Origin of the sequence: Devosia lucknowensis (assembly GCF_900177655.1) — a bacterium.
GTDB classification, from domain to species: domain Bacteria; phylum Pseudomonadota; class Alphaproteobacteria; order Rhizobiales; family Devosiaceae; genus Devosia; species Devosia lucknowensis.
Genome location: NZ_FXWK01000001.1, coordinates 395,149 through 452,819, shown reverse-complemented (window position 1 = coordinate 452,819; position 57,671 = coordinate 395,149). Strand labels below are relative to the sequence as shown.

The 57,671-nt window shown below is 62.7% G+C and carries 52 protein-coding genes (1 of these 52 running past the window's edge); 31 read left to right on the top strand and 21 right to left on the bottom strand.

Going from position 1 to position 57,671, the window contains the following annotated elements; all coding sequences use genetic code 11:
* The first annotated feature begins 56 nt into the window (after positions 1–56).
* From CCK88_RS02115 to cysG, 9 genes are all read left to right on the top strand, one after another.
* The gene (locus CCK88_RS02115; protein ID WP_086468890.1) at positions 57–647 is read left to right on the top strand and encodes an ANTAR domain-containing response regulator; all 591 of its coding nucleotides are present in this window, start codon (positions 57–59) and stop codon (positions 645–647) included.
* A 10-nt stretch (positions 648–657) separates the two neighbouring features.
* Entirely contained in the window at positions 658–1,863 is a 1,206-nt protein-coding gene (locus tag CCK88_RS02110) for a CmpA/NrtA family ABC transporter substrate-binding protein (protein ID WP_086468889.1), read from the top strand.
* A 354-nt stretch (positions 1,864–2,217) separates the two neighbouring features.
* On the top strand, positions 2,218–3,531 hold the full coding sequence (locus CCK88_RS02105; protein ID WP_086468888.1) for a CmpA/NrtA family ABC transporter substrate-binding protein: 1,314 nt from the start codon (positions 2,218–2,220) through the stop codon (positions 3,529–3,531).
* A gap of 57 nt (positions 3,532–3,588) precedes the next feature.
* On the top strand, positions 3,589–4,482 hold the full coding sequence (gene ntrB, locus CCK88_RS02100) for a nitrate ABC transporter permease (RefSeq protein WP_086468887.1): 894 nt from the start codon (positions 3,589–3,591) through the stop codon (positions 4,480–4,482).
* Positions 4,483–4,490: 8 nt separating this feature from the next.
* Positions 4,491–5,282, top strand: a complete 792-nt coding sequence (locus tag CCK88_RS02095; protein ID WP_086468886.1) for an ABC transporter ATP-binding protein — start codon at positions 4,491–4,493, stop codon at positions 5,280–5,282.
* Positions 5,283–5,291: 9 nt separating this feature from the next.
* A complete protein-coding gene (nirB, locus tag CCK88_RS02090; RefSeq protein ID WP_086468885.1) occupies positions 5,292–7,778 on the top strand; it encodes a nitrite reductase large subunit NirB in 2,487 nt (828 codons plus the stop codon).
* A gap of 5 nt (positions 7,779–7,783) precedes the next feature.
* Positions 7,784–8,119 (top strand): nitrite reductase small subunit NirD, encoded by a 336-nt coding sequence (nirD, locus tag CCK88_RS02085; RefSeq protein ID WP_086470768.1) that lies wholly within the window; start codon positions 7,784–7,786, stop codon positions 8,117–8,119.
* Between the two features lie 166 nt (positions 8,120–8,285).
* Complete coding sequence (locus CCK88_RS02080) at positions 8,286–10,901, top strand: nitrate reductase (RefSeq protein ID WP_086468884.1); 2,616 nt, start codon at positions 8,286–8,288, stop codon at positions 10,899–10,901.
* Positions 10,873–12,420, top strand: coding sequence for a siroheme synthase CysG (gene cysG / locus CCK88_RS02075; RefSeq protein ID WP_086468883.1), 1,548 nt, complete (start codon positions 10,873–10,875; stop codon positions 12,418–12,420). Before CCK88_RS02080 ends, cysG begins: the two co-directional genes overlap by 29 nt.
* Before the next feature lie 62 nt (positions 12,421–12,482).
* Here cysG and rhaM read toward each other — a convergent pair whose 3' ends face one another.
* From rhaM to CCK88_RS02045, 6 genes are all read right to left on the bottom strand, one after another.
* The gene (gene rhaM, locus CCK88_RS02070) at positions 12,483–12,815 is read right to left on the bottom strand and encodes an L-rhamnose mutarotase (protein ID WP_086468882.1); all 333 of its coding nucleotides are present in this window, start codon (positions 12,813–12,815) and stop codon (positions 12,483–12,485) included.
* A complete protein-coding gene (locus tag CCK88_RS02065; RefSeq protein ID WP_086468881.1) occupies positions 12,812–13,816 on the bottom strand; it encodes an ABC transporter permease in 1,005 nt (334 codons plus the stop codon). Before CCK88_RS02065 ends, rhaM begins: the two co-directional genes overlap by 4 nt.
* The gene (locus CCK88_RS02060; protein WP_086468880.1) at positions 13,813–14,793 is read right to left on the bottom strand and encodes an ABC transporter permease; all 981 of its coding nucleotides are present in this window, start codon (positions 14,791–14,793) and stop codon (positions 13,813–13,815) included. The genes CCK88_RS02065 and CCK88_RS02060 overlap by 4 nt, the downstream gene beginning before the upstream one ends.
* Positions 14,790–16,295 carry a sugar ABC transporter ATP-binding protein gene (locus tag CCK88_RS02055; RefSeq protein ID WP_086468879.1) on the bottom strand — a complete coding sequence of 502 codons (1,506 nt, stop codon included), beginning with the start codon at positions 16,293–16,295 and terminating at the stop codon, positions 14,790–14,792. Before CCK88_RS02055 ends, CCK88_RS02060 begins: the two co-directional genes overlap by 4 nt.
* 178 nt (positions 16,296–16,473) lie before the next feature.
* A complete protein-coding gene (gene rhaS, locus CCK88_RS02050) occupies positions 16,474–17,460 on the bottom strand; it encodes a rhamnose ABC transporter substrate-binding protein (RefSeq protein WP_086468878.1) in 987 nt (328 codons plus the stop codon).
* A gap of 40 nt (positions 17,461–17,500) precedes the next feature.
* Positions 17,501–18,301, bottom strand: coding sequence for a DeoR/GlpR family DNA-binding transcription regulator (locus tag CCK88_RS02045; protein WP_086468877.1), 801 nt, complete (start codon positions 18,299–18,301; stop codon positions 17,501–17,503).
* Positions 18,302–18,481: 180 nt separating this feature from the next.
* Here CCK88_RS02045 and CCK88_RS02040 point away from each other — a divergent pair, with 180 nt between their 5' ends.
* The 4 genes from CCK88_RS02040 (at position 18,482) to CCK88_RS02025 (ending at position 23,155) form a co-directional block, all read left to right on the top strand.
* Complete coding sequence (locus CCK88_RS02040; protein ID WP_086468876.1) at positions 18,482–20,578, top strand: bifunctional rhamnulose-1-phosphate aldolase/short-chain dehydrogenase; 2,097 nt, start codon at positions 18,482–18,484, stop codon at positions 20,576–20,578.
* Positions 20,579–20,744: 166 nt separating this feature from the next.
* Positions 20,745–22,034 carry an L-rhamnose catabolism isomerase gene (gene rhaI, locus CCK88_RS02035; protein WP_086468875.1) on the top strand — a complete coding sequence of 430 codons (1,290 nt, stop codon included), beginning with the start codon at positions 20,745–20,747 and terminating at the stop codon, positions 22,032–22,034.
* A gap of 161 nt (positions 22,035–22,195) precedes the next feature.
* Positions 22,196–22,669 carry a Cys-tRNA(Pro) deacylase gene (gene ybaK / locus CCK88_RS02030; RefSeq protein ID WP_086468874.1) on the top strand — a complete coding sequence of 158 codons (474 nt, stop codon included), beginning with the start codon at positions 22,196–22,198 and terminating at the stop codon, positions 22,667–22,669.
* A 135-nt stretch (positions 22,670–22,804) separates the two neighbouring features.
* Positions 22,805–23,155 carry a hypothetical protein gene (locus CCK88_RS02025; protein WP_086468873.1) on the top strand — a complete coding sequence of 117 codons (351 nt, stop codon included), beginning with the start codon at positions 22,805–22,807 and terminating at the stop codon, positions 23,153–23,155.
* Positions 23,156–23,262: 107 nt separating this feature from the next.
* Here the strand turns inward: CCK88_RS02025 and CCK88_RS02020 are convergent, their stop codons facing one another.
* Positions 23,263–23,409: a DUF1127 domain-containing protein gene (locus CCK88_RS02020; protein ID WP_086468872.1), complete on the bottom strand. Its 147-nt coding sequence runs from the start codon at positions 23,407–23,409 to the stop codon at positions 23,263–23,265.
* 369 nt (positions 23,410–23,778) lie between these two features.
* Here CCK88_RS02020 and CCK88_RS02015 point away from each other — a divergent pair, with 369 nt between their 5' ends.
* Genes CCK88_RS02015 through CCK88_RS02005 form a run of 3 tightly spaced genes read left to right on the top strand, consistent with a single transcriptional unit; the run spans position 23,779 to position 26,643 of the window.
* Entirely contained in the window at positions 23,779–26,040 is a 2,262-nt protein-coding gene (locus CCK88_RS02015; protein WP_086470767.1) for a heavy metal translocating P-type ATPase, read from the top strand.
* Positions 26,037–26,444, top strand: a complete 408-nt coding sequence (gene cueR, locus CCK88_RS02010) for a Cu(I)-responsive transcriptional regulator (protein ID WP_086468871.1) — start codon at positions 26,037–26,039, stop codon at positions 26,442–26,444. The genes CCK88_RS02015 and cueR overlap by 4 nt, the downstream gene beginning before the upstream one ends.
* Before the next feature lies 1 nt (position 26,445).
* On the top strand, positions 26,446–26,643 hold the full coding sequence (locus CCK88_RS02005) for a heavy-metal-associated domain-containing protein (protein WP_086468870.1): 198 nt from the start codon (positions 26,446–26,448) through the stop codon (positions 26,641–26,643).
* A 662-nt stretch (positions 26,644–27,305) separates the two neighbouring features.
* Here CCK88_RS02005 and CCK88_RS02000 read toward each other — a convergent pair.
* The 3 genes from CCK88_RS02000 to CCK88_RS01990 form a co-directional block, all read right to left on the bottom strand.
* Positions 27,306–28,259 carry a substrate-binding domain-containing protein gene (locus tag CCK88_RS02000; protein WP_086468869.1) on the bottom strand — a complete coding sequence of 318 codons (954 nt, stop codon included), beginning with the start codon at positions 28,257–28,259 and terminating at the stop codon, positions 27,306–27,308.
* A 64-nt stretch (positions 28,260–28,323) separates the two neighbouring features.
* Positions 28,324–29,328: an ABC transporter permease gene (locus CCK88_RS01995; RefSeq protein ID WP_086468868.1), complete on the bottom strand. Its 1,005-nt coding sequence runs from the start codon at positions 29,326–29,328 to the stop codon at positions 28,324–28,326.
* On the bottom strand, positions 29,309–30,850 hold the full coding sequence (locus CCK88_RS01990) for a sugar ABC transporter ATP-binding protein (protein WP_086468867.1): 1,542 nt from the start codon (positions 30,848–30,850) through the stop codon (positions 29,309–29,311). The genes CCK88_RS01995 and CCK88_RS01990 overlap by 20 nt, the downstream gene beginning before the upstream one ends.
* Before the next feature lie 207 nt (positions 30,851–31,057).
* Here CCK88_RS01990 and CCK88_RS01985 point away from each other — a divergent pair, with 207 nt between their 5' ends.
* Complete coding sequence (locus tag CCK88_RS01985; RefSeq protein WP_280173795.1) at positions 31,058–32,083, top strand: LacI family DNA-binding transcriptional regulator; 1,026 nt, start codon at positions 31,058–31,060, stop codon at positions 32,081–32,083.
* Between the two features lie 24 nt (positions 32,084–32,107).
* On the opposite strand, the gene copM is transcribed toward CCK88_RS01985, so the two are convergent.
* The 6 genes from copM to CCK88_RS01955 all read right to left on the bottom strand — a co-directional run bounded on the left by copM (position 32,108) and on the right by CCK88_RS01955 (position 36,855).
* The gene (copM, locus tag CCK88_RS01980) at positions 32,108–32,458 is read right to left on the bottom strand and encodes a CopM family metallochaperone (RefSeq protein ID WP_086468865.1); all 351 of its coding nucleotides are present in this window, start codon (positions 32,456–32,458) and stop codon (positions 32,108–32,110) included.
* Positions 32,459–32,508: 50 nt separating this feature from the next.
* The gene (locus CCK88_RS01975) at positions 32,509–33,012 is read right to left on the bottom strand and encodes an SRPBCC domain-containing protein (RefSeq protein WP_086468864.1); all 504 of its coding nucleotides are present in this window, start codon (positions 33,010–33,012) and stop codon (positions 32,509–32,511) included.
* An 11-nt stretch (positions 33,013–33,023) separates the two neighbouring features.
* A complete protein-coding gene (locus CCK88_RS01970) occupies positions 33,024–33,365 on the bottom strand; it encodes an ArsR/SmtB family transcription factor (protein ID WP_086468863.1) in 342 nt (113 codons plus the stop codon).
* 122 nt (positions 33,366–33,487) lie between these two features.
* A complete protein-coding gene (locus CCK88_RS01965; RefSeq protein ID WP_244557414.1) occupies positions 33,488–34,585 on the bottom strand; it encodes a M24 family metallopeptidase in 1,098 nt (365 codons plus the stop codon).
* 60 nt (positions 34,586–34,645) lie between these two features.
* Positions 34,646–36,232, bottom strand: coding sequence for an ABC transporter substrate-binding protein (locus CCK88_RS01960; protein ID WP_086468862.1), 1,587 nt, complete (start codon positions 36,230–36,232; stop codon positions 34,646–34,648).
* A complete protein-coding gene (locus CCK88_RS01955; RefSeq protein WP_244557413.1) occupies positions 36,229–36,855 on the bottom strand; it encodes a helix-turn-helix domain-containing protein in 627 nt (208 codons plus the stop codon). The genes CCK88_RS01960 and CCK88_RS01955 overlap by 4 nt, the downstream gene beginning before the upstream one ends.
* Positions 36,856–37,091: 236 nt before the next feature.
* Here CCK88_RS01955 and CCK88_RS01950 point away from each other — a divergent pair, with 236 nt between their 5' ends.
* The 5 genes from CCK88_RS01950 (at position 37,092) to CCK88_RS01930 (ending at position 41,231) form a co-directional block, all read left to right on the top strand.
* Entirely contained in the window at positions 37,092–38,105 is a 1,014-nt protein-coding gene (locus CCK88_RS01950; RefSeq protein WP_244557491.1) for an ABC transporter permease, read from the top strand.
* Complete coding sequence (locus CCK88_RS01945; RefSeq protein WP_170926319.1) at positions 38,105–39,007, top strand: ABC transporter permease; 903 nt, start codon at positions 38,105–38,107, stop codon at positions 39,005–39,007. Before CCK88_RS01950 ends, CCK88_RS01945 begins: the two co-directional genes overlap by 1 nt.
* A 145-nt stretch (positions 39,008–39,152) precedes the next feature.
* Positions 39,153–39,989: an ABC transporter ATP-binding protein gene (locus CCK88_RS01940; RefSeq protein ID WP_086468859.1), complete on the top strand. Its 837-nt coding sequence runs from the start codon at positions 39,153–39,155 to the stop codon at positions 39,987–39,989.
* Entirely contained in the window at positions 39,986–40,720 is a 735-nt protein-coding gene (locus tag CCK88_RS01935) for an ABC transporter ATP-binding protein (RefSeq protein ID WP_086468858.1), read from the top strand. Before CCK88_RS01940 ends, CCK88_RS01935 begins: the two co-directional genes overlap by 4 nt.
* A 22-nt stretch (positions 40,721–40,742) precedes the next feature.
* Positions 40,743–41,231 carry a GAF domain-containing protein gene (locus CCK88_RS01930; RefSeq protein ID WP_086468857.1) on the top strand — a complete coding sequence of 163 codons (489 nt, stop codon included), beginning with the start codon at positions 40,743–40,745 and terminating at the stop codon, positions 41,229–41,231.
* A gap of 52 nt (positions 41,232–41,283) precedes the next feature.
* Here CCK88_RS01930 and putA read toward each other — a convergent pair whose 3' ends face one another.
* On the bottom strand, positions 41,284–44,655 hold the full coding sequence (gene putA / locus CCK88_RS01925; RefSeq protein WP_086468856.1) for a bifunctional proline dehydrogenase/L-glutamate gamma-semialdehyde dehydrogenase PutA: 3,372 nt from the start codon (positions 44,653–44,655) through the stop codon (positions 41,284–41,286).
* A gap of 116 nt (positions 44,656–44,771) precedes the next feature.
* Here putA and CCK88_RS01920 point away from each other — a divergent pair, with 116 nt between their 5' ends.
* From CCK88_RS01920 to CCK88_RS01880, 9 genes are all read left to right on the top strand, one after another.
* Positions 44,772–45,245 (top strand): Lrp/AsnC family transcriptional regulator, encoded by a 474-nt coding sequence (locus tag CCK88_RS01920; RefSeq protein ID WP_086468855.1) that lies wholly within the window; start codon positions 44,772–44,774, stop codon positions 45,243–45,245.
* A gap of 62 nt (positions 45,246–45,307) precedes the next feature.
* Positions 45,308–46,036 (top strand): precorrin-6A synthase (deacetylating), encoded by a 729-nt coding sequence (gene cobF / locus CCK88_RS01915; protein ID WP_086468854.1) that lies wholly within the window; start codon positions 45,308–45,310, stop codon positions 46,034–46,036.
* A complete protein-coding gene (cobG, locus tag CCK88_RS01910) occupies positions 45,945–47,276 on the top strand; it encodes a precorrin-3B synthase (RefSeq protein ID WP_086468853.1) in 1,332 nt (443 codons plus the stop codon). Before cobF ends, cobG begins: the two co-directional genes overlap by 92 nt.
* On the top strand, positions 47,273–47,905 hold the full coding sequence (locus CCK88_RS01905) for a precorrin-8X methylmutase (RefSeq protein WP_086468852.1): 633 nt from the start codon (positions 47,273–47,275) through the stop codon (positions 47,903–47,905). The genes cobG and CCK88_RS01905 overlap by 4 nt, the downstream gene beginning before the upstream one ends.
* Positions 47,902–48,627, top strand: a complete 726-nt coding sequence (locus tag CCK88_RS01900; protein ID WP_244557412.1) for a precorrin-2 C(20)-methyltransferase — start codon at positions 47,902–47,904, stop codon at positions 48,625–48,627. The genes CCK88_RS01905 and CCK88_RS01900 overlap by 4 nt, the downstream gene beginning before the upstream one ends.
* Positions 48,624–49,379: a precorrin-3B C(17)-methyltransferase gene (locus tag CCK88_RS01895; RefSeq protein ID WP_086468850.1), complete on the top strand. Its 756-nt coding sequence runs from the start codon at positions 48,624–48,626 to the stop codon at positions 49,377–49,379. Before CCK88_RS01900 ends, CCK88_RS01895 begins: the two co-directional genes overlap by 4 nt.
* Positions 49,376–50,587 carry a precorrin-6y C5,15-methyltransferase (decarboxylating) subunit CbiE gene (gene cbiE / locus CCK88_RS01890; protein ID WP_086468849.1) on the top strand — a complete coding sequence of 404 codons (1,212 nt, stop codon included), beginning with the start codon at positions 49,376–49,378 and terminating at the stop codon, positions 50,585–50,587. The genes CCK88_RS01895 and cbiE overlap by 4 nt, the downstream gene beginning before the upstream one ends.
* The gene (gene cobM, locus CCK88_RS01885) at positions 50,584–51,345 is read left to right on the top strand and encodes a precorrin-4 C(11)-methyltransferase (RefSeq protein ID WP_086470764.1); all 762 of its coding nucleotides are present in this window, start codon (positions 50,584–50,586) and stop codon (positions 51,343–51,345) included. The genes cbiE and cobM overlap by 4 nt, the downstream gene beginning before the upstream one ends.
* 74 nt (positions 51,346–51,419) lie before the next feature.
* Positions 51,420–52,745 carry a UDP-glucose dehydrogenase family protein gene (locus CCK88_RS01880; RefSeq protein ID WP_086468848.1) on the top strand — a complete coding sequence of 442 codons (1,326 nt, stop codon included), beginning with the start codon at positions 51,420–51,422 and terminating at the stop codon, positions 52,743–52,745.
* Here CCK88_RS01880 and CCK88_RS01875 read toward each other — a convergent pair.
* From CCK88_RS01875 to CCK88_RS01860, 4 genes are all read right to left on the bottom strand, one after another.
* Positions 52,742–53,770 carry an NAD-dependent epimerase gene (locus tag CCK88_RS01875; RefSeq protein WP_086468847.1) on the bottom strand — a complete coding sequence of 343 codons (1,029 nt, stop codon included), beginning with the start codon at positions 53,768–53,770 and terminating at the stop codon, positions 52,742–52,744. The two genes, CCK88_RS01880 and CCK88_RS01875, sit on opposite strands and share 4 nt — an antisense overlap.
* A 31-nt stretch (positions 53,771–53,801) precedes the next feature.
* The gene (locus tag CCK88_RS01870; protein WP_086468846.1) at positions 53,802–55,016 is read right to left on the bottom strand and encodes an O-antigen ligase family protein; all 1,215 of its coding nucleotides are present in this window, start codon (positions 55,014–55,016) and stop codon (positions 53,802–53,804) included.
* Between the two features lie 63 nt (positions 55,017–55,079).
* The gene (locus tag CCK88_RS01865; RefSeq protein ID WP_140048854.1) at positions 55,080–55,592 is read right to left on the bottom strand and encodes a hypothetical protein; all 513 of its coding nucleotides are present in this window, start codon (positions 55,590–55,592) and stop codon (positions 55,080–55,082) included.
* A 12-nt stretch (positions 55,593–55,604) separates the two neighbouring features.
* Positions 55,605–57,671 carry the 3' portion of an LPS-assembly protein LptD gene (locus CCK88_RS01860; protein ID WP_086468844.1) on the bottom strand. Its footprint extends 234 nt past the window's final position, so only the last 2,067 of its 2,301 coding nucleotides appear in the window; its start codon lies beyond the right edge, outside the window — the gene reads right to left on this strand; its stop codon occupies positions 55,605–55,607.

Genomic DNA, 57,671 nt, shown 5'->3' with positions numbered 1-57,671 from the left:
TTAGTGTGCACCTTCGGCACTTGTGCTTTTTGTAAGCACAGGCTTATCTGCCGACGATGCCCAGCCCCGACCTGTCCATTCTGATCATCGATGAGAACCGCATCCGCGCCTCGATCATCGAGGAAGGCCTGCGCGAGGCGGGCTATGTGCGGGTGTCCGTCATCCATGACGTGCAAGAGGTTGGCCGCACCATTCAGCAGTCCGAACCCGATGTCGTTTTCGTCGATCTGGAAAATCCCAAGCGCGACACGCTGGAGCACTTCTTCTCCTTGAGCCGCGCCATTCAACGACCGATCGCCATGTTCGTGGATCAATCGGATACGAGCACAACGGAAAAGGCCATCGAGGCCGGCGTCTCGGCCTATGTCGTCGACGGACTCAAGAAGGAGCGCATCAAACCCATCCTCGATATGGCGATTTCGCGCTTCAATGCCTTCTCGCGTCTCACGCGCGAACTGGAGGAGGCACGCAGTGCGCTTGAGGAGCGCAAGATCATCGACCAGGCCAAGGGCATCGTGATGAAGACGAAGAGCCTTTCCGAGCCCGAAGCGTATGCGCTGCTGCGCAAGACGGCGATGAACCAAAATCGCCGACTGGTGGACATCGCGCAGAGCCTCGTCACCGCCGCCAATCTGCTCGGCCCCTAGGGATAAAGCCATGACCCTTCCCCATGTCACCGCCGGCTTCCTGCCCCTGCTGGACAGTGCCCTGCTCGTGCTTGCACACGAAATGGGTTTCGCCGAGGAAGAAGGATTTACGCTCGGCCTAACCCGGGAGACGTCGTGGGCCAACATCCGTGACCGTACCGCGCTCGGCCACTTCGATATCTCGCTGGTCCTCGCGCCGATGCCGATCGCCGCCAGCCTGGGACTCACCCCCATTTCGACGCCCATGATCGTTCCGATCATGACGGGACTGGGCAACAACGCCATCACAGTCAGCGCCGCACTGTGGAAATCCATGGCCGACGCCGGCGCGCCTGGTGATCTTCAGGCCGGACCGGCAGGGCAGGCATTGGCCAAGGTCGTCAAGTCGAACGCCCGTAAACTCCGCTTCGGCGTCGTGCACCAGACATCCTCGCACAATTATGAGCTGCGATACTGGCTGGCCGCCAGCGGCATCAGACCCGACGTCGACATCGAAATCGTCGTGTTGCCACCTCCCCTTCTGCCCGAAGCCCTCGGTGCCGGCAGTCTCGACGGATATTGCGTGGGAGAACCGTGGAACAGCGTCGGCGTATCGCGGCATGGCGCCCGTATTGCGACCACCAAGGCGTCGATCTGGCAATGGAGTCCAGACAAGGCCATCGGCATGCGCTCGGATTGGGCCGAACGAAACCCCGATCTCGTGGAGCGCATCGTCCGCGCAGTCTACAAAGCCGGCCAATGGTGCCAAGTCGGGGAAAACCGCTTGCACGCCGCGAGCATCATGGCCGCCCCCGCCTATCTCGACCTGCCCATCGATATCGTCGAGCGCGCATTGACCGGCCGGATCGACACCGGAACGCGCGTCATCGACGTCACCGACTATTTCATTCCGCACGACGGCGTGGCCACTTTCCCATGGAAAAGTCATGCGCTCTGGTATTACAGCCAGATGGTACGCTGGAACGAAGCCACCACCAGCGACGTCAATGCCAAGCTTGCCGCCGGTACATTCCGACCGGATCTTTACAGAGCGGCACTGGCACCGCTTGGCGTGCCGACCCCCTCGGATGATTATCGACGCGACGGCGACCAGCCCGCACCGCACCTCATCGCAGCGACCAACGGCGAGCTGACCGCAGGACCGAACCGCTTTTTCGATGGCACAGTATTCGATCCAGACCATCTGGACGCCTATATCGCAGCGCAGCGGAGCTGACTTTTCCGATCCGCTTTCCGGTGGCCACCAAGCCAGAGAAGCTGTCGCCCATTAGTTCGCCAGCAAAGATAGCATGCACACCATTTGTGCACACTGCATTCTACTCAGCCTGGTGGTGGTGGACCTGGGATTGCAGCATTTGAGGCCACCGTCCGCTCAACTCCCTGCTGAATAACAACAATTTTCTAACCTGAGCTCTTGGCACGCTTCCTGCAATGAAGGTTGCGAACGAGCTCCTCCCAAGACGCTCTTCTCGTCGGCGCCCAATGACGGGCGCCTCACAGGCAAGGCTGCCAACTGGTACGACCGGCTCACCGCCGATCGTCTCCCGTTGGCAGCCTTTTCTTTTGTCGCATGGTGCAACTGGAGACTGCGATGACATTGAAGACGACCACCCGCCGATCCTTCCTGAAGGGCGCCTCCGCAACGGCCGCCACGCTGCTCGCCGCCAAGGCGCTGTTTCCCGCCGGCGCCTTCGCACAGGGTGCAGGTCCGGAAGTCGCTGGTACCAAGCTCGGCTATATCGCTCTCACTGACTCCGCGCCGTTGATCATCGCCAAAGAGAAGGGCCTGTTCGACAAGTATGGCCTACCTGAAATGGCCATCGAAAAGCAGGCCAGCTGGGGCGCCACGCGCGACAACATGGCCTTGGGCTCGGCCAATGGAGGCATCGATGGCGGCCATATCCTCCGGCCGAAAGTGCACCTCTACACCTCCGGCGCGGTCACCCAGAACAACCAGCCGCTGCCGATGTACACGCTGCTCAACCTCAACGAGGATTGCCAGGGCCTTTCCGTGGCGCAGGAATACGCTGACATTGGCGTTGGCCTCGACGCCTCCCCGCTCAAGGAGGCCTTTGCCGCAAAGAAGGCCGCTGGCGGCGCGCCCAGCGTCGCCATGACTTTCCCCGGCGGAACGCATGACCTCTGGATCCGCTACTGGCTGGCCGCCGGTGGCATCGTCCCCAATGTCGATGTCGACGTCATCGTCGTGCCGCCGCCGCAGATGGTGGCGAACATGAAGGTCGGCACCATGGACGCCTTCTGTGTCGGCGAACCCTGGAACGAGCAACTGGTCAACCAGGGTATCGGCTTTACCGCCGCCACCACGGGTGAGCTCTGGGCGCACCATCCTGAAAAGGTACTCGGCATGCGTGCTGACTGGGTCGATGCCAACCCGCTGGCCACCAAGGCCATCCTGATGGCCGTCATGGAAGCCCAGCAGTGGTGCGAGAGCATGGACAACAAGCAGGAGATGGCCGAGATCGTTGGCCGTCGCCAGTGGTACAACGTTCCCGTCGCCGACATCATCGGCCGCATCAAGGGCGACATCAATTACGGCAATGGCCGCGTCGAGACCGGCACCGATCTGTTCATGAAATTCTGGGGCGAAAAGGGGGAGAGTTCCTACCCCTGGAAGAGCCTCGACACCTGGTTCATGACCGAGAACATCCGCTGGGGCTATTTCCCCGCCGACACCGACGTTGCAGCACTCGTCAACAAGACCAATCGTTCGGACTTGTGGCTGGAAGCGGCAACCGAACTCGGTTTCACGGACCTCCCCTCGGGCGATAGCCGAGGCGTCGAGACCTTTTTCGACGGCAAGACGTTCGATCCCGCCGACCCTCAGGCCTATCTCGACAGCCTCGACATAAAGTCCCTGGCCTGACGCCGAAGCCCCGGCGCCTCGGCGCCGGCCCCCTTCCAACACCTCCGGGAGAGCCCCATGTCCCTGCCCGCCACCGCCACATCCAAGATCACCACCCTGCCCTTCAAGGGCAAGCCAGCCACCGTGGCCACCATCGCGCCCGCCGCCCGCAAAGTCGATTATGCCGCCATGGCCGGGAACATCGCCAAGACGGTCGTTCCGCCGCTGGTCGTTCTCGCCGTCATCCTGGCGATCTGGCAGGTAATCTTTTCGCAGCCAGGCTCCTCCCTGCCGCCCCCGAGTGAAGTCTGGCTCCAAAGCTATGATCTGATCGTCGATCCATTTTTCGTTTATGGCTCACAGGATATCGGCCTCGGGCTTCGCGTCCTGACCTCACTTCAGCGCGTTGCCATCGGCTTCGGGCTTGCCGCGGTCGTCGGCGTCGCGCTTGGCGCCCTTGTCGGTCAGTCGATCTGGATGATGCGCGGTCTCGACCCGATCTTTCAGATCCTGCGCACCGTCCCGCCACTAGCCTGGCTGCCGATTTCGCTGGCCGCCTTCATGGATAGCGGTCCGTCGGCCATCTTCGTGATCTTCATCACCGCCATCTGGCCGGTGATCATCAACACTGCCGTCGGCGTGCGCAACATCCCGCAGGATTACCGCAACGTCGCCCAGGTGCTGCAGCTCAACCAGCTCGAATTCTTCACCAAGATCATGGTGCCCGCCGCCGCGCCCTACATCTTCTCGGGTCTCAGGATCGGCGTCGGCCTTTCCTGGCTCGCCATCGTCGCTGCCGAAATGCTCACCGGCGGCGTCGGCATCGGCTTCTTCATCTGGGACGCGTGGAACAGCTCCCGCCTCACTGACATCATCGTCGCCCTGATCTACATCGGCGTCGTCGGCTTCGTGCTCGACCGCCTCGTGGCCCTGGTCGGCTCCATCGTCACCCGCGGCACCAGCGCCAACTGAGGATCACCATGACCTATCTCGAGATCACCGCTGTCGGCAAAAGCTTCACTCGCGGCGCCGCGACGACAGAAGTGCTGCGCGACATCAATCTCAACATTGCCAGGGGCGAATACGTCTCCATTATCGGCCATTCTGGTTGCGGCAAGTCCACCCTGCTCAACCTCATCGCCGGCCTGACCGAAGTCACCACCGGCGGCATCATTCTTGAAAATGCCGAGGTGACGCGGCCCGGCCCCGAACGTGCGGTGGTGTTCCAGAACCACTCGCTGCTGCCGTGGCTGACCGTCTACGACAACGTCAACCTGGCCGTGGCCAAGGTCTTCGGGCGCTCCAAATCTGCCGCCGAGCGGCACGACTGGATCATGGCCAATCTCGACCTCGTGCAGATGGCCCACGCCAAGGACAAGCGTCCCACCGAGATTTCCGGCGGCATGAAGCAGCGCGTCGGCATCGCCCGGGCGCTCGCCATGGAGCCCAAGATCCTTCTCCTCGACGAACCCTTCGGTGCGCTGGACGCCCTGACCCGCGCGCATCTCCAGGACCAGATGATGGAAATCCATCAGCGCCTGGGCAACACCATGATCATGATCACGCACGACGTCGACGAGGCGGTGCTGCTCTCGGATCGCATCGTGATGATGACCAACGGCCCGGCCGCAACCATTGGCGAAGTGCTTGAAGTGCCGCTGGATCGCCCCCGCAAGCGTCTGGAGCTTGCCTCCGACCGCACCTACCTCAAATGCCGCGAAGCGGTTCTCAAGTTCCTCTACGAGCGTCATCGCTTCGTGGAAGCTGCGTAGGAGATCATGATGGATATCCTGGCCCCCGAAATCCTCCCCTCCGCGACGCGCACCGAACGCTTGGTCGTCATCGGCGCCGGCATGGCCTCGGGCCGCGCTCTCGAACACATCTTCGAGGAAGCGCCCGGCCGCTTCGAAGTCACCCTGTTCGGATCCGAACCGCGTGGCAATTACAACCGCCTGATGCTTTCTCCGGTCCTGGCCGGGGAGAAGGAATACGAGCAGATCATCACCCACGATGCCGACTGGTATCGCGACCGTGGGGTTCACACGCGCTTCGGCGAGACGGTGACCGCCATCGACCGGGAGCGCAAGGTCGTCATCTCGAAGACTGGCGAAACGCCCTATGACAAGCTGATCGTCGCCACAGGCTCGGCCCCGTTCATCATTCCCCTGCCCGGCAAGGACCTGCCCGGCGTCATGGCCTTCCGCGATCTCGACGACGTCAACCGCATGGTCGATGTTTCCCGTCGCCCCGGCTCCAAGGCTGTGGTCATCGGTGGGGGCCTCCTTGGCCTCGAAGCCGCCGCGGCCCTCAATGCCCGCGGCATGGACGTGGTCGTGCTCCACATCATGGGCCACGTCATGGATCGCCAGCTCGATCCGGCCGCCGGTTTCCTCTTGCAGCGCGATCTTGAAGCGCGCGGCATCAAGGTTCACTGCAAGGCGCAAACCAAGGCCATTCTCGGCCAGAACACCGTCGAAGCCGTGGCCCTCGAAGACGGCACCGTCTACGGCGCCGACATTGTCGTCATGGCCGCCGGCATTCGGCCGGAGACTCGCATCGCCGTCGATGCCGGCCTTCACGTCGAGCGTGGCATCGTCGTTTCCGACCAGATGGTCACGTCCGACCCCGATATCCTGGCGCTGGGCGAATGCGTCGAGCACCAGAAAGTCGTCTATGGCCTCGTCGCGCCGCTCTACGACCAGGCCAAGGTGCTGGCGAAAACCCTCGCCAAAACCGACGCCGCATTCAAGCCCGTGCAGACCGCAACACAATTGAAGGTCACAGGCGTTTCCGTGTACTCGGCGGGCGATTTTGCCGATGCCGAGGATCGCGAGGAGATCGTGCTGCGCGATGCCACGTCAGGCATCTACAAGCGCCTCGTTCTCAAGGAAGACCGGGTCATCGGCGCCGTGCTCTATGGCGAGACCGCCGACGGCCCGTGGTTCTTCGACATGATCCGCAAGGGCACGGACACGCGCGAGATGCGCGACACGCTGATCTTCGGCCAGGCCTATCAGGGGGGCGCACCGCTGGACCCTATGGCGGCCGTTGCAGCCTTGCCGGATGATGCAGAAATCTGTGGCTGCAACGGCGTCTGCAAGGGAGCGATAACAGGCGCGATCGTCTCCAAAGGCCTCACCGATCTCGATGGTGTGCGCGCTCACACCAAAGCTTCCGCGTCCTGCGGCTCCTGCACGCATCTGGTGGAAAAGCTCATGGGCCTCACCCTGGGCGACAGCTACAATCCGGCCGCCGTCAAGCCGATGTGCCCCTGCACTGAGCATGATCACGGCACCGTCCGCCGTCTGATTGTCGCCAAGGGCCTGCGCTCGATCCCCGAAGTGATGCAGGAACTTGAGTGGAAGACCTCATGTGGCTGCGCCAAGTGTCGTCCGGCGCTCAACTATTATCTCGTGTCCGAATGGCCCGGTGAATACGAGGATGACGGCCAGAGCCGGTTCATCAACGAACGCGTCCACGCCAACATCCAGAAGGACGGAACCTATTCGGTGGTACCGCGCATGTGGGGCGGCATTACCACCCCCGACGAATTGCGCGCCATTGCCGATGTCGCCGACAAGTTCGCCATTCCGACCGTCAAGGTCACAGGCGGCCAACGCATCGACCTGCTCGGCGTCAAAAAGGAAGACCTGCCCGGTGTGTGGGCCGATCTCAATGCAGCCGGCATGGTGTCTGGCGCCGCTTATGCCAAGGGCCTTCGCACCGTCAAAACCTGCGTCGGCTCCGACTGGTGCCGCTTTGGCACGCAGGACTCTACTGGTTTCGGTGTTCGCATCGAAAAGTTCATGTGGGGCTCGTGGACGCCCGCAAAGCTCAAGTTGGCTGTTTCCGGCTGCCCGCGCAACTGCGCCGAAGCCACCTGCAAGGATATCGGCGTCATCTGCGTCGACAGTGGCTACGACATCCACTTTGCCGGTGCAGCCGGCCTCGACATCAAGGGTACAGAACTGCTCGGCCATGCGGACACCGAGGACGAGGCCCTCGAGATCATCGTGGCCCTGACCCAGCTCTATCGCGAACAGGGCTACTACCTCGAGCGCATCTATAAATGGGCCAAGCGCGTCGGAAGTGACAGCATCAAGGCGTCGATCATCGAGGACAAGGCCAGGCGCCGCCATTACTACGACCGCTTCGTCTATTCCCAGCAATTCGCCCAGGTCGACCCCTGGGAGGAACGCGTGAATGGCAAGGACGCCCACGAGTTCGCCGCCATGGCCGAATTCGGGCTTCCCGTGGCGGCGGAGTGATGGCGATGACCGAATGGATACAGCTCGGCCCTGTCACCGCCGTCCCGTTGCGCGGCTCGCGTTGCGTCAACACACCTTCGGGCACGATTGCCGTGTTCCGCACCGCTGAGGACCAGGTCTTCGCCATGGACAACCGCTGCCCGCACAAGGGCGGTCCACTCGCCGAGGGCATCGTCCACGGCACGTCCGTCACCTGTCCGCTCCACAACTGGGTCTTCGATCTCGCGACCGGCCAGGCCCAAGGCGCCGACGAAGGTTCGGTGCGAACATACCCGGTGAAGGTCGAGGATGGCCTCATTTACATCGCGCCGGATGTGCTCATGTCGATGGCGGCGGAGTGATGGTGGTGCTTCCCCTCATCCGCCCTTCGGGCCCCTTCTCCCACGAGGGGAGAAGGGGAGCACCGAGCGAAAACAAACGCCGGCGCTCCCCTCGCCCCTTGTGGGAGAGGGTGGATCGGCCGCAGGCCGAGACGGGTGAGGGGTTGGGATGCTGCGAGGCAAATCCATGAGCACCACCCACACCACCTGCCCTTATTGCGGCGTTGGCTGCGGTGTCCTCGCGACGCCGCAGCCCGGCGGGAGCGTGCAGATCGCCGGCGACCCGGACCACCTCGCAAATTTCGGCCGGCTGTGTTCGAAGGGATCGGCGCTGGGCGAAACGCTTTCGCTCGACGGCCGCCTGCTCCATCCGGAAATCGCTGACCACAGAGTCACTTGGGAGCAGGCGCTCGACCATGTTGCCAACGGCTTCATGTCGGCCATCAGGGAACATGGCCCGCAATCGGTCGCTATCTATGGCTCGGGACAACTACTCACCGAAGACTACTACGTCGCCAACAAGCTGATGAAGGGCTTCATCGGCTCGGGCAACATCGACACCAATTCCCGCCTCTGCATGGCCTCGTCCGTCGCCGGCCACAAACGCGCCTTTGGCTCCGATACGGTCCCAGGCAACTACGAGGACCTCGAACAGGCCGACCTCATCGTGCTGGTCGGCTCCAATCTTGGCTGGTGTCACCCGGTCCTCTACCAGCGCATCGTCGCCGCGCGTACGGCGCGTCCCGGCATGAAGGTCGTGCTGGTCGATCCGCGGCGCACCGTCTCCGCCGACATCGCTGAACTGCACCTGCCCATCTCTCCCGATGGCGACAGCGCGCTTTTCGTCGGCCTCCTCGCCTATCTCGACCATCTGGGCGTCACCGACAGCAACTACATTTCCGCCTACACCAAGGGGTTTGAGGCCGCACTCCTGACGGCCGAGGACTGGACAGTCGAGCGCGTCGCCGCCGCCACCGGCCTGTCGCCGCTCTCGATCACGCGCTTCTACGATCTTTTCGCCCGCACCAAGAAGGTCGTCACGGTCTATTCCCAGGGCGTCAATCAGTCCGCGTCCGGCACCGACAAGGTCAATGCCATTATCAATTGCCATCTGGCGATGGGTCGCCTCGGCAAGCCGGGCATGGGTCCGTTCTCCGTCACCGGACAGCCCAACGCCATGGGCGGCCGCGAAGTCGGTGGGCTGGCGAACATGCTGGCCGCCCATATGGATTTCACACCCGAGGCGATCGACCGCGTTTCCCGCTTCTGGAACGCCCCGGCTATTGCCCAAGCGCCGGGCTTCAAAGCCGTCGACCTTTTTGCCGCCATGACGCGCGGCGAGATCAAGGCCGTCTGGATCATGGCGACCAATCCGGTTGACTCCATGCCCGAAGCTGACGCGGTTCGCGCCGCGCTCAAGGCCTGTCCGCTGGTCGTGGTTTCCGACATGAACCGTCATACCGACACGATGGACCTCGCGCATGTCCGCCTTCCTGCCGCCGGCTGGGGCGAGAAAGACGGGACCGTCACCAACTCCGAGCGCCGCATTTCCCGCCAGCGCCCATTCCTCGCTCTGCCCGGTGAAGCCCGTCCCGACTGGTGGATCATCAAGGAAGTCGCCCATCGCCTCGGGCACGCTGCGGCCTTCGACTACGGTGGTCCTGGCGAAATCTTTGCCGAACACGCCGCGCTGTCGGCCTTCGAAAACCACGGTACCCGCGACTTCGACCTGTCCGGTCTGGTTGGCGCCGATTATGACAGCCTGGCGCCCACGCAATGGCCGGTTCGCGCGAAACCGGCAGCACGCCTGTTCGGAGACGGCAAGTTTTTCACGCCCGATGGCAAGGCGCGCTTCTTGCCGATCCAGCCACCGCCGCCTTTCGCCCCCGTCCCCGGCAGCTTCATCCTCAATACGGGCCGCGTGCGCGACCACTGGCACACCATGACGCGCACCGGCAAAGCCGCGCGCCTTTCGGCGCACATGGCCGAACCTTTCGTCGAAATCCATCCGGCCGACGCCGATGCCTTGGGTATCCGCCGCGCCAGTCTTGTGCGCCTGTCAAATCGCCACGGTTCGGCCCTGGTTCGCGCTCTGATCACCGATCGGCAGCAGCGCGGTCACCTCTTCGCGCCCATGCACTGGACCGACCAATTCGCTTCTAACGGTCGCATCGACGCTCTGGTCTCCGCCAAGGTCGATCCAGTTTCCAGCCAGCCGGCCCTCAAGATGGCGCAGGCCCATGCCGAACCGATCAGTGTTCGTCTCTACGGCTTTGTCGTAGCAGCCGAGAAACCGGCGCTCACAACCGACTACTGGGCCATTGCCCCCGCCACGAATGGCTGGCGCGCCGAAATCGCCATGCTCGACGAGCCGGCCGACTGGTCCGCTTTCCTCGCCAGCACTTTCGGTACCGATGCCGCTTTCCAATCGATCCGAGACGAACGCTCCGGCCGACGGGCTTTTGTACTCATCGAGCGCGGCAGACTGATTGCGGCACTCTACACATCGCCCGATCCGGTCCTGGTCTCGCGCCAGTGGGCAGTCGATCTCCTCAAGGAAGCCGATCTTACGGCTTCGCTGGTTCTTGCGGGACGCCCCGGCGCCGACCGTCCTGATGGTGGCGCAATCGTCTGCGCCTGCCTCGGCGTCGGCATCAACACCATCGTCGATGCCGTCACCCGCCACGGCTGCACCACCGTCGAAGCGGTCGGCGCTCTCACCCGCGCTGGCACCAATTGCGGCTCCTGCCGCGCTGAAATCAGGGGGATTGTCGATGCAAACCGTCTCATCGCCGCCGAGTAGGCGCATCGGCGAACTTGCCGTGCTCCCGGTCTTCTTCGATCTGCGCGGTCAGCGTGTGGTCGTCATCGGCGGCGACGAACCGGCAGCCTGGAAGATCGAACTGCTCGCCGCTGCAGGCACACAAGTGGATGTCTATGCAGAGGACTTTTGCGAAGAGTTGGCGCTCCTGGCGGCATCCCCCTCATCCGGCCCTTCCGCCATTCTTCTCCCCGAGGGGGAGAAGAATGGCGCCGCGTCCGCTCTTATTCCGCTCCACTTCGGGGAGAGGGGGGATCGGTCGAGGGCCGAGACAGGTGAGGGGGATGCCCCAACCAGCCACCGGATCACCCTCCACTCCCGTCCCTGGACCCCATCCGACCTCGCCGACGCCGCCCTCGCCATTGCGGACCTCTCGGACGACGCCGAAGCGCACGCCTTCATCGCCGCCGCCAAGGCGCATGCCGTCCCCTACAATGTCATCGACCGTCCTGAATTCTGCCAGTTCCAATTCGGCGCCATCGTCAATCGCTCGCCAGTCGTGGTCGGCATTTCCACCGCAGGCGCGGCACCGATCCTCGGCCAGGCCGTGCGCCGCCGCATCGAAACACTGCTGCCCCAGACGCTGACCCTTTGGGCGCAACTCGCGGCCAGAGTGCGCGACACCGTCATGGAAAAGCTTCCCGTCGGCCCGCAGCGCCGCGCCTTCTGGGAGCGCCTGGCCGATAACGCCTTTGGCTCCCGCGCCCCGGGACCCCGAGATGCAGACGTCACCGTTGCCGCCCTGCCCGGGACCGGCCGCGTCACGCTGGTCGGCGCTGGTCCCGGCGATGCAGATCTCCTCACCATCAAGGCCGTGCGCGCGCTTCAATCTGCTGACGTCATCCTCTTCGACGACCTCGTCTCAGCCGAGGTTCTCGAGCTCGCCCGACGTGAAGCCAAGCGCATGCTTGTCGGCAAACGCGCCCAGCGCGAAAGCTGCGCGCAGGACGAGATCAACGACCTGATGCTGAGCCTTGCCCGTCAGGGCAAGCATGTAGTTCGCCTCAAATCCGGCGACCCGATGATCTTCGGCCGTGCCGGCGAAGAAATCGAAATGCTCGAAAGCCACGGCATTGCCGTTTCGGTCGTGCCCGGCATCTCTGCGGGACTCGCACTCGCGAGCCGCCTCGGCGTGTCGCTGACCCACCGCGACCACGCCCAGTCCGTCCGGTTCGTCACCGGTCACTCTCGCAAGGGTGTTTTGCCGGAAACGCTCAATTGGGCGGCGTTGGCTGATCCGGCAACAACGTCCGTTTACTACATGTCCCGCCGCACCCTGCCCGGCATCGTCGCCGAGCTTTCGGCCAAGGGTATGAGCCTCGACACGCCCGCAATTATCGCCGGTTCGCTGGGCCGTGCCGAAGAACAGATCTGGCGCGGTACGATCGGCCAAGCCGTCACCTCGGTTGAACAGTTTCCACTGTCTGCACCGACCATCTTCGCCGTGGGCGATGCGCTGAAGGATCGGAAAAACCACGCCTTTGCAGCGACCGGGACCTAGCCTCCGACATCGTCACTGCCCCCAATGAAGGTCATTGTTGGGTTAGTGGAGAACGAAGGCCACTATTTCATCCAGAACATCGGCGCCAGGTCCACCGACACAGGCTCGTTCTTGTCGTTCGTCGCCATGATGTCGGCCATGTGGGCCCACCAGCGCTTCATCACATCGGTGTTTGGCAGGTCTCCCATCGTGTGGTCAACGCGCCGCCACAGCACACCGAACAGCGTGTTGGTCTCTTCGTCGAGATGGATGGAATAATCCTTCACGCCGGCCGCGTGCAACTGGTCGACCAGCTCGGGGAAAATCTGGTCATGGCGCTTTTTGTATTCAGCCGCCATGCCGGGATTGAGCCGCATCTTGAAGGCGTGCTTCTCATAGCCGTCGTCAACAATCATGCCCGGCGCTCCTTCCACATGTTCCACAGGATCGGCAGTGCGATCACCACGATCAGCAGCGCGCCGGTGAAGATCGACATGACGATGCCCGGTACGTTGAGAAGTCCGAGGCCGAAGGTCACGAGGCCGATAATCAGCGCAGCCAGCACCACGCCCAGGATCGAACCGGCGCCGCCAAGTATCGACACCCCGCCCAGCACCACCATGGTGATGACATCGAGCTCGAAGCCCTGCGCAATAGATGGGCGTGTCGAACCCAGACGCGCCGTCAGTAGTACAGCGGCGACGCCACTCATGAGACCGGTGAGACAAAACAGCACGAACTTGATCCGATCGACGCGGACGCCCGAAAATTCAGCCGCCGTGGCATTGTTGCCGATGGCGAAGATCCGACGGCCAAAATTTGTGCGGTGCAGCACAACATAGAAGATCACTGCGGCAATCAGGAACAGCACCAGCTCGAACGAAATCACCCACCACACGTAGCCCTGCCCGAACCAGGCGAAATCGCGCGGATAGCCGCCATAACTCTGGTCGCCGAGGATAATGAAGGCGATGCCGCGGAACAGGCTCATCGTACCGATGGTAACGACGATGGAGGGCAGTTTCAGTCCGGTGACGAGGAAACCATTGAAGGCCCCGCAAGCAAGGCCGGTCAGGATGCCGACCAAGACAAGCATGGGCGTCGGAAACCCGAGCACGTTAAGCGCCAGGCCCATCAGCGTCGAAGCGAGCGCAATGATCGAAGCCACCGACAGATCGATTTCGCCGGTGATGATCACCAGTGCCATGGCAAGTGCGATCAGCGCCTTCTCGGTGAAGTTGAACGTCATATCGCTCAGCGACCAGGCGTTCAGAAAATAGGGGGAAACGCTGGCGTTGAAGATGAAGATGGCGATGGCTACGAGAACCAGGAGGCTCTCCCAGCTCAGTACAGTGGACTTTAGCGGATTGTTGAGCCGGTCGGGCAGACGGCGGCCGGTTGCGGTCGTGTCGGTCATGCCGCCACCTCGGCTTTCTTCAGAATGATGCGGCCCTTGCGGATTGCTCCACGGGCGTTGAGAATCACGGCGACCAGGATTGCCATTCCGGAAATGGCCATCTGCCAGAACGGCGAGACGCCGATAACCGGCAGGGCATTGTTTACCACGCCCAGGAACAGCGCACCCAGGATGGCGCCTCCCACGGTGCCGATACCACCGGCAATTGAGACGCCGCCGATGACGCAGGCCGCAATGATGGTCAGCTCGTAACCGCTCGCGACTTCCACCGAGGCGATAACGTAGCGCGAAATCCAGAGGTATCCTGCCAATCCCGAAATCGCCCCCGAAAGCACGAAAGCCAGGAACTTCGTGCGGCCGACATCGATGCCCGTATAGACCGCGGCTGTCGGGTTGACGCCAATGGCGTAGAAGGCCCTGCCCCAACGGGTACGGGTCATCAGCACATAGACCAGCGCCGCAACGACGATGGCGAACCACGACAGGATCGGCAGGCCCAGGAACGAGCCGCGCTGGAGCTGGATGAACTCCTGGCTCATCTGGGCAGCATTCACCCATGCGCCCCCCGAAATGACGAAAACAAGCCCGCGGAAAATGGTGAGCGTGCCGAGTGTTACAACGATAGGCGGGATGTCGAGCTTCCAGACCAGGATGCCATTGAATGCGCCCAGCGCCGCCCCGACAACAATGCAGCCAGCGATCAGCAATGGAATGGGAACGCCCGGAAACGCGGCATTTGTCATCGCTACGATCATTCCGGTCAGAGCCAGATTGGACGCCATGGACAGATCGATCGATCGGGTGAGGATGACGGCCATCTGGCCCAATGCCAGCATCATCAGGATCGATGTGTCGTTGAATATCGTCAGCAGGTTATTCGGCTGAGAAAAGCGCGGGAAGCGCATGGTCACGAGGACAATCACGGCGAGGATGGCCAGAGCCAGCCAGAGTTCGCGGGATTTCAGGAGCCGGTTCATGCTGCCTGCTCCTCGATGATCCCGGCGGCCAGACGCACCAGCGTCTCTGGCTGCAGGTTCGTGTTGTCGACCGTGTCGACCACAAGCCCTTCGCGCATCACGACGATGCGATCGCTCATGCCAAGCACTTCGGGCAGTTCGGACGAGACCATGATGACCGAAAGACCTTGGGCGACGAGTTCACCCATGAATTCGTGGACCGCGGCCTTGGAGCCAATGTCGATACCCTTGGTCGGCTCGTCGAGAATGATCACCTTGGGCAGCGTCGCCAGCCACTTGGCGATCACCACCTTCTGCTGGTTGCCGCCCGACAGGGTCGAGACGTTCTGGCTCAGCGAGGACGCGCGCAGGTCCAGGCGCTCCGTGTAGGTCCGGGCCAGCTTGAATTCTTCCGCCATACGCAGGAAACCGTTGCGGCTGGTCTTTTTCAGGCTGGGCAGCGAGACGTTCTTGAAGATCGGCTCACCGGTGACAACGCCCTGCTTGCCTCGTTCCTCGGGCACATAAACGATCCCGGCGTCCACCGCATCGGCCGGCGATCGTGGCGCAACACTCTTGCCTTCGAGCACAATCGTGCCGCGAGAGGGTTTGGTCATGCCGAAGACAGCCTGCATCACCTCCGAGCGACCGGCGCCGACGAGACCGTAAAACCCAAGAATTTCGCCCTTCTTCACCGAGAACGACACATTGTCGAATTCGGTCGGGTGGCTGAGGCCGGAAACCTCAAGCACCATCCCGCCGATATCTGCGACGCGCGCTGGGAAAATCTGGTCCACCGAGCGCCCGACCATCATGCGCACGATTTCCGACTGTGGGGTGTCCTTGATGAAGCCCTTGCCCACCTGCTCACCGTCGCGGAACACCGTGTAGCGGTCAGCGATACGGTAGATTTCGTCGAACTTGTGCGAGATGAAGAGAATGGCTTTTCCGTCCTTCTTCAGAAGTTCGACGAGGACGTAGAGTTCTTCGATTTCCTTCTGGCTCAGCGCTGCGGTCGGCTCGTCCATGATGACGACCTGCGCGTCGACGCTGAGCGCGCGTGCAACAGCCACCAGATGCTTCTTGGCGATCCCGAGCTCCTTGAGCGGGATGGATGCGTCAATACCGGCGGCCATGCTGTCGAGTGTCAGCTGGGCTTCGCGACGCATGGTCTTCCAGTCGATCATGCCGAACCGGTTCACCGGCGCGTGTCCGAGATAGATGTTCTCAGCGACGCTCAGCTCGTCAAACAGAACCGTTTCCTGGTGGATGGCGGTAATACCTGCATCCGCCGCCGAATGCGCAGTGGGCAAGGCAATGACCCTGCCCCCCACCCGGATTTCACCCGCGTCGGGCTGGTAGATGCCGGTCATCGTCTTGACCAGCGTCGACTTGCCGGCCCCGTTTTCGCCGATCAAAGCAGTGACCTCGCCGGCATAAAGCTCCAGCGAAACATCATGCAGCGCGCGCACGCCCGGAAAGCTCTTGGATATGCCGGCAAGGGTCAGGATGGGGTCGGTCATTGGCAGCAATGCTCACAACGTGGCGCAGTACCATTCGCACTCGTCATTGCCCGGCTCGTCCGGGCAATCCATGCGATGGCTCCGCGGCACTGGACCACCGGGACAAGCCCGGTGGTGACGAAGGAACGGAAAACATCAGCCCGGCGCCACGGCGCCGGGCCTTTGGCGACCTCTCAGATCAATAGATTTTCGAGAACTCTTCGATGTTCGACTTGTCGAACTGGAAGGGGGCAGCCATGGCGGCCGAGTTGGTATCATCGAGGGTCACTTCGCCGACGTGACCGATCGAGAACGTGGCGCCGGGTGCAGCCTCCTGTCCATCGACGAGAGCCTCGGCGAGGTAGACAGCCGAGTAGCCCAGATCGATTGGGTTCCAGAGCGCCACGGCCTGCGATGCGCCATTGTCGATGAACTGCTTGAATTCGGACGGCAGCGCGAGACCGGTGACGTTGATCTTGCCAATCAGGTCCTGGTCGGTCACGACCTGGGCAGCGGCAACGACGCCGACAGTGGTCGGGGCGATGATGGCCTTGAGATCCGGATACGCTGCGATCAACCCGCGAGCCTCTTCGGTCGACTTCACCGAGTCGTCGTCGCCGTAGACGGTGGCGACGATGTTGATGTTCGGGAACTTCTCGGGCTGGACAGCCTTGGCGGCCTCGATCCAGGCGTTCTGATTGGTGGCGGTGGAAGCGGCCGACAGAATGGCCACGTCGCCGCCTTCAGGCAGGTAGTCCGCAGCGAGCTTGATGATGGTCTCGCCGATCAGGTTCACATCCGAAGGATTGAGGTGAAGCTGGCGGCCTTCGGGAGCGACGCCCGAATCCCAGCTGATGACCTTGATGCCACGCTCCATGGCGCGCTGCAGAACCGGCACCAGAGCGTCCGGATCGTTGGCGGAAATGGCAATGGCGTCGACCTGCTGGGCGATCAACGAGTTGACCACTTCGATCTGTGCTTCCGCGGTCGCGGCGGTCGGGCCGGTATAGATCACCTCGACATCGCCCAGCTCGCCAGCAGCTTCCTCGGCGCCCTTGGCGGCGGCATCGAAGAAGCCGTTGCCAAGCGACTTCACCACCAGCGCAATGCGCGTCTGCGCCATTGCCGGGGTCGCGAGCAGCACAGCGGCGGTTGCCGTGGCAGCAAGCAGTTTCCAGAGTTTCATTTTGTCCCTCCCAGGGTTCTGATGATGTTTGGTTTTGAACTCAGGCCGCGTTCGGTTCCGCCTGAGCCATTGTGTCTGCGACGATGAGGCGGACACCCGCCGTTTCCAGCATCTGCCGGTCTTCGTCACGGATACCTCCGTCGGTGATGACGGTGGATATTTGGTCGAGCCCACACAGGATCAGGCTCGAGCGTCCCGAAAATTTCGAGGAATCTGCCAGGACGATTAGTTCGTCGGCCTGCCCGATCAGCGCCAGTTCGGACTGCACGACCATGGGGTCGGCTTCCATCAGCCCGTGGGATCCGATGCCCTGGCAACCGATGAACATCCGCTTCGCGTAGAAGTGGCTCGCCACGACGCCGCCGAAGGGCGAAAGAATGACGTTCTGCTCGCGATAGACCGTGCCGCCAGGGATGACCACAGAGTTGCGCGAATTGTGGATCAGGAATTCGGCGATGGCGAAACTGTTGGTGAAGACGCTCATGCGCCGGGCCGTCAGGTGATGCACCATCTGGAACGTGGTCGTGCCGCCGTTGATAATGATGGGTTCGCCGTCGGAGCACATCTCCGCGGCGACCCTGGCGATTGCGCGCTTCTGACCGATATTGATTGTTTCATTGACAGAGAAAGGTCGCCCCATCAGACCACCTTGAGCCGGCGGATTAATGGCTTCGGCTCCACCCCGTACCCGGCGCAGCTTTCCGTGCTCGTCGAGTGCCGCGATGTCCCGGCGTATCGTCGCTTCAGACGACCCGGTCATCTCGCATAGCTCCGCAACGGTCACCACGGGATGGGACTGGGCGGCGGCTAGAATGACGCGGTGGCGTTCCGTTTCGTGCAATGCTGATACTCCCTGAATGCATTTGCTTCCATCAATTCCGGGCAGAGTCAATCATCAATCTGCGATTACCAATCATTTTCATTCATCCACGATCGAACGTGACTGTTTGTGATTGACAGTGCGGCTCTATCCGTGCCCATTTCCGCGCCAGTCACGTGCACAATCCGTCGGAGGAATTCCATGTCAACCGCGCCAAAGCGCCTTGAAAACAAGTGGGACGACGCCAAAGCCGCAGCGATGACCGAGCCCGAGCGCCTTGTCTATCGCTCGAACCTGCTGGGTTCCGATAAGCGCGTGACGAATTATGGCGGCGGCAACACCTCTTCCAAGATCATGCAGAAGGACCCGCTGACCGGCGAGACGGTCGAAGTCCTGTGGGTGAAGGGTTCGGGCGGCGACAATGCCTCGATCAAGCTCGATGGCTTCGCCACGCTCTACATGGACAAGCTGCGCGCCCTGAAGGGCCTCTATCGCGGCGTCGAGTTCGAAGACGAGATGGTGGGGTACCTCCCCCACGCCACTTTCAACCTCAATCCACGCGCGTCCTCGATCGATACGCCGCTCCACGCCTATGTGAACCGTCCTTACGTCGATCACATGCACCCGGATGCGATCATCGCTATTGCGGCCTCGAAGAACTCCAAGGAACTGACCCAGCAGATCTTCGGCGACAACATCGGCTGGCTTCCGTGGAAGAAGCCGGGCTTCGAACTCGGCCTGTGGCTTGAAAAGTTCTGCCTCGAGAACCCGAACGCCGAAGGCGTCATCCTCGAGTCCCACGGTCTCTTCACCTGGGGCAACACGCCCAAGGATTGCTACGAGACCACGATCCGCATCATCAACCAGGCGATCGAATGGTTCGAAGGTCAGACTGAAGGCAAGACCATCTTCGGCGGCGTTGCCGTCCAGTCGCTTGACGCCGACGCCCGCCGCGCGGTCGCGGCCAAGCTGATGCCAAAAATCCGCGGTTTCATCTCCGAAGACAGTTTTAAGCTCGGCCACTTCGACGACTCGGCTGCCGTGCTCGAATTCGTCAATTCGAAGAACCTGCGCCCGCTCGCTGCCCTCGGCACCTCGTGCCCGGACCATTTCCTCCGCACGAAAATCCGTCCGCTGGTCGTGGATTTCGACCCGGCCAATCCGGATGTCGACGCCGTCATTGCTGGTCTCGACCAGCAGATCGCCGACTACCGTGCCGACTATGCCGCCTATTACGAGCGCTCCAAGCACGCTAATTCGCCCGCCATCCGCGATCCGAACGCCGTCGTCTACCTGATCCCCGGCGTCGGCATGATCACCTTTGCCAAGGATAAGGCCACCGCCCGCATTTCCGGCGAGTTCTATGTCAACGCCATCAACGTGATGCGCGGCGCCTCGACCGTTTCGGAATATCAGGGCCTGCCCGAGCAGGAAGCCTTCGACATCGAATATTGGCTGCTTGAAGAAGCAAAGCTCCAGCGCATGCCGAAGCCGAAATCCCTCGCTGGCAAGATTGCCCTCGTCACCGGCGGCGCTGGCGGCATCGGCAAGGCGACTGCGGCCCGCCTCCTCCGTGAAGGCGCCTGCGTCGTCCTCGCCGACATCGACCAGACGGCCCTCGACAGCGCCACAGACGAACTGTCCCAGGTGTTTGGCGCCGATTTCGTCCGCCCGGTGAACATCAACGTCACCAGGGAAGATCAGGTCCTCGCCGGCTTCGCCCATGCCGTGGTGGAATTCGGTGGCCTCGACATCCTCGTGAGCAATGCCGGCCTCGCCTCCTCGGCGCCGATCGAAGACACGACGCTCGAGCTTTGGAACAAGAACATGGACATCCTGTCCACGGGCTATTTCCTCGTCAGCCGAGAAGCCTTCCGTCTCTTCCGGAGCCAAAAGATCGGCGGCAACGTCGTTTTCGTCGCCTCCAAGAACGGCCTTGCCGCTTCCCCCAACGCTGCCGCCTATTGCACCGCCAAGGCCGCCGAAATCCACCTCGCCCGCTGCCTCGCCCTCGAAGGCGCGGAAGCACAGATCCGCGTCAACGTCGTCAATCCGGACGCCGTACTGCGTGGCTCGAAAATCTGGGCCGGCGAATGGCTCGAGCAGCGCGCATCGACCTACAAGACCGACAAGGACGGCCTTGAAGAGATGTATCGCCAGCGCTCGATGCTGAAGCGCTCGGTGTTCCCGGAAGACATCGCCGAAGCCATCTACTTCTTCGCTTCGGAAGCCTCGGCCAAGTCCACCGGCAACATCATCAACGTCGACGCCGGCAACGCCCAGTCGTTCCCGCGGTAAGCAATAGGGGAAGAGCCCCCTCGTCCGCCCTTCGGGCACCTTCTCCCACAAGGGGAGAAGGGGGCACGGCGGGCGAGGCAAACTCGGTCCTCCCCTCGCCCCTTGTGGGAGAGGGTGGATCGGCCGAAGGCCGAGACGGGTGAGGGGTTCTTAGGGAGTCAAAAAAATGACCGAACACATCATCGACCCATCCATCGTCGCCGCCGACAACACCAGGCGCGAAGCCGATCTCCGCCGCGACTACGAAACCCTCGGCGAACGCCTCGACCGCCGCGGCATCGCCATCGACGCCATCAAAGCCAGGGTGGCAAAGTTCTCCGTAGCCGTTCCCTCCTGGGGCGTCGGCACTGGCGGCACGCGCTTTGCCAAGTTCCCGGGTAAGGGCGAACCACGCGACATCTTCGACAAGATTGAAGATTGCGCCGTAATCGCCCAGCTAACCCAGGCGACCAAGACCATCTCGCTCCACATTCCGTGGGACAAGGCCGATCCGAACCGCCTGAAGCAGGCTGCCAGCCGCTTCAACCTCGGCTTCGACGCCATGAATTCGAACACCTTCTCGGACGCCAAGGGCCAGATCCAGAGCTACAAGTTCGGCTCGCTCTCGGCCTATGACAAGGCGACCCGCGATCAGGCGATCGAGCACAATCTGGAATGCATCGAGATCGGCAAGACCATCGGCTCGAAGGCCCTGACCATCTGGATCGGCGACGGTTCGAACTTCCCTGGCCAGGTCAATTTCGCCGACCAGTTCGCCAACTACCTCGAGAGTGCCAAGGCGATCTATGCCGCCCTGCCGGATGACTGGAAGGTTTATTTCGAACACAAGATGTACGAGCCGGCTTTCTATTCGACGGTCGTGCAGGATTGGGGCACCAACTACATCATCGCCAAGGAATTGGGCGACAAGGCCCTCTGCCTCGTCGATCTCGGCCACCACGCCCCCAACGTGAACATTGAAATGATCGTCTCCCGCCTTGCCCAGTTCGGCAAGCTCGGCGGCTTCCACTTCAACGATTCCAAATATGGCGACGACGATCTCGACGCCGGCTCGGTCGATCCCTACCGTCTGTTCCTTGTGTTCAACGAGCTCGTCGATATCGAGAACCGCGACGCAAGCTTCCACCCGGCCCACATGCTAGACCAGAGCCACAACGTCACCGACCCGATCGAGTCGCTGATGCTGTCGGCTTCAGACGTGCAGCGGTCCTACGCCCAGGCACTTCTCGTCGATCGCGCGACTCTTAAGGCCGCCCAGACCGACAATGACGCCCTGACCGCCACCCAGCAGTTGCGCCACGCTTTCCGCACCGACGTAGAGCCGATTCTGGCCCTCGCGCGACTTGAAGCCGGCGGCGCCATCGACCCCCTCGCCACCTACCGCGCCAGCGCCTACCGCGCAAAGGTCGCCGAAGTGCGTCCGGCTGTGGAGGGTGGTTCGGGCGGGATCGTCTGAGACAAGAGAAGCCCCCACCCAGCCTCCCCCTGAAGAAGGGGGAGGAACCTATCGAGTTTGAACTCGATTTTCGACCAATCACCGGCAGGTCCCTCCCCCTTCTTCAGGGGGAGGCTAGGTGGGGGTCTTGCCTTCGCAAAACCCGCCCCTAAACTCGATGCATGTCCAAGACCACGCCCGCCACGCAGGCGCTCGCCAAAGCCGGCATCGCCTATACCATCACCACCTATGAATATGACCCGGGCGCCGAGCGCGTCGGGTTGCAGGCGGCCGAGGCAATGGGCGTGTCGCCGTCCGAAGTGTTCAAGACGCTGATGGCTGAACTCGACGGAAAGCCGGTCTGCGCCATCGTGCCCTCCGACGAGGAGGTGAATATGAAGAAGCTCGCGGCAGCCCTCGGTGGAAAGTCAGCACAGATGATGAAACCGGCGGACGCTGAGCGCCTGACAGGCTACAAGGTCGGCGGCATCAGTCCGTTGGGGCAGCGGAAGCTGGTGCCGACAGCGCTCGATGAGCTGGCAAGCCTATATGACGCCATCTACCTCAACGGCGGCCAGCGGGGATTGCAAATTCGCATCGCGCCGAACGACCTCGTGGCTGCGTTGAACTGCGTGACGGCCGATCTCGTGCGATAGCGCGCACGGGGGGGCCAAGCGGTCATCATGCAATAAAGCGAGCGGACTTTACCTGCTACGACAAGCAAGACGCGCTCTCTTGCAAGTTGTTAATGAAACGTTATCATCGCCATTGCCGCAAGGCAGGGGGATTTCATGAAAACGATTGGTTTGTCCGCCATCGCGCTTGTCGCTTTGGCTGCGGCGGGATGCGACACGCTCACGGGCGGCGACCTGGTGCGGCCCGGAACGGCCACGGGAACGCTCACGATCGTCAACGCGACCTATGGCAATCTGGATGCCATTGTCATGTCCGAATGCAGCGCCATGAGCTACGGCTTCAACCGGCTGGAAGCCGGTGACTATATTCCTCAGGGTGGCGCCCGGAGCTTCACGGTGTCCGCCGGTTGCTGGGACGTGGGCGGCGGCGAGTGGGCCGGAGTCGAAGGCTACAAGCGGGTCAACGTTCCTGCCTATGGCTCGATGACGCTCACGATCACCGAATAGCCGGCGACCCCGGATATCGAAGCCAGAAACGGCAAAAGGCGCCCTGCTGGACGCCTTCGTCGGATAGTCTTGATTGCGCTTCCCGCGGGCTGCGCAGTCGTCGCTGGTTAGGCGACGTAGGTACCGCGTGCGATCGAGCGGATATCACCCTTGGTGATGCCCAGGTCGTTCAGCTGACGAGCGTCGAGGCTGTTCAGCTCGCGCAGGGTGCGCTGGTACTTGGCAAAGTCAGAAATCTTCTTGGCGATGTTCATTTCGGTTCCCCTTCGTTTGATGACCCTTATCTAGACGACCCTAGTCGTGATTAGTAGATAGCCTTGCTGCACATCCGTTATGCACTGAATGCAAACGAAAGAGGCATGTCGTTGCTGAACGGATAGGTGGGATCGTGCTGGGAATGTCTTGTTCGCACACGCGGCAGATCGACAAGCTACTGTTTATAATAGGCTATTTCACCAAACGGCGAGCCGTGGGCCGATTAGGAGTTTTTTGACCATCTGGTCAACAGCCATGCGCAAGTGGTGACGCTGACCACCACTCCGGCGTCACGCTGGCCCCGCCACAGCACCTCTTGACCTTACCACCATGGGAAGGCCTATGTAGGTGCGGACGAGGTGAAGATCATGAATGAACACGTCCGCCAGAACGCCAAAGCCAGCCCGGTATCGATCGATATCACGGGAATGAGTTGCGCCTCCTGCGTCAATCGCGTGGAAAAGGCTCTGCTCAAGGTGCCTGGGGTAGAGACTGTCTCGGTCAACCTGGCGACCGAGCGTGCTACCGTCTCAGGCGGCGATGTCGAGGCATTGCTCAAAGCGGTCGAGAAGGTCGGCTACACCGCCCGCACACGCCAAGCAGATGCGCCCGCGCATGACCCTGGGCACCACCACGACGAAGACGCCGCTGTTCTCCGGCGGGCCGTCGTCATCGCGGCGATACCGACCCTGCCCCTCTTTCTCATCGAGATGACCGGCCATCTCTACATGCCCTTCCACATGTGGCTCATGTCCGTCGTCTCGATGGATGTGCTCTATATCGGCTACTTCCTGCTGGCGACATTTGTGCTGTTCGTGCCCGGCCGTCGCTTCTTCAAAGCAGGCGTCCCCGCCCTGCTGCGCGGCGCGCCGGAGATGAATTCTCTCGTCGCCCTGGGCGCCGGCTCGGCCTGGACCTATTCGACACTGGTCACCTTCTGGCCAGGCTTCGTGCCGCCCGGCACCGGCTACGTATATTTCGAGGCCGCGGCCGTCATCGTAACGCTGATCTTGGTCGGGCGTTGGCTTGAAGCAATCGCGAAGGGACGCACAGGGGAGGCTATCAGCCGTCTGGTGCAGCACCAGGCCAGAACAGCTCGCGTCCAGCGCGATGGCGAGGCAGCCGAACTGCCTATCGAACAGGTTCGCACCGGAGACATCATCATCGTCCGTCCGGGTGAAAAGATCGCCGTCGACGGCGAAGTGGTGTCAGGGACCAGTCACGTCGACGAGTCGATGATTTCGGGCGAACCGCTTCCCGTCTCGAAATCAGTCGGCGCAACGGTGATTGGCGGCACGCTCAACACATCGGGCAGCTTCAGCTTCCGCGCCACCAAGGTCGGGGCCGACACGATGCTGGCCCATATCATCCGTATGGTCGAAGATGCTCAGGCGGGCAAACTGCCGATCCAGGCGATGGTTGATCGTATCACGGCGGTTTTCGTGCCTGTTATCATCGTCATTGCGGTGCTGACTGCGCTGATCTGGGGCCTGTGGGGACCAGAGCCGTCGTCCAACTACGCACTGGTCAATGCGGTTGCCGTGCTGATCATCGCCTGTCCCTGCGCGATGGGTCTCGCCACACCCATGTCGATCATGGTCGGCACGGGGCGAGCGGCGCAGCTGGGGGTGCTGTTCCGCAAGGGCGAAGGCCTGCAGCAGCTTCAGAAGGCCCGTGTCGTCGCCTTCGACAAGACCGGAACGCTGACACAGGGCAAACCGGCGATGACGGACCTGATCCTCGACGATGACTTCACCCACGACGAAGTCCTTTTCCTGGTGGCCTCTGTTGAAAGCCGATCTGAACACCCTGTCGCGCATGCGATCGTCGCCGCTGCGGAGCGGGCTGGCCTCAAGCTCGGCACCGTCACGGAATTCTCCTCCAATCCTGGGACCGGCGTTTCGGCCCGGGTCGATGGGCGCCTGGTCTCCGTCGGATCCCGACGGCACCTCGGACATCTCGACTTCTCCGATTTCTCCGACGCGATCGACCGTTTGGCCGGCGAGGGAAAGACCGTCGTATACGCCGCCATCGATGACAGATTGGCAGCCGCAATCGTCGTGGCCGATCCTGTCAGGCCCACGAGCAAGGCCGTCATCGCCGCTCTCCACGCCAGGGGTATCAAAACTGCCATGATCTCTGGCGACAACGCCATCACGGCGCGCGCCATTGCCGCACAACTGGGCATCGACGAGGTCCGCGCCGAGGTGCTGCCGGCCGGCAAGGTCGAGGCCCTCCGGTCGCTCCACGCCGACCACGGCACCGTGGCCTATGTCGGCGACGGCATCAACGACGCCCCTGCCCTGGCCGAAGCCGATATCGGCATCGCGGTGGGTTCGGGAACAGATGTCGCCATCGAGAGTGCCGACGTGGTCCTGCTCGGCGGCGATCTCAAGGGCGTCCTCAACGCCATCACCATGAGCCGGGCGACCATGCGCAACATCCGCGAAAACCTGTTCTGGGCCTTCGGATACAATGCCCTGCTGATTCCCGTGGCAGCGGGCATCCTCTACCCCAGCTTCGGAATTTTGCTTTCGCCCATGCTGGGGGCGGGAGCCATGGCCCTGAGCTCGGTGTTCGTCGTGGGCAATGCGCAGCGCCTGCGCGCCATCAAGGAGGAACGCCCATGAATATCGGCGAGGCATCCCGCAGCTCTGGCGTTTCAGCCAAGATGATCCGCTATTACGAACAGATCGGGCTGATCACCCCTCCGTTGCGAACCGACAGCAACTACCGCGTCTACGGGCCCGACGAGGTGCACGTCCTGCGCTTCATCCGACGCGCCCGCACCCTCGGCTTCTCCGTCGAGGAAACGTCGACACTGCTCGGCCTCTGGCAAGATCGATCACGCGCCAGCGCCGAAGTCAGGACCATCGCATCGGGCCATATTGAGGCGCTGGAAACCAAGATTGCCGACCTTCAGGGCATGGTCCGGACGCTCAAGCATCTCGTCCATTGCTGCGCTGGCGACAGCCGCCCGGATTGCCCCATTCTCGATGACCTGGCCGGCGAGGCCGGCCCGAAAGGACACTGAAATGACCGACAAGAGCACGTTCATCGTCAACGACATGACCTGCAACCACTGCGCCAGCACGATACGTGATGCGCTGGAGGACGCATTGCCGGGAGCCGATGTGCGGATCGATCTGGAGAAGCACGAGGTCAGCTTTACCGGCGACCGGGCGCGCGGCGAAGATGCCATTCGCGAGGCGGGTTATACGCCGGAAACGTGACAGGGAAATCTGGTGAGCTCCAGCGGCGCCAAAGACTAGGCGGGCGTCGCCCGGAGCTCACACAGGAAATGCGTCAGTCCGCCTGTCGTTCCTGCGACAAGTTGTCAGCGCTCAAAATTTTGTCGACAGCGGGGACTACCCACTGCGCTGTCTTCGGTCTTGACCCGGCAACGCAACCCACGGCCCGACTTGGCCACCGATCACCTCTCCTTGGCGGGAAGTGGCGCCGCTCGGCCCAAAGGGCCGCAGCAGAGCTAGTAAGGAGCTGTTGTGTTTAGCCAAGGCAGGCCTGGATCAGCAGGCGCAGGCTGCATTGACCTCGATCAGAAACACGCAGCACCTGCGCCCAACGGCAAATCTGGTGAGCTCCCGCGACGCCAAGGACGGCGGGCATCGTCCGGAACTCGGCCGACACATAGCGGGATTCTCGTGTCAGCCTCACGACTGCTCAAGGTACTGCCAAAAAACGAAAAAGGGGCGACCAGCATGGCCAGTCGCCCCTTTCTGTCCGTTCAGATCGCCGTTTTCACAGCCTGCCCGTAGTCCGTCTCCAATCGCGCATTAGCGCGATTGGCCCCTTGTGACGCGTACCGGCAGGCATGGTCCGAACGGCGCCCGTCCACAAACCGCGCCAGCGGCGCGGTTTGCCCTTGGAGGATGGGTCAGAACGGGCTTTCAGCGTCCAGGAACTGCTCGGCATTGTCCTGAGTGATCAGGGTCGAGTCGAGGATATAACGACCGGCCACCTGGATGCCGCCGGTGAAGTGCGACGTCGTCAGTTCGATGGCGGTGGCGATCATGGCCGGGCTATAGCTCACATCAACCGGTGTCAGCTTGTCGCCATTGGCGACGGCCTGGATGATCTGCTGCATGCCGGCGCCGCCGACGATGAACATTTCGTCTTCGCGGCCAGCCTGCTTGATGGCCTCGATCGCACCGATCGAGATGTCATCGTCCTGGGTCCAGACAGCCTTGATATCCGGGAAGCGGGTCAGGAAGTCCTGCATCACGCGGAAGCCGTCATCGCGGTTCCAGTTGGCGAATTCGTTTTCCAGCACCATGATGTTGGAGCCTTCGATGGCGCCCATGAAGCCGTCGAAGCGCTGCTGATCGATCGGGATCGGCAGGCCGCGCAGGATCACGATGTTGCCGCCATCGGGCAGAGCCGACTTGATGTATTCGGCAGCGTTGACGCCCAGACCCGGATTGTCACCGGCGACGTAGAGGTTCTCGACGCCATCGATGGACAGCTGACGATCGACCACGGTCACGAACTTGCCGGCATCCTTGACCTGCTTGATGGCCGAGGTCATCGCATCCGGGTCACCCGGCAGGATGACGAGGGCGTCGATGCCGCGGGTGGAGACCATGTCTTCGATGTCGGCGATCTGCTTGGGCGAGTCCGGCGACGAGGCAAAAACGAACTCGACGTTCGGATAGGTCTCGCTGAGACGATCGATGGCCTGCTGGGCGAAGTAGTTGACGCCACCAGTCCAACCGTGGGTAGCGGCCGGAACCGACACGCCGATGGTGATCTTGTCGTCCTGTGCGTGAGCAACGCCGCCCAGGCCAGTGGCGATCACCGCCGATGCCAGCAGAGTTTTAGCCAATTTCATTTGCAGTCCTCCCAAAATGCCCTTTGTCGGGCGATGTAAAACTCGTTGACGATCAAAACCTTCCCTAGCTGGCGCGCCGGGGGCGCTGCAGCAGAACGGCGAGGATGATGATCACACCCTGGAAAGCTCCGTTCAGATACGGGCTGATGAAGCTCTGCAGGTTCAGAATATTGCCGATGAGACCGAGAATGATGACGCCGACCACGGTGCCCCAGATCCGGCCGTAACCGCCCTTTAACGTGGTGCCGCCGATGATCACTGCCGCGATGGCCTCCAGCTCCCACAGCACCCCTGTCGTGCTCGAAGCCGATCCGAGGCGGGGCACGTAGAGCAGCACGGCAACCGCAACGAGAATGCCCTGCAGGATGTAGGTGATCAGGCGGACGTTATCGACATTGATCGATGAATAGCGTGCGACCTGCTCGTTCGAGCCGATCGCGGCGCAGTGGCGACCGAAAGCAGTCCGGCGCATGACAATTTCGCCGCCGATGGCCACGAGGGCGAAGACCAGGATCGGATAGGGAATGCCCAGAAGGCCGTTATAGTAGACTGGACGATAGACGTCGGCGACCTGGAAATTCAGCGACAACGTGCCGCCATCGGCAAGGAAAGTCACGAGCGAGCGGAAGATGCCCATGGTGCCGAGGGTCACGATAAACGCCTCTATGCGCCCGCGGGTGATCATCAAACCGTTGCCGACGCCGGCCACGCCACCCAGAAGAATGCCGGCGGCCATGCCGGCAAGGATCACGCCCCAGCCGATTCCGAAAGTCGGGATCAGCCAGTTCATCACCATGATCATGACACCGGCGATCACCGCAGCCATGGAACCTACGGAAAGGTCGAGCCCGCCCGAGGTGATAACGAACGTTGCGCCAATGGCGATGATGCCGATGAAGCTCGAGCGCGCCAGGACGTTGGTGATGTTGTTATAGGTGAGGAAATTCTCATTGAGCGTGATGCCCAGCAGCACGAGCAGGGCCAACGCCGCCAGCGGACCTACGGTCTTGAGGTCCCACTTGAAGCCAGTCCTCGTCTTGGCCGGAATTTCAGGCGCTGATACGCTCATCGTGTCCACTCTGCTTGATGCCCGCGGCGTACCGCATGATTTCTTCTTCGGTAATCTCGGCGCCTTCGAGCACGCCTGCGATACGACCTGATCGCATCACGACGACACGGTGCGAGAGGCCAATCACTTCCTGCAGTTCGGAGGAAATGACGATGACGGCTTTGCCTTCGGCGGCAAGCGCCGCAATGATGTGATAGATCTGCTGCTTGGTGCCGACGTCGATGCCGCGGGTCGGCTCATCCATGATGATGATGTCCGGCTCGCTTTCCATGGTCTTGCCCAGCATCAGCTTCTGCTGGTTGCCACCCGACAGGCGACCGGCGGCCACCGAGGCATCACGCGCGCGGATATCGAAGCGGCGCGTCGCGCGCTCGAGGGCCCGATCCTCGCTCGATGTGTCGAGAAAGCCGGCGCGCAGGTGCTTGGCCAGTGTGAGCAGCGTTAGATTGGGCCGCAAACCCATATTGAGCAGCAGTCCCTTGCCCTTGCGATCCTTGGTCATATAGGCGACGCCCGCATCGACCGATTGGGCGACACGCGTGAAATTGACGATCTGACCGTTGAGAGAGACTTCGCCGCCAGTCTTGTGCGTCAGACCCACAACGGCCTCCGCGACTGCGGTGCGACCCGATCCGATGAGGCCCGCAAACCCCAGAATTTCGCCTCGCCTCAGATCGAACGACACATTGGCGACCGATTTTGTCTCAAGCCCCCGAACGCTGAGCACCACTGGCGCATCAACGTCGGGTTCGTGCTTGGGCGGGTACAGGTTGGACAACTCGCGACCAACCATCATCTGGGCGATCGAGTCGGGCGTCAGCGACTCCGTTCCGACCGTTGCGATCAACTGGCCGTCGCGCAGCACGGTGACGCGGTTGGCCAGCTCCATGATTTCGTCGAGCTTGTGGGAAATGAAAACCACCGCGACGCCGCGTGCGGTCAGCCGCCTGATCTGTTCGAACAGGGTCTGCGTTTCGCCTACCGACAGAACCGCGGTCGGCTCATCCATGATCAGAACCCGGGCGTCGCGGCTGATGGCCTTGGCGATTTCCACCATCTGCTTGTCTGCAACCGACAGGCTGGAAATACGGGCATCGGGGTCGACATGGACATGGAGCATTTCCATGACTTCGGCCGCTCGCCGACGCATCTCGCGCACATCAAGCAGCGGGCCGCGACGGAGTTCGCGCCCGAGGAAAATGCTGTCAGCCACGGTAAGATGTTCGGCCAGGTTGAGCTCCTGGTGGATCAGGACGATTCCCATGGACTCGGCCTTGCCATCGGGCGGCAACACGACAGTCTGGCCATCGTAGGTGATCGAGCCCGATGTGGGCTGTTCGATGCCGGACAGGATCTTGATTAGCGTCGACTTGCCCGCACCGTTCTCGCCAATGATGGCGTGAACCTCGCCCGGAGCGATGTCGTAGTCGATGCTGAAGAGCACCGGAATTTCGCCGAAGGACTTGGAGATGCGGTTGGCCGAAAGAATCGGCTGCGCACTCTTCGCCTGTGCTTCGACCATGCCAGAACCCTCCCCCAAAGCGCGGTTCGCTTGTCGCGAAACTCTGCACTCAACCGATGATGTAAAGGTTTTCATGAATGATGTAAAGGTTTACAGTGTTGGCAATGAGGAGAAGCCTGTGGATGTCGCTGGCTAACCACCAGCCATCTGCTAAGGGCAAAGGGGATATCGGCTTTCAACGGCCGGTAGTCGGGCGGAGCAACCCACGTGCAGCAGCATAAGCTGGCCACTATTGAAGACGTCGCGGCTATGGCCGGCGTCTCCATTGCCACGGTGAGCCGGGCCATCAACGAGCCGACAAAGGTCGCCGACGCGACTCGAAGGCGGGTCACCGATGCCATTGCCCGCACGGGCTACACGACCAATGCCATGGCCCGTTCGCTGCGGATGCGCCGCAGCAACATGATCCTGATTCTCGCCCCGGATGTCGGCGACCCCAATTTCTCCAATATCCTGGTCGGCCTCGAAACCGAGGCGAGCAAGCGCGGATACGGGTTGCTGATCGGGAATACGCAGAACGATCCCAGCCGGGAAACGGACTATCTGCGTTTCATCAGCTCCAACCAGGCGGATGGTCTGATCCTGTTCACGGGCCACCTACCCTACGGCTTGGGACAAAGCCCGGACGAAGCGCGCCTGCCGCCCATGGTTGCAGTCAACGAGCCGGTCATCGGCAGTGATGTTCCCTTCGTTGGCGTGGACAACTTTGAAGGCGCGCGTGTCGCCACCGAGCATCTGGTGTCACAGGGCCATCGGCGCATTGCCTTCGTTGGCCGCGCGCCGAACCGCGAGATTGCCCGTCTTCGCGAGCAGGGTTACCGGGCGGCCCTTGCCGGCGCCGGAATTGCGGTCGATCCGCGGCTGGTGATCGACGGCGAGGGCACGACGGAGAGCGGGCGCGCGGCTGCAGAGCTGATGTTCGTCCGAGACGCGTTGCCGACCGCCTTCTTCTGCGTGAACGATGCGACCGCCATGGGGGTGATGATCGCCCTCAATGCCCGCCGCTACGACCTGCCCAGACAGTTTTCCATCATGGGCTTTGACGACATCTCCTTTGCGAGCTTCCTGACACCGTCCTTGACCACAATGAAACAGCCTCGCCACCGGATGGGCGAGGCTGCAATGGAATTGCTGTTGACGTTGCTGGCCGGAGACAAGCCGAAATCGCTCGAAGTGCTTCTGCGCAGCGAACTGATCGTGCGCAACTCGGTGATGCGTCCTGAACGCGGCTAGTCAGACGCGGGCGGCGTCTCTGGGCTAGTAACCGTTTTTCGATAGCCAGTCTTGCATCCAGGCGATTTCGGCCTCCTGCGCGGCAATCACGTCTTCGGCCAGCTTGCGGACTTCTGGATCCGTTCCGTGTTCGATGACGACCCGAGCCATGTCGATTGCGCCCTGATGATGGGGGATCATCCCACGGATGAAATCGGCATCGGCATTTCCAGTGAAGGCAATGTCCATATCGGCATGCATCTTCGCGTTCGCATCACGATAGCCGATCGTGGCGGCACTTTCGCCGGACGCTGCAACGCCATGGCCAGAATGGTCCTGTGCCAGAACTGGCACGGTCAGGGATATGAATGCGACGGCAACAAGGGTCTTGTACATGAAGAGGCTCCTGTGGATGCCCCTGCATGCGGGATTGCCATATGGCAAGGTCAAGAGCCTGACTTGAGCCGCTCGAGAATGGCATCGAACTTCACCATCGAGGCATTCGCACCCCATTCCATGCCGGTATCGACCGTGGCGTTGCGCATCTCGAAGTCGGGGTAGTTCGAGACCGAGCGATAGTGGGTCCTGCCATCGCGCTCTTCGAAATGATGCTCCTCGTAGTAGCGTGCATCCTCTTCGAACATGCCTTCGACGACAAACGTGTTGCGGATCAGTGCTTTCGGCTCGACGGCCAGGTAAGTGCCGAAGAATGTGACCTCCGACCCATCGGGCATGGTCGAAACCACGCGCCACTTGCCACCTGTCCTCACGTCCAATTGCACCACGCGATTGCTGTCGTGCGGTCCCCACCACCGGGCCATGTGCTCGGCCTCGGTCCACACTGTCCACACGAGCGCGAGGGGCGCATCGAAGGTGCGCGACATGATGATCAACGGCGCGTCGGCGGGCAATTCGGTCTTGAAGGGGTTCGGAAAGCTCTGATCGTTCATCGTCGGTCTCCTCAGTTTTTCGTGTCGGATCGAGGCGTTTGGAGAGTCTTGAGATAGTCGCCGAGCCGATCGAGGTTCCCCTCCCAGAAGCCGCGATAGGTCTCGATATAGGTGGCAACCTCGCCCATCGGCGCGGCATCCAGTTTGCACGGCCGGAACTGGGCCTGCCGCCCCCGCGTCACCAGACCCGCCGCTTCCAGGACCTTGATATGTTTGGATACGGCAGCCAGCGTCATGTCGAAGGGCTCGGCTAGTTCGTTGACGCTAGCCTCCCCCATGCTGAGTCGGGCGAGAATGGCACGACGCGTCGGATCCGCGAGCGCCGCCAGGGTTGTGCTGAGGGTATCGGGCATGTTCCGCCGCCGTTATTTAACTTATACATATAATACCATTCGGTTTACAAACGTCAAGCCCTGCAAGACATGAGGCCCGCGTCCTTTCGGAAGCGGGCCTCTGACTTCACCATGTCACCCTTTTATCGGGCGACGGCGGCGCGGGGCATTTCCGAGAAGACTTCTGCCTTCCCGTTGCGGATGATGACGATTTCCTCGAGCCGCTGGCCGAAACGTCCCGGCAGGTAGATGCCCGGCTCGATGGAAAAGACCATGCCTTCTTCGAGCACGGTTTGGCTGGTGCTCGTGATGTAGGGCGCCTCGTGCACATCGATGCCAAGGCCATGCCCGGTGCGATGAAGGAAATAATCGCCATAGCCCGCGTCTGTGATGATATCGCGCGCCGCCCTGTCGACCTCGCTGGCGACGGCGCCAGCCACGGAAGCCTTGATGGCCGCTTCCACCGCGCGGTCGAGGACCGAATGGATCTCGTCGAACCCTTCGGGCTTGCTGCCGAAATAGCCGACGCGGGTCATGTCAGACGGATAGCCGCCGATGCGACCGCCAATGTCGATCAGCACGGCGTCGCCGTCTTTGAGCTGTGTATGACCGGTGTGGTGATGCGGGAACGCACCATTGGGCCCGAAGCAGACCGAGATGAATTGGGTTGTCGCGCCATTGGCCTTATAGAAATTGCCGATCACTTCGGCCACTTCGAGCTCGGTGATACCGGCTCTGAGCGCGGCGAAGCCCGCAGCCATAGCGCCGTCGTTGAGCAGGTGCGACGCCTTGAGCAGGTCATATTCGGCGGCGTCCTTCCGGGATCGCAGATAGCTCACGGTGTCGCCGGTGAAGCGGCGCTTGGCGCCGGGCAAGGCGTCGAGAACGAGCAGCGCGAAGTCGGCCCGCATCGTTTCATCGAGGACGATCGAAGGGCTGACAGGAGACACGCCGGTCGCATCGAGCAGCTGCCGCAGCGCTGCGTCGGGACCGTCGGCGTCGGCCCATGGAAAGAATGGCAGATCGGTATGCTGGCGTGAGCTATCCACATTGAGCACGGGCATCAGGAAGCCCGCATAGTCCTTGCTGATCATCAGCAGCACGGGCCGCTCGTCCCCGTGCGGCGACAGATCGGCGAGATAGCGCATATGGCTCGAGGGGCCGATGACCACCAGATCGGTTGCAGTCTCGGCCATGCGGGCCCGCAGCTTTTCCATGCGCGCGGTCAGGATCGGATTCATTGGCTTTCCTCGAAAAAGAAAAACGGCGGCCCGGTGCAGGGCCGCCGCATCAGGCATGTCTTAGTTCTTGGTGACCAGGCGGTAGTAGACGAAGTCCGAGTTGGACCCGTTCACGTAGCCTTCGACATTATCGGCCATGGCGATCTGCAGCGCGGCCTGGAACATGATGACGATCGGGCTTTCGGCCTGAACCTTCTTCTGCAGGTCGACATACATCTCATTGCGGACGGTCTGGTCGGCTTCGGCCAGCGCAGCATTGACTTCGTCGTTCATTTCCTGCGGCACGGCCCACGCATTCCGCCAGGTGGTGGTGGCGGTGTAGTTGTCGTCCGCATTGTTGGAATTGTAGGCGAAGGCCTTGGCGTTGGAATGCGGATCCATGAAGTCCGGACCCCAATAGAGCAACATGGCCTGGTGCGTGCGTTCGCGATACTTCGTGATGACCTGGGCGCCGGTACCGGGCAGGATTTCGAAGTTGATGCCGGCTTCGGAGAATCCGGCCTGCAGCGACTGGGCGATATCGGTGAACGGAGCCGAATTGATCACGTCGAGCGTGACGTTGATCGGCGTCTCGACGCCGGCATCGGCCAGGATCTGCTTGGCCTTTTCAACATCATAGGTGAACGGGGTCTCGTCGTAGGAGCCGGGGAAACCCTTGGGCCAGAAGGCCTGGTGCTTTTCCATCTGGCCCTTGAGGAAAGTCTCGGTCATCCCGTCATAGTCGACGAGGTAGCGCGCGGCTTCCCAGACGGCCGGCGGGGTCAGGCTTTCAGTCTTCTGGTTGAACGAGAGGAAGTGCACCGCGGCTTGCGGATAGGTCTCGACCTTGACGCCATCGCCGAGGCCCGAAATCTGGTCGGGCGTTAGGTTCTTGGCGAGGTCCACGTCGCCCGAGGTCAACAGCAGCTGCTGGGTGGCGGCTTCCGCGACATGGCGGATCAGCACCTGCTTCATCGCCGGCGCACCGTTCCAGTAAGTCTCGTTGGCGGTCAGGCGAACGAGTTCGGCCGGGCGGTAGTCGGTCAGCACATAGGGGCCGGAGCCAGCCGAATTGGTGTTGAGCCAGGCATTGCCCATGTCGCCGTCGACTTCGTTCTGCATCACGAGCACTTCGTCGACGATGGCGCCGGGACGCGCTGCCAGCACGTTGAGCACGAAGGCAGAAGCGAAATCACCGGTCCACTTCACGGTAACGGTGTTGCCGTCGACGGTGACCATCTCGTCGATGTTTTCCGGGGTCCAGCCGAGCTGGGTCAGGATGAATGCCGGGGTCAGGTCAAGCGTCACGACGCGCTTGAACGAAAACTTCACGTCTTCGGCGCGCACCGGATTGCCGGAGGCGAAGGTTGCGCCATCGCGCATGGTGAAGGTGAGCGACTTGGCCGCTTCATCAGCGGTCCATTCGCTGGCGAGGCCCGGCGCGAGGACAGTGGTGTCCTCGGCGTCGTACTGCACCAGCTTGTCGTAGAGGTTGGCGTTGATTTCACCGGCCGAGAATTCATAGGCCTGCGCCGGATCGAGCGCGACGATGTCGTCGATGTTCTGCGCGATGACGAGCGCATCGGCGGGTGTTGCGGCATAAGCGGCGCCCGCTGCGAGCGGCAGGGACAGCGCGGATGCCAGAAGGGCAGCGCGGAAGAGCTTCATGGTCGTTTCTCCTTTGGGGTGACTTTTTTCCGGGCCGGTTTTTCGGCACCGGCTTTGGGCCTCGCAAGGGCGGGCCGTGGCCGCGCCGTCGAGCGAAAGAGTGCCAGCGTGCCCGTCCACAGCAGGCGCGCGGGTTGATCGGTATGGTTGGACCACGAATGCGGGCGATTGCCGCGGAAGTGCAGGCTGTCGCCGGCGCGCATCAGCATGTCCTCGCCATCGAGGCGCTGGGTGATTGCGCCTTCGAGCACATAGAGGATTTCTTCGCCTTCATGCGACACCGTCTCCGAGCGGTAGCCCGGCGGCACGGTCATGAGAAAGCTCGACAGCTGGTTGCCCGGAAAGTCGGCGCCGATACGTTCATAGACAATCGAGGAGCCATCGAGAGAAAAGCGGTTGCGCTCTCCATCCCGGGTCAATGCGTTATGCGTGGCGGGAGCGGCGACGAAATAGTCGATCGACACGCCGAGCGCCCGCGCGATCTGCGCCAGCGTGCCCAGCGAAGGCGTCGCGTGATCGCGCTCGACCTGGCTGAGATAGCCGACTGAAACGTGCGCCGCTTCCCCTAGTTCGACCAGCGTGAGTTGCTGCTGGCGACGGCGCGCACGGATCAACGCACCCACTTTTGGGTGCCCAGATTCCCGACTTGCCAATGCTTCCGCCAAGCGCGCCTCCACCAAAATTTTTTTGATATAAGCAAAATCTTCTATATGGTGAAAGCGAAATATGCAGCCTCTGCAAAACTGCGACGGACCCGTCCGACGCTGCTAGACCGCTGTTTTCGCAAGAGGATTTTGGCGTGGCGATAGATCAGCAAATAGCCCCCACAGAGGCTCCGACCAGCGCGCGCAACAAGCGCCTGCGCCGGAATGTCTTGACGGTTGGCGGCTTCGTGCTGACGCTTTTCCTCACCTTTCTGGGCCTGCTTGCCATCACCTTCTTCATCGGCCGGGTCATTCCCATCGATCCGGTCCTCTCGGTGGTCGGCGATCGCGCCACGCAGGCGCAGTATGACGCGGCCAAGATTGCCATGGGGCTCGATCGCCCGCTGTGGCAGCAGTTCATTTCTTACGTTGGCAACGTGCTCACCGGCGACCTTGGACGCTCGGTCTCCACCGGCCGCGCCGTCATCGACGATCTCAGCCGCTTCTTCCCCGCCACGTTCGAAATGGCGACGCTGGGCATCCTGATCGGCATTGCGCTCGGGGTTCCCCTCGGCGTCACGGCAGCGGCGCGGCAGGGCAGTTGGCTGGATCAGGCCATTCGCGTCGTCGGGCTGCTCGGCTATTCGGTTCCCGCCTTCTGGCTGGGCCTTGTCGGTCTCGCGGTGTTTTACGCCCGCCTGCGCTGGGTCGGCGGACCAGGCCGACTGGACATTTTCTACGATGGGCTCGTTCAGCCCGTCACCGGAATGATCCTCATCGACTCGCTGATCAGGGGCGAGATCGACATTTTCTGGAACGCCGTCAGCCACATCATTCTGCCCGCTTCCGTGCTCGGCTTCTTCAGCCTCGCCTATATCGCCCGCATGACGCGCTCGTTCATGCTCGACCAGCTGAGCCAGGAATTCGTCACCACCGCCCGCGTCAAGGGTGTGCCTGAGCGCGTGGTCATCTGGCGTCATGCTTTCAAGCCAATTCGCGTGCCGCTGATAACAGTCATCGGGCTTTCCTACGCCGGGCTGCTGGAAGGCTCGGTGATGATCGAGACCGTGTTTTCCTGGCCGGGCATCGGCAACTACCTGACGACCGCGCTTCTCAATGCCGACATGAACGCCGTGCTCGGCTCGACGCTGGTGATCGGCGCCGTGTTCATCGTCATCAACAAAGTTTCGGACGTGCTGTATCGCGTCCTCGACCCGAGGGCCCGCTGATGAGCACCCGCGACTGGCTTCTTGCCGACAGCCCCACGTCCCGCATGCAGGCCAATGCCGGCCGCGCCTATCGCGTGTTCACCGCACTGCTGCGTAATCCGTTGTCCGTGCTGGGCGGCGTGATCATCCTCGTGCTGATTTTCACGGCGGTGTTCGCGCCCTGGATCGCACCCTATTCGCCCACCGGGCAAAACCTGTCCGCCCGCCTCTTGCCGCCCTCGTCTGAATACTGGATGGGGACAGATGAACTGGGACGGGACATTTTCTCCCGCGTCGTATGGGGTTCGCAGATCACACTGACCATCGTCGGCCTGGTGGCCCTCATTTCGGCTCCCCTCGGGCTCCTGGTCGGCGCGATCGCGGGCTATTTCGGCGGCTGGGTCGATCGCATTCTCATGGGCATCACCGATATCTTCCTGTCGCTGCCCAAGCTGATCCTGGCGCTGGCCTTCGTCGCGGCGCTTGGGCCAGGTATCAACAATGCCATCATCGCCATCGCCATCACGTCGTGGCCGGCCTACGCCCGCATAGCCCACGCCGAGACGCTCACCATTCGCAATGCCGAATATATTTCTGCGGTGCAGCTGGCCGGCGGTGGACCGATCCGGGTGATCGTCCAGCATATCCTGCCTCTCTGCACGTCTTCGATGATCATCCGCGTCACGCTCGACATGGCCGGCGTTATTTTGACGGCGGCAGGTCTTGGCTTCATCGGCCTTGGCGCTCAGCCGCCGCTACCGGAATGGGGCGCAATGATCTCGCGTGGCCGCACCTTCATCCTCGACCAGTGGTGGGTCGCAACCATGCCCGGCTTTGCGATCATCATCGTGTCGCTCGGCTTCTGCTTCCTTGGCGATGGCTTGCGCGACGTGCTCGATCCCAAGAGCGAGGGCAAGAGCTGATGTTTTTGATTTATCTCGCCCCTTGCACCACCCACGATGCCGTCCCCGGGCTCGACCCGAGGACCACTCAAAGCGTGTGCCGGATTGCGAATGGACCTTGGATCGAGTCCGTGGGCGGCGCGGTGGTAGCGGAGGGTATCCAAGAATGACCTCACCCCTCCTAGAAGTCGAAAACCTGCGCGTCAGCTTTCCGACGCATTCCGGACGGGTCGAGGTCGTGAAGGGCCTCAGCTTCACGCTTGGTCGGGAGCGGCTCGGCATCGTCGGCGAGTCCGGCTCAGGCAAGTCCATGACTGGCCGTTCGATCCTCAAGTTGATCCGCAAGCCGGGACAGGTGACCGCAGACAAGCTGCTTTTCGAGGGCATCGACATTCTCGACCAGTCCGAAAAGCAGATGCGCTCCATTCGCGGCGCCCGAATTTCCATGGTCATGCAGGATCCGAAATTCTCGCTCAATCCGATTATGACCGTGGGCGAGCAGATTGCGGAGGCGCTGGTCACCCACCAAAAGCTGCCGCGCAGCGCCGTTCAGGCCCGCATTATCGACATGCTGCATGCGGTGCGCATCAACGACCCCGAACGCGTCGCCAGGCTCTATCCACATGAGGTCTCGGGCGGCATGGGGCAGCGCATCATGATCGCCATGATGCTCATCCCCGAACCGGAACTGCTGATCGCGGACGAGCCGACTTCAGCGCTCGATGTGTCGGTGCAGGCGCAGGTGCTCGACATCATCGATACGCTGGTGCGCGACAAGGGCATGGGCCTGATCCTGATCAGCCACGACCTGGCACTAGTCAGTCGCTATTGCGACAGGATCCTGGTGATGAATGCGGGCCGGGTTGTTGAAGAATGCGCCGCCGGCCAGCTGGAAAACGCCCAGCATCCCTATACCCGCGGGCTCCTGGCGGCGATGCCCGTGATCAATGAAAACCGAGACGAACTTCCCGTGCTCGACCGTACGCAGTGGGCCGGCACATGAACGCCATAGACCTCCAGAATCTCGACATTTCGTATGGCGACACCAAGGTGGTCCATGGCGTCAACCTTGCGATCGGCGCCGGGGAAAGCTTTGCGCTCGTGGGTGAGAGCGGTTCGGGGAAGTCGACGATCTTGCGGGCAATTGCGGGACTTGCACCGGATTGGACCGGCGCGATTTCTGTCATGGGCACGCCGCGCACCCATCGGGTCGATCGCGGCGTCTCGCGGCAGGTGCAGATGGTTTTCCAGGATCCCTACGGATCGCTTCACCCGCGCAAGACCATCGATGCCGCCCTCTCCGAACCGCTCGCCATCCACGGCATCGGCAATCGTGGCGAGCGGGTCGATGCGGTGTTGCGCGATGTCGGTCTCGACCAGCGTTTCCGCTTCCGTTTTCCGCATCAGCTTTCGGGTGGGCAGCGCCAGCGCGTGGCGATTGCACGCGCCCTGATGCTCGAACCCGAGGTCCTGCTTCTGGACGAACCGACATCGGCTCTGGACGTGTCGGTGCAGGCGGAAATCCTCAACCTGCTCAAGCGTCTGCGGCGCGAGCAGGGCCTGACCTATCTGCTTGTCACGCACAACCTCCCGGTGGTCAGCTTCCTCTGCGACCGTCTCGCTGTCATGCGTCATGGCCGCATCGTCGAGGTGGCTGACGTCGCCCAGCTCAAGGCCGGCAGTCTGGACCAGCCGTATTCGCGCGAACTTCTGGCGGCTTCCGAAAGCGCCTGAACTCTATCCAAGGACTATCAAGATGACTGAACATCAAGCTGCCCTCAGCGCGTTCGACGCTGCCATTGCCAAGGCCAAGACTGCCGAGGCGGCCTTTACTGCCTTGCAGGATCTGGCGCGTGCGGTCGTGGGTGCCAAGCTGTTCACGGTCATGCTGGTGGACATGGAGGCCGAACTGTCGCGCCGCGCTTATACCAGCGACCCGGTGAGCTACCCTACCTCCGGCACAAAGCCACTCAACTACGGGCCCTGGTTCGACATCGTCCACGGCAAGCGCGAATTCTTCGTCGCGAACACGATCGAGGATATCGCGAAGGTGCTGTTCGACCACGAGCTCATCGACCAGCTCGGTTGTCAGTCGGTGGTCAATGTGCCGATCATCCTCAAGGACGAACTGGTGGGCTGCATGAACCTGCTCGACGTCGCGCACCATTATACGCCCGAGCGCCTGCAGACGATCCGCGACGTGCTTCTCATACCCGCCAAGCTCGCCGTCCTGGCAGCCCGCTAGTCTGCGTCGCCTCACACCGGCCCGCGACACAGGGGCCGGTGGATCGTCGCTGTTAGCCTGCAGACGCCATCAGCGAGGCATTGCCGCCGGCAGCCGTCGTGTCGATGCAGACGTGCCGCTCGAGCTGCAGGCGTCCCGCGTCTTCCGGCGCGGTAACGATCGGCAGCAGCGCCCCTGCCCGCTGCGCCAGCGCCTGGCGGATGTCTCTCAGACCCTCGGTGTCTCCGAACCAGGCCACCGCATCGAAGCCGGATCCGGCGACCAGTTGCCCGGCATCCAATTCGCTGGTGATCGCTGGGCATCCTGCTTTGGCAGCCATGGCCTGCTGCGCCGCGATATCTGCGGCGCTGGGACCCAGGCACAGCAGCGTGCCGCGCGGGGCGACATGGAGCACATTGCTTTCGCCTGTCGGCCCCGGCAGTTCCAGCGCACGCTGCTGCAAACCCATCGCTGCCGTGGTGAAACGCGGCAGATAATGCGGCCCGCCGGCCTTCGGCCCGGTGCCAGAAAGCCCTTCCCCGCCAAACGGCTGGCTGCCAACGACGGCCCCGATCTGGTTGCGGTTGACATAGATATTTCCGGCATGGACCTGTCGGGCGAGCTTCTTCACCCGGGAGGAAATGCGGGTATGCATCCCGAAGGTCAGGCCGTAACCCGAGGCGTTGATCGCGGCGATGACCTTGTCGAGATCCTCGCTAGGGAACGTCGCTACATGCAGCACCGGACCGAAGATTTCTTCCGGAATATCCTCGATGCCGGACACCTTGAGCACCGCAGGACCGACAAACGTCCCACTGGGAGGTGCGCTCAACCGGTGCATCACCCGGTCCTGCCGCTCCGAGACGTAGGCCTCGATCTTGTCGCGGGCCGTCGTGTCGATGATGGGCCCGACATCGCTCGCGAGGAGCCACGGATCGCCCGGCACGAGTTCGTCCATTGCACCCTTGAGCATGTCGATGGTGCGCTCGGCGGCTTCCTCCTGCACGTAGAGAATGCGCAGGGCCGAACAGCGCTGGCCGGCCGACTGGAAGGCCGAGGCGATGATGTCGCGTACCGCCTGTTCGGTGAGCGCAGTGGTGTCGACGACCAGGGCATTGAGGCCGCCGGTTTCGGCGATGAAAGGTGTGTCCGGCACGGCATTTTCGGCCAGGCTCTGCTCGATGCGCCGAGCGGTGGGCAGAGATCCGGTGAAGGCGACGCCGGCCACGGACGGGTTCGAAGTCAGCAACCCGCCGACCTCTGGCCCGCCGGTCAACAGCTGAAGTGCATCGGGCGGCAGCCCCGCCTCGTGCATCAGCTGAGTGGCGCGGAATGCAATGATGGGGGTCTGCGGCGCGGGCTTGGCCAAGACGGGATTGCCTGCCACCAGGGCCGCCGCGATCTGTCCGGTAAAGATGGCGAGGGGAAAATTCCAGGGCGAGATGCAGACGAACGGGCCGCGGGGCGGCGCGGCAAAGTTTGCCGCTTCCTCCGCATAATAGCGCAGGAAATCGACGGCCTCGCGCACTTCGGCAACCGCATCCGCCCAGGTCTTGCCGGCCTCGCGGGCGAGGAGCGCGTAGAATTCCGCGGCACTGGCCTCGTAGAGATCGGCGGCGCGGCGAAGCATGCCCGCGCGCTCGTCGACCGGCACGTCGCCCCAGCCGCTCGCCTTTGCTGCCGCGAAAGCTGCCGCAACCTCGGGCTCACCGGCTTCGACAACCGTCCCAACCGTGTCGGCATGGTTGGCCGGATTGATCACCGCCCTGCCCGCTCCGGCGGTGCCCCCACCGGGGATGAGGCTATGGGCCTGCCAGCGATGCGTCGCGTAGCGTGCCCGTGCCAACTCAACCGCGCCGAACGCCAGCGGGTCCGTCAGATCGAGACCCTTCGAATTGCCCCGCTTGCCGAAGAGCGCTGCCGGCTGCGGAATGGCCGGATTCGGAATGGCGTTGCCGAATGCCTCGAGCTTGCCGATCGGGTCTTCGGCAACTGTGGCTGCCGGAATGCCTTCATCGGCGATCTGATAGACGAATGATCCGTTCGCGCCGTTCTCGAGAAGCCGGCGAACCAGATAGGCCAGAAGATCCTTGTGCGCGCCCACGGGCGCGTAGATCCGCGTTGTGGTGCCCTCGGTCTTGCGCAGCACGTCGTGCAACTGTTCGCCCATGCCGTGCAGCCGCTGGAATTCGTAGGTGTCGGTGCTCCGTCCCGCAGCCGATGCCAGGTGCAGGATAGCAGCCGCCGTATGCGCGTTGTGCGTGGCGAATTGCGGATAGATGCGGCCGGCGCCGAAGAGCTTCCGCGCCGCTGCGATATAGCTCACGTCAGTGGCCGACTTGCGCGTGAACACGGGATAACCGGGAAATCCCTGCACCTGTGCTCGCTTGATCTCCGCGTCCCAGTAGGCACCCTTGACCAGCCGCACCATGATGCGGCGGTCCAGCCGTTCCGCCAGGGCATCGAGCCAGTCGATCAGCGGCAGCACGCGCTTGCCATAGGCCTGAACCACCACGCCGAAGCCGTTCCAGCCGGCCAGTTCGGGCGTGGCAAGGACCGCTTCGATGACGTCGAGCGAGAGGTCGAGCCGGTCTGCCTCCTCGGCATCGATGTTGAAACCCATATTGGCCTTTGCCGCCGCGATGGCGAGGACGCGGGTAGACGCAACGAGTTCCGACATCACCCGGTCCCGCTGGGCGACTTCATAGCGGGGATGCAGGGCGCTCAGCTTCACCGAGATGCCAGGATTGTCGCGCACCGAGCCGTGCACGCAATGTGGCGCAAGCGCGTTGATCGCACCGAGATAGGCTTCGAAATAACGCTTCGCATCGTCGGCGGTGCGCGCGGCCTCGCCCAGCATATCATAGGAATAGCGGTATCCCAGCGCCTCGGGGCGCCGCGCATTGCCCACCGCCTCGTCGATTGTGCGGCCAAACACGAACTGGCTGCCCATCAAGCGCATGGCGTGGCCGACCGCGGTCCGGATGACGGGTTCGCCCAGCCGCGCCACCGCGCGATGGATGGCCGACTTGGGCCCCACCTCTGGGTCACCCAGGACGTCGGCGGTGAGGTTCAGCGCCCAGGAGGAGAAGTTGACCAGCGGGCTTGGCGAGCCGCCGAAGTGGCTGGCCCAGTCGGCGCCGCCAACCTTGTCATGAATCAGAGCGTCGATCGTGTCGCTGTCCGGAACGCGCAGCAGTGCCTCGGCGAGCGACATGAGGGCGAGGCCTTCCTCACTGTCGAGCCCATATTCGGCGAGGAAGCTTTCCATAAGGCCGAGCTTTGTGCCGCTGCGGACGGACTCAACGAGGCCGGCGGCGCGGTCGGAAATCGCTCGTCTGGCACCCCCATCCAGTCCGGTTTCACTGATCAACTGGCGAACAAGCGAGGATTCGTCTGCATAAAGGCGAGCACGAATTTGGGCGCGAAGGGATTGATCTGTCATGGCATGGGATCCGGGGATGATGCACGGCATAATGCCACCATTGAAACAGGCGTTCGCCCTGATCTAATGTCCTTGGATGCGCAAATGGCGTATTTGATGACGGGTTTTCAGACGAAATGCCTACAGGCAGCAAAATTTCTGGTCCGATCGATCAGGTGGACCGACGGATTCTCGAAGAATTGGCGCGCGATGGCCGCATCAGCATCGCGGAACTCAGCCGTCGGGTGAACCTGAGCAAAACGCCCTGCCAGGCGCGGATCAGACGGCTGGAGGCAGCGGGCTATATCCTCGGCTATCGCGCCATCATCGACCCAACGCGGCTGGGACTTCCCCATGTCGCCTTCGTCGAGGTCCGCCTCAGTGATACCCGCAAGGCGGCGCTTGAGGCCTTCAACAAAGCCGTTCGCGCGCTCCCCGAAGTCGAGGAAGCGCATATGATCGCGTCGAGCTTCGACTATCTGCTCAAGGTGCGCACGGAGGATATCGCCGCCTACCGCGAAGTCCTGGGCGAAAAGCTGTCGGCGCTGCCCCATGTCGCCCACACCTCGACGCATGTTTCGATGGAGGCGGTGAAGGACCATGCCGGATAGCCCGGCTTGCATGTCCTGTTCTGGTCTGCCATTGCGGATCGACGCATGATCAGGATCCTCGCATGAGAACAATTTATGTCGTCGGGATCGGCACGGGCAGTCCGAAACATGTGACCATCGAGGCTATCGAGGCGCTCAATCGTGCCGACGTGCTGTTCATCCCTGACAAGGGAGCGCAGAAGTCCGAGCTTGCCGACGTGCGCCGCGAGATCATCGCGCGCTATGTGACGAAGCCCGATGCGCGCCAGATCGGCTATGCCGTGCCCCGTCGCAACGCTGCCAACCCCGATTACGGCCAGGGGGTCAACGACTGGCACGATGCCCTTGCCGACATCTTTTCCGTTCTGATCGCCGACGTGCCGACTGGTGGCGCAGGCGCCTTTCTGGTCTGGGGCGATCCCGGCCTCTACGACTCGACCCTGCGCATCCTCGAGCGCGTCAGCATCCCCGTCCGTATCGAAGTCATCCCGGGCATCACTGCCATCCAGGCGCTGACGGCCGCGCATGGGATCGCACTCAACCGCATCGGCGAGCCGGTGACCATCACGACGGGTCGCCAGCTCGGCCCGGTGCAGATCGACAGTGTCGTCATGCTCGACGGGCAGCTTGCCTTCCTCGAGGCCGATCCAAACCTCCAGATTTTCTGGGGCGCCTACCTCGGCACGGCGGACCAGCTACTCGTGTCCGGCCGCCTTGGCGATGTCGCTCAGGACATCGTCGCCACACGCAACGCCGCCCGCGAACGGCATGGCTGGATCATGGACACCTACCTTCTGCGACAGCCGCAGTAGTGCAGCCCCTGCGCAGGTGGTAACAACAAGGATCATGACTCCAAGTCCAGGGGCCCCTGCCCTCAGCTCGCCATTGCCAGTGACGGACGAAAGCCGGCGGCGCGGCGCTTGCCCGACGCTCGATGCACCAATGCAGACGGGCGACGGTCTTCTGGCGCGCATCCGGGTTCGGGGCGGCATTCTCACGCCGTCGCAGTTGCGGCGTGTCGCAGAACTCGCGGCCATTCATGGGAATGGCCTCGTCGAAGTGACCGCGCGCGGAAACCTCCAGGTGCGTGGATTGACGGCGTGGTCCGCGCCGACCCTTGCCGACGCCGTGCTCGCCGATGTGGATGTGGAAACCGGCCTTGTCGTGGACACCTCACCGCTGGCTGGGTGTGATCCGCACGAGACGGGCCCTTCAAGGAGCGTTGCTGCCGCGATCAGCGAGGGCGCCGCCGGCTTTGCGAACCGTTTGGGACCCAAGGTCTGTGTGGTTGTCGATGGCGCCGGCCAGATTTCGCTGAGCGCTCTCAAAGCCGACATTCGCCTGCTCGCCGTTGGCTCGAACGTCTGGTCGGTTACGCTCGGTGGCGGGAAGCCGCAACTGCTCGAACAGGATGCGGCGCTTGCAGCCACCCTTGCGGTGCTTGGAGCACTTGCGGCCATGGGCCCGCAAGCGCGCGCCGTCGACCTCTTCCCTGCTGCCGGTGTGGTCGCTTCCCGAAGAAGTTTGACGGCCGTTGCCCTGGGCATGCCAATGAACCGCACCGAAGGCACGACGCAGGCGATCGCCTTGCCCTTCGGCTCCGTTGTCAGCGAACGCCTTGCCGCACTGGCCAGTGCCGCCGAGGGTGCGGGAGTATCGGCATTCCGGCTTGGGCCGGACCATACGCTGTTGATCGACGATGCCACCCCCGCTGTCATCGATGCGGCTGAGCGCCTTGGCTTCGTCACCACCGCGGACGATCCGCGACTGCGGATCAGCGCATGCATCGGCAGCAGTGGTTGCGCGTCCGGGCACATCGCGGCGCGGGACATCGCCGCGCGCCTGGCGTCCGAACTTCCCGCAGACACAACGCTGCATGTCTCGGGATGCGCCAAAGGCTGCGCCCACCCGCGCCCGGCGGACGTCACACTCGTGGGCCTTGTGCAAGGGATAGGTCTTGTCATCGATGGCCGGGCGGGCGATACGCCTCGATACATGTTGGACGAGAGCCGCCTCGGCGACGTTTTCGTCCGCTCCCAGGACGCCCGATGACGCAATATGACTACATCAAGGATGGCGACAGCATTTATCGTCAGTCCTTTTCCATCATCCGTGCCGAGGCCGACCTCTCGCCATTCGACGAGGACGAAGCCGAGCTTGCGGTTCGGATGATACACGCCGCGGGCATGGTCGAAGCGGCCGCGCATTTCCGTTTCGGGCCGGACTTTGTTACCGCTGCCCGCCGCGCCCTCATGGCCGGCGCACCCATCCTCTGCGACGCAGAAATGGTGGCGCGCGGGATCACCGCGGCCCGCTTGCCAGCCAATAACGAGGTCATCTGCACCCTGCGCGATCCCCGGACTCCCGAGCTCGCGACGGCTATCGGCAATACGCGCTCTGCTGCGGCGCTGCACCTCTGGGACAGCCATATCGAGGGGGCTGTGGTGGCCATCGGCAATGCCCCCACCGCGTTGTTCCACCTGCTGGAAATGCTGCGGGACGGGGCTCCCAAGCCCGCTGCCATCCTGGGCATGCCGGTCGGGTTCGTGGGCGCCGCGGAATCCAAGGATGCCTTGGCCGAAAATTCCTATGGCGTGCCATGGGCGATCGTTCGCGGCCGCCTCGGGGGCAGCGCCATTACCTCCGCCTGTCTCAACGCATTAGCGAGGCCGGGCCTGTGAGCGGTAAGCTGATTGGTGTCGGTACGGGTCCGGGAGATCCCGACCTCCTCACGCTCAAGGCTGCCAAAGCCATCGCGGGGGCGGATGTCGTTGCTTATTTCGCCAAGCGCGGTAATCCGAGCAACGCCAGGGGCATTGCCGCCGGACATTTCCGCGATGGCCAGATCGAGGAAGCGCTGGATTACCCCGTAACTACGGAAATCCATCGCCACGACCACGGCTACAAGAGCCAGATCCAGGATTTCTATGCCGAGGCCGCGGAGCGCATCGCCACGCATATCGAGGCTGGACGGACCGTCGCCGTGCTTAGTGAAGGCGACCCGCTCTTTTACGGCAGTTACATGCACCTGCATGTCCGACTTGCGCCGCGTTACGATACCGAGGTCATCCCCGGCATCACCGCCATGTCGGGCTGCTGGTCCGCGGCGGGCCTTCCACTCGTGCAGGGGGACGACGTCCTGACGGTGCTGCCCGGCACGCTGGACCAGCTCGAATTGCAGCGACGCCTTTCGGATACCGAAGGCGCCGTCATCATGAAGCTCGGCCGCAACCTGCCCAAGGTGCGTGCGGCATTGGCTGCGGTCGGACGCCTGGATGGCGCCGTCTATGTCGAGCGCGGCACCATGGAGAACGCGGCGTCCCAACCAATGGTTGGGAAGGTCGACGACAACGCTCCCTATTTCTCGCTGGTGCTGGTGCCGGGCTGGAGCGCCCGGCCATGACTGGACGATTGACTGTCGTCGGTACCGGTCCTGGCAATCCGGGACAGACCACTCCTCAGGCGCTCGAAGCGATTGCATCGTCCGAGCTGTTCTTTGGCTATGCGCCCTACCTCGATCGCCTGACGCTTCGCGCAGATCAGGTCCGCGTCGCCTCGGACAACCGCGAGGAAATCGATCGGTCGCGCGCGGCCCTTGATGCGGCGTCAAAGGGTGCAAAAGTGTGCGTGGTCTCCGGCGGCGACCCAGGCGTGTTTGCAATGGCAGCGGCAATTTGCGAGGCCATCGAGGCGGGCCCCGAAACCTGGCGGCGTCTCGACATCGAGGTGTTGCCGGGGGTCACCGCGATGCTGGCAGTCGCCGCTCGGGCCGGCGCGCCCCTGGGACATGATTTCTGCGCCATTTCCCTGTCCGACAATCTCAAGCCCTGGGAGCTGATCGAGCGCCGCCTGCGCGCCGTTTCCGAGGCAGGGCTCGTCATTGCCCTCTACAATCCGATTTCGAAGGCCCGTCCGTGGCAGTTGGCAACGGCTTTCAAGATCCTGCGTGAATTTTTGCCGGTAACGACACCGGTGATTTTCGGGCGCGCCGTCGGCCGTCCCGACGAGCACTTCGTCGTGTCGCCGCTCGGCGAGGCAGACAGGCAAAAGGCCGACATGGCGACCTGCATCATCATCGGCTCGGCCGAAACGCGGATCATCGAACGGCCCGGCATGGACCCCTTGGTCTACTCTCCGCGAGGCGTGTCCCAATGACCGGCCAATGGCTCAGCATCGTCGGTATCGGCGAGGACGGCCTTTACGGCCTGTCTCCCGCAGCGCGAGCGGCGATTACCGGTGCCGAGATCGTCTTTGGCGGCGCGCGCCACCTCGAACTGGCCGCCGCGGCGATCAACGGGGAACAGTTCGTCTGGAAGACGCCCTTCGCCAATTCCATCGACGCCGTTCTCGCCGCACGCGGCCGAAAGGTCTGCGTTCTCGCCTCGGGCGACCCGTTCCTCTACGGCGTCGGGGCGACACTGTCCCGGCAGGTCGATCCGGCCCAGATGCATGTCATTCCTCATCCGTCGGCATTCAGCCTCGCGGCGGCGCGCCTGGGCTGGCCTTTACAGGATGTCGTCAGCCTCTCCCTCCACGGCCGTCCAATCGACCTGATCCGGCCGCACTTGCATGCCGGCGCCCGCATCCTGGCGCTTACTTCGGACGAAAAAGGTCCCGGCGCCCTCGCCGCGCTCCTCGTAGAGGCCGGCTTCGGCCGGTCCATCATCACGGTCATGGAGGCGCTCGGCGGTCAGCGCGAAGTCATCCGTTCGCAGATGGCCGACGGCTTCACCTTCAACGACATCGATCCGCTCAACCTTTGTGCGATCACCGTCGTGCCCCTCCCCGGCGCCCGAATCCTGCCCCGCGCTCCGGGGTTGGACGACGCGCTCTACGAACACGATGGACAGATCACCAAACGCGACATCCGGGCCGTGACGCTCGCCGCGCTGTCTCCGCGACCGCACGAACTGCTCTGGGACATCGGCGCGGGGTCGGGCTCGATCGCCATCGAGTGGATGCTCGCCGATCCGAGCATGCGTGCCGTTGCGATCGAGGCCGAGCCGGAACGCGCCGCGCGGATCGCGCGCAATGCGCGCCATCTCGGCGTGCCGGACCTGCAGCTGGTCGAGGGCCCCGCGCCATTCGCGCTTGCCGGGCTGGATGCGCCACATGCCATTTTCGTGGGGGGCGGCGGCACCAGCAATGGAGTGATCGACGCGGCTCTAGCGGCGCTCCGGCCGGGTGGGCGCCTGGTCGCCAATGCCGTCAGCCTCGAAATGGAGCAAGTTTTGCTGGCGCTCTTCGCCCAGCATGGCGGCGAATTGGTGCGCCTGTCGGTCGCCCAAGCCGCTCCGCTCGGCGAGATGACCGGCTGGCGACCGGCCATGCCGATTACCCAGTGGCGCTGGACCAAGCCATGACCGTACATTTCATCGGCGCCGGTCCGGGCGCTGCCGACCTCATCACCGTTCGCGGCCGCGATCTTCTCGCACGCTGCCCGGTCTGCCTCTATGCCGGCTCCATCGTCCCGCGCGAAATGCTCGACTGGTGCGGCCCCGGAACCCGGCTGGTCGATACGGCACCGTTGTCCCTCGACGACATCGAAGGCGAATATCGCCGTGCACACACGACCGGCGAAGACGTGGCGCGGCTTCATTCCGGCGATCTTTCTATCTGGAGCGCCGTCGCAGAGCAGATGCGCCGGCTGGACCGCCTCGGCATCCCCTATACCCTGACGCCGGGCGTGCCGGCATTCGCAGCGGCGGCGGCCGCGCTTGGTCGTGAGCTGACCATCCCGGCCATAAACCAGTCCCTGGTGCTCACCAGGGTGGGTGGCCGCGCGTCACCCATGCCGGCAGGCGAGACGCTCACCGCCTTTGCCGCGACCGGCGCTACCCTTGCCATTCACCTCGCCATCCACTCCCTCGACAAGGTGGTTGCCGAGCTTCGCCCGATCTACGGCGATGATTGTCCGGTCGCCATCGTCGCCCATGCCAGCTGGCCCAACCAGGTTGTTTTACGAGGCACCCTCGCCAATATCGAGGCCAGGTTCGACCCCGCCATCGAGCGCACGGCCATCATCTTCGTTGGACAAGGACTGGGCGCCGAGGATTTCCGCGAAAGCGCGCTCTATGATCCGGATTATCAGCGCCGGTTCCGCGGCCGCACGACGCTGTGACCGATCGTATCCCTCTTTGTGATCGCCTCGCCGCGCGTCTATAATCGCCTCGTCAGCGCAGCGGGTATCCAATAATGAAGATCGCCATCGTGGGCTCGGGCTATGTGGGCCTCGTCACCGGCTGCTGCCTTGCCGATTTCGGACACAACGTGGTCTGCGTCGACAAGGACGAGGCAAAGATCGCGGCCCTTGCCCGTGGTTCGGTCCCGATATTCGAGCCTGGCCTCGAAGACCTGGCCAAGGCCAATGTCGCGGCGGGCCGGCTAACCTTCACAACGGGGCTCGCCGATGCGGTCCGAGCGGCCGAAGTCGTGTTCATCGCGGTGGGCACGCCCAGCCGGCGCGGCGACGGTCATGCGGACCTGACTTTCATCTACGACGCCGCCCGCGAGATCGCCGCAGCGCTGGACGGTTTCACCGTGGTCGCTACCAAATCCACCGTCCCGGTGGGGACCGGAGACGAAGTCGCCCGCATCATTGCCGAGCTCAATCCCGGTGCCCGCTTTGCCGTCGTCTCAAACCCGGAGTTCCTGCGCGAGGGGGCCGCAATCGAGGACTTCAAGCGGCCCGACAGGATCGTCATCGGCGTCGAAGACGATCGCGCCCGCGCCGTGATGACCGAGGTTTATCGCCCACTCTTTCTCAACCAGGCGCCGGTGCAGTTCACCAACCGGCGGGCTGCCGAGCTCATCAAATATGCCGCCAACGCCTTCCTCGCCATGAAAATCACGTTCATCAACGAGGTTGCGGACCTCTGCGAAGCCGTGGGCGCCGACGTTCAGGATGTCGCGAGAGGCATGGGGTCGGACCGTCGCATCGGCAGCAAGTTCCTGCATGCCGGACCCGGCTTCGGAGGCTCGTGTTTTCCAAAAGATACACGGGCGCTGGTGCAGATCGGCGCCGATTTCGGCAGTCCGATGCGCTTGGTGGAAACGACCGTGGCCATCAACGACAAGCGAAAGGCCGCGATGGCCGATCGCGTCGCCGCCGCTTGCGGCGGCGACCTTTCCGGCAAGACCGTGGCCGTGCTTGGACTGACCTTCAAGCCCAATACCGACGACATGCGCGAAGCGCCGTCGCTCGATCTGATCCGCGGTCTAAAGAATCTGGGCGTCCGGATCGCGGCCTATGACCCGCAGGGAATGGAAGCAGCGGCGCGGATCCTGACCGGCATCCGCTTCGCCGAAAGCGCCTATGATGCCGCCAGTGACGCGGAGGCGGTAGTTCTCGTCACGGAATGGAACGCGTTTCGCTCGCTTGATCTCGCGCGGCTCAAGTCAACAATGGCAGGATCGGTGTTCGTCGATCTGCGCAATGTCTACCGCTCCCATGAAATGGAGCGCCACGGCTTCCGCTACACCAGCATTGGCCGCCCGGTCGAAGGTGCAGAACAGGACTAGACGCCGTAGTAGCGCCTGTACCAGTCGACGAAGGCCTTTACGCCAACGCTGATCGGTGTCGAAGGCTTGTAGCCCGTTGCGCGGGACAATTCCTCGACACTGGCGAAAGTGTCGAGCAAGTCGCCTGGTTGGGCTGGCAAAAGCTCGCGAATTGCCTTCTTGCCGACCGCCTCTTCGATCGCGTCGATATAGTCGTTCAACTGGACCGGCGAACTGTTCCCGATATTGAAGATCCGAAACGGCGCGCTGGAGGTCGCGGGGTCAGGCCGGTCACTGAACCAAGCCGGGTTTGCCGTCGGAACTTGATCGCTGGCCCGGATGACGCCCTCGACGATATCGTCGACATAGGTGAAGTCACGGGTATGCCTGCCCTCGTTGAACACCTGGATCGGCTCGCCCGAAAGGATGTTGCGGGTGAACTTGAACAGGGCCATGTCCGGCCTGCCCCACGGCCCGTATACGGTAAAGAACCGCAACCCGGTCGTCGGCATCGCGAAGAGGTGGCTGTAGGAATGGGCCATGAGTTCATTGGCGCGCTTGGTGGCCGCATAGAACTGCAGGGGGTGGTCGACCCCCTGATGTTCCGAAAAAGGCATCGCTGTGTTGGCGCCGTAGACCGAGGACGTGCTGGCATAAGTCAGATGACCGACCCGAGCGTAGCGACATGCCTCAAGCATATTGGTGAAGGCGATGAGATTGCTTTCGACATAGGCGTGCGGGTTTTCGATGCTGTACCGCACACCCGCCTGAGCCGCGAGGTGAATGACCCGGTCAAAGCGATGCTCTGAGAAGCATCGTTCGACGACTTCTCGATCTGCCAGATTGGCCCGGAGCGACGTGTAGGTTTGGCCGGCTTCCAGCCTTGCTGCCTGGCTCTCCAAAACGGAGAGGCGCGCGTCCTTCAGACCGGTATCGTAGTAGTCATTGACGTTGTCGATGCCCACCACGCTGTCGCCGCGGGCAAGCAGCCGCTGCACGACATGGAAACCGATGAAGCCCGCATGCCCTGTGACCAGTACCTTCACGCAGTCCTCCGATAGCGCGCGACAGCGGATCTCAAACGGCAACGCTGCCAGGCTTTGCGAGCATACCGTCTCGACTGGCGAGGCCGACGATCACGGCAATGCAGGAATATAGCACAGTGAGCGTCACCATGCCGAGAACGGCATTGGTCAAACCCATGATGAAGTAGCCGAACACCAGCGAGCAGACGACAACGATAAGTCCCTTGCGTGCCTTCCCTTCGGCCGTTCGGAGCACTTCCACGATCGGCGCGGCGATGAAGAGGCCGTATGCGATCAGGGCCAAAATTCCGCCGCTGGCAGCGAAATTGACCAGATCGCTATGCAGATGCGGAGGATCGAGCGCCGCTCCCGACCTCGCAATCGCTGCCGAAATGTAGGCGAAAGGTCCATGACCGAAGATCGGCGAATCCATGAACGCAGCAAATCCGCCGGTATACATGTGGACACGTTCGGATGTGGAGCCGTCGCTGGGTATGCCGAGCTGGAGCACAGCCGACAGGTCCGCCAGAACGCGCTGGGCACCGCTCGTTTGCCAAGCGCCGAACGCCGTGGCACCGGCGAGGACAAGGACGGCCGCAAGGCTTCCCGTCAACAGGACCCGTCTGCTGACAAGGCGCTGCGCCACCATCAACAGTAATGCGCATATCAACATGGCGACGAGCGCAACGACGGCGCCTCGGGTGCCTGAGAGCAGAATGCTGACGGAGGCAAGCGCCGGGCCGAGGACAAAAAGGTATCGTGCAACCCCGACGCCATAAACCACGCCGAGCGTCGCCAGAAATCCCACTGCCAGTGCCACATCGGCGAAATGGATCGGATTGGCAACGCTTTCCCCCACACGAGAGGTACCCGTCGTCGTGTATTCAATCAGCGCAACAGCCGCAGCTCCCGCAACGCCGCACAGGCTGAGGACTGCGACGAGCCGACCATCGAAGGTCCAGGACCTCGCCAACGACACAAGGCCGCCGATGAGCAGCATGGGGGCGAAGAAGTAGATGCCGAGTGCGCCCTCGATGGAGCCGGCGCCCAGTACATAGGCGATCGCGAGGATCAACATGGCCAGAAGCGGCATCCACACGATCGGTCGCGCAAAAGTCGGCATGTCCTCACGGCGCAACAGCAAGAGCGAGACCGCACCGGCAACCATGTAGAGAATGTTTCCTGCCTCTGGAGCCACGGGCGCCATGGCCAGTGGAGCGATCAGGGCAATCAGCAGGAGGGTGGGACGAATCTGGTCAAGGTGCATGCGGCGCTCCGGTCGGGCCCCGAGTGCCACAATAGCCGCAGCGTCGCAATGCGGGCGCGGCCGCTAATTGCCCGCAGCCGGCATGCCGGGGCGATATCCTGCCAGAATGGCGGCACGGAGGGCGTCGGCCACCGCGATAGCCGCTGCTTCCTGTGCGCCGCTGCTGGATGCCATTTCGGTCTGCGTCAGCTTGCCACTCTGGTAGGACGTATCCACAAACCGCGTGGCCTCGAAGGCGACATCGTCCCCCCGACTGATTGTCACCCTTCCCTCGACGCGAATGCGAACGGGGGCCGCCACGGCAATGCTCGTCGAGAGCGGCGCTGCCAGCGTCGTTACCGCGATGCTCACCGCAAGATCGGGATCGGAGGGTTGCGCAGCGCCCGGAAACGCCACCTTGAGCCGGTTGAGGGCCACCTGGTCCAAGCGGCTGCCGGGAGACGCGAAATTGAACCGCGCCGCCGAAATACTGTTGCTCGACAAATCGCCGTAGACAGGCGCGAAACTGGTGCAGGAACTCAGGACCGCTGCCAGAGCGGCCACGCCAAAACCAGACAATAGGGTGCGTCGGTTCATCATCCGGCCTCGCTAGCGCAACAGGTTCTGGATTGGCACCGCCGTCGAATGTCCGACGCCGAAGCCGGCCGGCGCCATCAGCCGGAAGCTGGCCGTGGCCCGCAGGTCGTTGGGCGTCGTATGCGTAGGCCCGGTGCGCGTGACATTGCCCGATATGGCGAGATAGCCATCATTGTAGGTCAGCCCACCGCCCACTTGCAGCATGCTGCCGGCGGCGATGTCCCAATAAGCATTGCCCGAAGCGGTCCAGTATTCCGCGACAGGGACTGCAGCTTCGAGGCCGATCTCATGCAGGTCGCGCGTGTTGCCGGTCAGCGGCGTGGCACGGGTATAGGCGTAGTTGAGGGCGCCGGACCAGCCGTCCTGTGCGTAGCTCAGGCCCATTCCTGCTCGCGACAGCGCGAACGTGCTGCTGTCGATCTGGACCTTGGCGCCGGCCTTGAGCGTATCGGCGATCATGCCATAGGCGCCGAGCACAGTGTAAGAAGTCGCGGTCTCGAGGCCCGAGCCGACCCCGACCTGTTGCCGGTTCGGCACGGCAAAGGCATTGGTCCCGGCCAGCTGGAACGATTGACCGCCGACGAGTTCGAGGTAGCTGCCGTCGATCAGCGTCGCCAGGTAGCGTCCGCCGATATTGACACGCAGTCCCGTTTCCTGGCGATCGATGCCGGTGAAGCGGTTGTAGCTGAACACATTCGTGTCGTCGAAGACGACGCTCTGGGAATCCTCGTTGGTGATCCCCGGCTCACTCGTCGCTGCGCCTCGATAGACGATCTGCGCGATCGGCTCGATCAGGTGGGTGACACCGCCCCCATAGGCCACCATCGGATAGCGCACATCCAGCGCGGCGATGGGCGTTGCGCCGAGTAAGGTCTGCGCGGCGGGAGCGGATGCGAGGCCGCTATTGCCGTCATAGTTGGCGCCGTCGAGCCGTAGTCCGACAAACGGCGTCACCGCAGCCCCTCCCACGATCCACTGGTTCTGCCAGCTGGCTTGCGCCATGCCGTGGATGCGGTTGCCGGCATAGCCGTAGTCGTAGGGAATTCCATTCACTGTCGTGGAAGAGTCCGCGGCACGCGTGGTGGCCAGCAGGCGACCTTCCACGTCGATATGGCCCCCTCCATCGGGCAGGGTAAAGGTTCGCGCGACACGGACGTTGGGCAGGGCGATCCCTTGCTGGTCGCGCGTTTGCTGCGTGCTGGTCCCCAGTAGATTGTACTGCTGGATGCGCGCATCGACGTAGGTGTCGTCCGTCAGATTGGTTGCGTAGATCTCGTTTACCGACGACCGCTTGGGATCGAGCAGATAGTCCTCGAAATAGGCGCTGTCGGTGAAGACCGAATAGGCCGCACCAACTGTCCAATCCTCAACGGGCACGAACTCCCCGGCCGCCTGGATGGCGCCACGCCAGTCGCGCTGGGCATCGGCATAGGTGAAGGCCATCTTGTCGAACTGATAGAGCCCGGAAGCCTTGATGTTGAACGAACCCTGGTCGAAACGCTGGATCCATTCGGCGCCCATCAGGAAGCCCTGGCGGCTCAGGAGGGTCGGCGAAAGGATGACGCTGGTGTTGCGGCTCGAATAGACGGTGAACGGCACTTCCGCGCGCACGCCGATCTTGTCGGTGTAGGCCAGGGTCGGCTTGGGAATGCTGTCGAGAGCATTGTTGCTGAGGTCAGGCAGCCACAGGTAGGGCAGCCAGGCGACGGGAATACCGAGCAGGGCGATCGAGGGCTGTTCGAGCACGATCGAGTTGTCTTCGGAATTCTGGACGATGCGCGCCGCGCTGATCGACCAACCGATCCGCTGACCCTGGGGGCCGATACAGTCGCCGCAGGGCGTGTATCTGGCATTGGTCAGGATGGAATCCAGAACCTGGTCGAACTCGGCATCGTCAGCCGTAATCCGCGATCCGTCGTGACCCGTGAGGGTCATGCTGTCGAGAACCACGCGTTTGAGTCCGCCGGTCAGCGAAAGACTCTCGCTTTGCGAAGAATTGCCGGACGGGTCGGTCACGGTGACGTCGCCGACCAGCTCCATTTCGCCTTCATTGCGACGGTACACGAGTTCGCGCCCGGT

Coding starts and splice junctions, on each gene's coding strand:
- CCK88_RS01895 (WP_086468850.1), top strand. CDS start 48,624: ATGACTGGACGATTGACTGTCGTCGGTACCGGTCCTGGCAATCCGGGA.
- cueR (WP_086468871.1), top strand. CDS start 26,037: ATGAATATCGGCGAGGCATCCCGCAGCTCTGGCGTTTCAGCCAAGATG.
- CCK88_RS02055 (WP_086468879.1), bottom strand. CDS start 16,295: ATGACCGACCCCATCCTGACCCTTGCCGGCATATCCAAGAGCTTTCCG.
- CCK88_RS02110 (WP_086468889.1), top strand. CDS start 658: ATGACCCTTCCCCATGTCACCGCCGGCTTCCTGCCCCTGCTGGACAGT.
- CCK88_RS01975 (WP_086468864.1), bottom strand. CDS start 33,012: ATGAACGATCAGAGCTTTCCGAACCCCTTCAAGACCGAATTGCCCGCC.
- rhaS (WP_086468878.1), bottom strand. CDS start 17,460: ATGAAACTCTGGAAACTGCTTGCTGCCACGGCAACCGCCGCTGTGCTG.
- CCK88_RS02095 (WP_086468886.1), top strand. CDS start 4,491: ATGACCTATCTCGAGATCACCGCTGTCGGCAAAAGCTTCACTCGCGGC.
- rhaI (WP_086468875.1), top strand. CDS start 20,745: ATGACCGAACACATCATCGACCCATCCATCGTCGCCGCCGACAACACC.
- copM (WP_086468865.1), bottom strand. CDS start 32,458: ATGTACAAGACCCTTGTTGCCGTCGCATTCATATCCCTGACCGTGCCA.
- putA (WP_086468856.1), bottom strand. CDS start 44,655: ATGACAGATCAATCCCTTCGCGCCCAAATTCGTGCTCGCCTTTATGCA.
- CCK88_RS02115 (WP_086468890.1), top strand. CDS start 57: ATGCCCAGCCCCGACCTGTCCATTCTGATCATCGATGAGAACCGCATC.
- rhaM (WP_086468882.1), bottom strand. CDS start 12,815: ATGATTGTTGACGACGGCTATGAGAAGCACGCCTTCAAGATGCGGCTC.
- CCK88_RS01930 (WP_086468857.1), top strand. CDS start 40,743: ATGACTGAACATCAAGCTGCCCTCAGCGCGTTCGACGCTGCCATTGCC.
- CCK88_RS02080 (WP_086468884.1), top strand. CDS start 8,286: ATGAGCACCACCCACACCACCTGCCCTTATTGCGGCGTTGGCTGCGGT.
- CCK88_RS02040 (WP_086468876.1), top strand. CDS start 18,482: ATGTCAACCGCGCCAAAGCGCCTTGAAAACAAGTGGGACGACGCCAAA.
- nirD (WP_086470768.1), top strand. CDS start 7,784: ATGACCGAATGGATACAGCTCGGCCCTGTCACCGCCGTCCCGTTGCGC.
- CCK88_RS01945 (WP_170926319.1), top strand. CDS start 38,105: ATGAGCACCCGCGACTGGCTTCTTGCCGACAGCCCCACGTCCCGCATG.
- CCK88_RS02105 (WP_086468888.1), top strand. CDS start 2,218: ATGGTGCAACTGGAGACTGCGATGACATTGAAGACGACCACCCGCCGA.
- CCK88_RS01905 (WP_086468852.1), top strand. CDS start 47,273: ATGACGCAATATGACTACATCAAGGATGGCGACAGCATTTATCGTCAG.
- cobM (WP_086470764.1), top strand. CDS start 50,584: ATGACCGTACATTTCATCGGCGCCGGTCCGGGCGCTGCCGACCTCATC.
- CCK88_RS01995 (WP_086468868.1), bottom strand. CDS start 29,328: ATGAGCGTATCAGCGCCTGAAATTCCGGCCAAGACGAGGACTGGCTTC.
- CCK88_RS01990 (WP_086468867.1), bottom strand. CDS start 30,850: ATGGTCGAAGCACAGGCGAAGAGTGCGCAGCCGATTCTTTCGGCCAAC.
- nirB (WP_086468885.1), top strand. CDS start 5,292: ATGGATATCCTGGCCCCCGAAATCCTCCCCTCCGCGACGCGCACCGAA.
- CCK88_RS02060 (WP_086468880.1), bottom strand. CDS start 14,793: ATGAACCGGCTCCTGAAATCCCGCGAACTCTGGCTGGCTCTGGCCATC.
- CCK88_RS01920 (WP_086468855.1), top strand. CDS start 44,772: ATGCCTACAGGCAGCAAAATTTCTGGTCCGATCGATCAGGTGGACCGA.
- CCK88_RS02015 (WP_086470767.1), top strand. CDS start 23,779: ATGAATGAACACGTCCGCCAGAACGCCAAAGCCAGCCCGGTATCGATC.
- CCK88_RS01865 (WP_140048854.1), bottom strand. CDS start 55,592: ATGAACCGACGCACCCTATTGTCTGGTTTTGGCGTGGCCGCTCTGGCA.
- cobF (WP_086468854.1), top strand. CDS start 45,308: ATGAGAACAATTTATGTCGTCGGGATCGGCACGGGCAGTCCGAAACAT.
- CCK88_RS02000 (WP_086468869.1), bottom strand. CDS start 28,259: ATGAAATTGGCTAAAACTCTGCTGGCATCGGCGGTGATCGCCACTGGC.
- cysG (WP_086468883.1), top strand. CDS start 10,873: ATGCAAACCGTCTCATCGCCGCCGAGTAGGCGCATCGGCGAACTTGCC.
- CCK88_RS02005 (WP_086468870.1), top strand. CDS start 26,446: ATGACCGACAAGAGCACGTTCATCGTCAACGACATGACCTGCAACCAC.
- CCK88_RS01940 (WP_086468859.1), top strand. CDS start 39,153: ATGACCTCACCCCTCCTAGAAGTCGAAAACCTGCGCGTCAGCTTTCCG.
- cbiE (WP_086468849.1), top strand. CDS start 49,376: ATGACCGGCCAATGGCTCAGCATCGTCGGTATCGGCGAGGACGGCCTT.
- CCK88_RS01935 (WP_086468858.1), top strand. CDS start 39,986: ATGAACGCCATAGACCTCCAGAATCTCGACATTTCGTATGGCGACACC.
- CCK88_RS01965 (WP_244557414.1), bottom strand. CDS start 34,585: ATGAATCCGATCCTGACCGCGCGCATGGAAAAGCTGCGGGCCCGCATG.
- ntrB (WP_086468887.1), top strand. CDS start 3,589: ATGTCCCTGCCCGCCACCGCCACATCCAAGATCACCACCCTGCCCTTC.
- CCK88_RS01870 (WP_086468846.1), bottom strand. CDS start 55,016: ATGCACCTTGACCAGATTCGTCCCACCCTCCTGCTGATTGCCCTGATC.
- CCK88_RS01970 (WP_086468863.1), bottom strand. CDS start 33,365: ATGCCCGATACCCTCAGCACAACCCTGGCGGCGCTCGCGGATCCGACG.
- CCK88_RS01880 (WP_086468848.1), top strand. CDS start 51,420: ATGAAGATCGCCATCGTGGGCTCGGGCTATGTGGGCCTCGTCACCGGC.
- CCK88_RS02025 (WP_086468873.1), top strand. CDS start 22,805: ATGAAAACGATTGGTTTGTCCGCCATCGCGCTTGTCGCTTTGGCTGCG.
- cobG (WP_086468853.1), top strand. CDS start 45,945: ATGTCGCTCAGGACATCGTCGCCACACGCAACGCCGCCCGCGAACGGC.
- ybaK (WP_086468874.1), top strand. CDS start 22,196: ATGTCCAAGACCACGCCCGCCACGCAGGCGCTCGCCAAAGCCGGCATC.
- CCK88_RS02065 (WP_086468881.1), bottom strand. CDS start 13,816: ATGACCGACACGACCGCAACCGGCCGCCGTCTGCCCGACCGGCTCAAC.
- CCK88_RS01960 (WP_086468862.1), bottom strand. CDS start 36,232: ATGAAGCTCTTCCGCGCTGCCCTTCTGGCATCCGCGCTGTCCCTGCCG.
- CCK88_RS02020 (WP_086468872.1), bottom strand. CDS start 23,409: ATGAACATCGCCAAGAAGATTTCTGACTTTGCCAAGTACCAGCGCACC.